This is a genomic window from Bacillus sp. CPT56D-587-MTF, assembly GCF_058792335.1.
The window spans coordinates 5,240,172-5,297,842 of the sequence record NZ_JBYTEF010000001.1; the positions used below are offsets into that span (position 1 = coordinate 5,240,172).

The 57,671-nt window shown below is 34.7% G+C and carries 42 protein-coding genes, 7 pseudogenes and 1 riboswitch (2 of these 50 cut by a window edge); of the genes and pseudogenes, 29 read left to right on the plus strand and 20 right to left on the minus strand.

What is annotated here, in order from left to right; genetic code table 11:
- Positions 1 to 953 carry the 5' portion of an MFS transporter gene (locus AC3WVZ_RS27265; RefSeq protein WP_233935687.1) on the minus strand. 346 nt of this gene lie to the left of the window's left edge, so only the first 953 of its 1,299 coding nucleotides appear in the window; its start codon is at positions 951 to 953; its stop codon lies beyond the left edge, outside the window.
- A 326-nt stretch (positions 954 to 1,279) separates the two neighbouring features.
- On the opposite strand from AC3WVZ_RS27265, the gene lytS reads away from it, so the two are divergent.
- The 6 genes and pseudogenes from lytS (at position 1,280) to msrB (ending at position 7,482) form a co-directional block, all read left to right on the plus strand.
- A complete protein-coding gene (lytS, locus tag AC3WVZ_RS27270; RefSeq protein WP_000933565.1) occupies positions 1,280 to 3,049 on the plus strand; it encodes a two-component system sensor histidine kinase LytS in 1,770 nt (589 codons plus the stop codon).
- Positions 3,027 to 3,767, plus strand: a pseudogene (locus AC3WVZ_RS27275) (LytR/AlgR family response regulator transcription factor). Before lytS ends, AC3WVZ_RS27275 begins: the two are co-directional and overlap by 23 nt.
- Before the next feature lie 132 nt (positions 3,768 to 3,899).
- Complete coding sequence (gene lrgA / locus AC3WVZ_RS27280; RefSeq protein ID WP_043937447.1) at positions 3,900 to 4,331, plus strand: antiholin-like murein hydrolase modulator LrgA; 432 nt, start codon at positions 3,900 to 3,902, stop codon at positions 4,329 to 4,331.
- Between the two features lie 35 nt (positions 4,332 to 4,366).
- Positions 4,367 to 5,059 (plus strand): antiholin-like protein LrgB, encoded by a 693-nt coding sequence (lrgB, locus tag AC3WVZ_RS27285; protein ID WP_000168869.1) that lies wholly within the window; start codon positions 4,367 to 4,369, stop codon positions 5,057 to 5,059.
- A gap of 322 nt (positions 5,060 to 5,381) precedes the next feature.
- Positions 5,382 to 6,425, plus strand: coding sequence for an AI-2E family transporter (locus tag AC3WVZ_RS27290; protein ID WP_001166010.1), 1,044 nt, complete (start codon positions 5,382 to 5,384; stop codon positions 6,423 to 6,425).
- Positions 6,426 to 6,516: 91 nt separating this feature from the next.
- Entirely contained in the window at positions 6,517 to 7,482 is a 966-nt protein-coding gene (gene msrB / locus AC3WVZ_RS27295; RefSeq protein WP_233935689.1) for a peptide-methionine (R)-S-oxide reductase MsrB, read from the plus strand.
- Positions 7,483 to 7,601: 119 nt separating this feature from the next.
- Here the strand turns inward: msrB and AC3WVZ_RS27300 are convergent.
- Positions 7,602 to 8,971, minus strand: a pseudogene (locus tag AC3WVZ_RS27300) (IS1182-like element ISBth7 family transposase); the annotation flags it as partial.
- A gap of 136 nt (positions 8,972 to 9,107) precedes the next feature.
- Positions 9,108 to 12,224 carry an efflux RND transporter permease subunit gene (locus AC3WVZ_RS27305; RefSeq protein WP_233935690.1) on the minus strand — a complete coding sequence of 1,039 codons (3,117 nt, stop codon included), beginning with the start codon at positions 12,222 to 12,224 and terminating at the stop codon, positions 9,108 to 9,110.
- A 140-nt stretch (positions 12,225 to 12,364) separates the two neighbouring features.
- Here AC3WVZ_RS27305 and AC3WVZ_RS27310 point away from each other — a divergent pair, with 140 nt between their 5' ends.
- Complete coding sequence (locus AC3WVZ_RS27310; protein ID WP_000659648.1) at positions 12,365 to 13,240, plus strand: TetR/AcrR family transcriptional regulator; 876 nt, start codon at positions 12,365 to 12,367, stop codon at positions 13,238 to 13,240.
- 135 nt (positions 13,241 to 13,375) lie between these two features.
- Here AC3WVZ_RS27310 and AC3WVZ_RS27315 read toward each other — a convergent pair.
- The 6 genes and pseudogenes from AC3WVZ_RS27315 to AC3WVZ_RS27340 form a co-directional block, all read right to left on the minus strand.
- Positions 13,376 to 14,745 (minus strand): annotated as a pseudogene (locus tag AC3WVZ_RS27315) (IS1182-like element ISBth7 family transposase); the annotation flags it as partial.
- Positions 14,746 to 14,883: 138 nt separating this feature from the next.
- The gene (locus AC3WVZ_RS27320) at positions 14,884 to 16,437 is read right to left on the minus strand and encodes an ABC-F family ATP-binding cassette domain-containing protein (RefSeq protein ID WP_000055410.1); all 1,554 of its coding nucleotides are present in this window, start codon (positions 16,435 to 16,437) and stop codon (positions 14,884 to 14,886) included.
- A 156-nt stretch (positions 16,438 to 16,593) separates the two neighbouring features.
- Complete coding sequence (locus AC3WVZ_RS27325) at positions 16,594 to 17,532, minus strand: glycosyltransferase family 2 protein (protein WP_233935692.1); 939 nt, start codon at positions 17,530 to 17,532, stop codon at positions 16,594 to 16,596.
- 83 nt (positions 17,533 to 17,615) lie between these two features.
- Positions 17,616 to 20,294 (minus strand): YfhO family protein, encoded by a 2,679-nt coding sequence (locus AC3WVZ_RS27330; protein WP_233935694.1) that lies wholly within the window; start codon positions 20,292 to 20,294, stop codon positions 17,616 to 17,618.
- Between the two features lie 348 nt (positions 20,295 to 20,642).
- Entirely contained in the window at positions 20,643 to 22,058 is a 1,416-nt protein-coding gene (locus AC3WVZ_RS27335; protein ID WP_233935695.1) for an oligosaccharide flippase family protein, read from the minus strand.
- Positions 22,059 to 22,155: 97 nt separating this feature from the next.
- Positions 22,156 to 23,136: a glycosyltransferase family 2 protein gene (locus AC3WVZ_RS27340; RefSeq protein WP_065212362.1), complete on the minus strand. Its 981-nt coding sequence runs from the start codon at positions 23,134 to 23,136 to the stop codon at positions 22,156 to 22,158.
- 225 nt (positions 23,137 to 23,361) lie between these two features.
- Here AC3WVZ_RS27340 and AC3WVZ_RS27345 point away from each other — a divergent pair, with 225 nt between their 5' ends.
- The gene (locus AC3WVZ_RS27345; protein WP_063246473.1) at positions 23,362 to 24,639 is read left to right on the plus strand and encodes a glycosyltransferase family 39 protein; all 1,278 of its coding nucleotides are present in this window, start codon (positions 23,362 to 23,364) and stop codon (positions 24,637 to 24,639) included.
- 77 nt (positions 24,640 to 24,716) lie between these two features.
- On the opposite strand, the gene AC3WVZ_RS27350 is transcribed toward AC3WVZ_RS27345, so the two are convergent.
- The 3 genes from AC3WVZ_RS27350 to AC3WVZ_RS27360 form a co-directional block, all read right to left on the minus strand.
- Complete coding sequence (locus AC3WVZ_RS27350) at positions 24,717 to 25,073, minus strand: DUF2304 domain-containing protein (protein ID WP_065212360.1); 357 nt, start codon at positions 25,071 to 25,073, stop codon at positions 24,717 to 24,719.
- 6 nt (positions 25,074 to 25,079) lie between these two features.
- Complete coding sequence (locus AC3WVZ_RS27355) at positions 25,080 to 25,808, minus strand: glycosyltransferase family 2 protein (protein ID WP_233935696.1); 729 nt, start codon at positions 25,806 to 25,808, stop codon at positions 25,080 to 25,082.
- Positions 25,809 to 26,017: 209 nt separating this feature from the next.
- Positions 26,018 to 26,530: an acyl-CoA thioesterase gene (locus AC3WVZ_RS27360; protein WP_000412126.1), complete on the minus strand. Its 513-nt coding sequence runs from the start codon at positions 26,528 to 26,530 to the stop codon at positions 26,018 to 26,020.
- A gap of 298 nt (positions 26,531 to 26,828) precedes the next feature.
- On the opposite strand from AC3WVZ_RS27360, the gene AC3WVZ_RS27365 reads away from it, so the two are divergent.
- Positions 26,829 to 28,142: an ArnT family glycosyltransferase gene (locus AC3WVZ_RS27365; RefSeq protein ID WP_233935697.1), complete on the plus strand. Its 1,314-nt coding sequence runs from the start codon at positions 26,829 to 26,831 to the stop codon at positions 28,140 to 28,142.
- Positions 28,143 to 28,350: 208 nt separating this feature from the next.
- Here the strand turns inward: AC3WVZ_RS27365 and AC3WVZ_RS27370 are convergent.
- The 3 genes and pseudogenes from AC3WVZ_RS27370 to AC3WVZ_RS27380 all read right to left on the minus strand — a co-directional run.
- A pseudogene (locus AC3WVZ_RS27370) lies at positions 28,351 to 28,764 on the minus strand (methyl-accepting chemotaxis protein); the annotation flags it as partial.
- 339 nt (positions 28,765 to 29,103) lie between these two features.
- Positions 29,104 to 29,655 (minus strand): annotated as a pseudogene (locus AC3WVZ_RS27375) (protoglobin family protein); the annotation flags it as partial.
- Between the two features lie 131 nt (positions 29,656 to 29,786).
- Positions 29,787 to 30,419 carry a trimeric intracellular cation channel family protein gene (locus AC3WVZ_RS27380; RefSeq protein WP_000924371.1) on the minus strand — a complete coding sequence of 211 codons (633 nt, stop codon included), beginning with the start codon at positions 30,417 to 30,419 and terminating at the stop codon, positions 29,787 to 29,789.
- 462 nt (positions 30,420 to 30,881) lie between these two features.
- Between AC3WVZ_RS27380 and AC3WVZ_RS27385 the strand changes: the two genes are divergently transcribed.
- The 8 genes from AC3WVZ_RS27385 (at position 30,882) to AC3WVZ_RS27420 (ending at position 40,267) form a co-directional block, all read left to right on the plus strand.
- Positions 30,882 to 32,354 carry an O-antigen ligase family protein gene (locus AC3WVZ_RS27385; RefSeq protein WP_063246329.1) on the plus strand — a complete coding sequence of 491 codons (1,473 nt, stop codon included), beginning with the start codon at positions 30,882 to 30,884 and terminating at the stop codon, positions 32,352 to 32,354.
- A gap of 95 nt (positions 32,355 to 32,449) precedes the next feature.
- Entirely contained in the window at positions 32,450 to 33,559 is a 1,110-nt protein-coding gene (locus AC3WVZ_RS27390) for a glycosyltransferase family 4 protein (protein ID WP_001221227.1), read from the plus strand.
- 21 nt (positions 33,560 to 33,580) lie between these two features.
- Positions 33,581 to 34,321, plus strand: coding sequence for a WecB/TagA/CpsF family glycosyltransferase (locus AC3WVZ_RS27395; protein ID WP_000290748.1), 741 nt, complete (start codon positions 33,581 to 33,583; stop codon positions 34,319 to 34,321).
- A gap of 214 nt (positions 34,322 to 34,535) precedes the next feature.
- Entirely contained in the window at positions 34,536 to 35,735 is a 1,200-nt protein-coding gene (locus tag AC3WVZ_RS27400; protein WP_000521077.1) for an MFS transporter, read from the plus strand.
- A 217-nt stretch (positions 35,736 to 35,952) separates the two neighbouring features.
- Positions 35,953 to 36,669, plus strand: a complete 717-nt coding sequence (locus AC3WVZ_RS27405; protein WP_000698256.1) for a LytR/AlgR family response regulator transcription factor — start codon at positions 35,953 to 35,955, stop codon at positions 36,667 to 36,669.
- Positions 36,670 to 36,791: 122 nt separating this feature from the next.
- Positions 36,792 to 38,867, plus strand: coding sequence for a carbon starvation protein CstA (gene cstA, locus AC3WVZ_RS27410; RefSeq protein ID WP_000854314.1), 2,076 nt, complete (start codon positions 36,792 to 36,794; stop codon positions 38,865 to 38,867).
- Entirely contained in the window at positions 38,860 to 39,063 is a 204-nt protein-coding gene (locus AC3WVZ_RS27415; RefSeq protein ID WP_000914503.1) for a YbdD/YjiX family protein, read from the plus strand. The genes cstA and AC3WVZ_RS27415 overlap by 8 nt, the downstream gene beginning before the upstream one ends.
- 145 nt (positions 39,064 to 39,208) lie before the next feature.
- The gene (locus AC3WVZ_RS27420) at positions 39,209 to 40,267 is read left to right on the plus strand and encodes a GGDEF domain-containing protein (RefSeq protein ID WP_017657620.1); all 1,059 of its coding nucleotides are present in this window, start codon (positions 39,209 to 39,211) and stop codon (positions 40,265 to 40,267) included.
- Positions 40,268 to 40,352: 85 nt separating this feature from the next.
- Here AC3WVZ_RS27420 and pdxK read toward each other — a convergent pair whose 3' ends face one another.
- On the minus strand, positions 40,353 to 41,177 hold the full coding sequence (gene pdxK, locus AC3WVZ_RS27425; RefSeq protein WP_000174252.1) for a pyridoxine/pyridoxal/pyridoxamine kinase: 825 nt from the start codon (positions 41,175 to 41,177) through the stop codon (positions 40,353 to 40,355).
- 134 nt (positions 41,178 to 41,311) lie between these two features.
- Here pdxK and AC3WVZ_RS27430 point away from each other — a divergent pair.
- The 3 genes and pseudogenes from AC3WVZ_RS27430 to AC3WVZ_RS27440 all read left to right on the plus strand — a co-directional run bounded on the left by AC3WVZ_RS27430 (position 41,312) and on the right by AC3WVZ_RS27440 (position 44,369).
- Positions 41,312 to 42,883 (plus strand): annotated as a pseudogene (locus AC3WVZ_RS27430) (GAF domain-containing sensor histidine kinase).
- A 20-nt stretch (positions 42,884 to 42,903) separates the two neighbouring features.
- Positions 42,904 to 43,551 carry a response regulator gene (locus AC3WVZ_RS27435; protein WP_000695801.1) on the plus strand — a complete coding sequence of 216 codons (648 nt, stop codon included), beginning with the start codon at positions 42,904 to 42,906 and terminating at the stop codon, positions 43,549 to 43,551.
- A 191-nt stretch (positions 43,552 to 43,742) separates the two neighbouring features.
- On the plus strand, positions 43,743 to 44,369 hold the full coding sequence (locus AC3WVZ_RS27440; protein WP_233935698.1) for an FMN-dependent NADH-azoreductase: 627 nt from the start codon (positions 43,743 to 43,745) through the stop codon (positions 44,367 to 44,369).
- 61 nt (positions 44,370 to 44,430) lie between these two features.
- Here the strand turns inward: AC3WVZ_RS27440 and AC3WVZ_RS27445 are convergent, their stop codons facing one another.
- Entirely contained in the window at positions 44,431 to 45,102 is a 672-nt protein-coding gene (locus AC3WVZ_RS27445; protein WP_000703327.1) for a transcriptional regulator YeiL, read from the minus strand.
- Between the two features lie 107 nt (positions 45,103 to 45,209).
- Here AC3WVZ_RS27445 and AC3WVZ_RS27450 point away from each other — a divergent pair, with 107 nt between their 5' ends.
- Positions 45,210 to 45,905 carry a YjjG family noncanonical pyrimidine nucleotidase gene (locus AC3WVZ_RS27450; protein ID WP_065212357.1) on the plus strand — a complete coding sequence of 232 codons (696 nt, stop codon included), beginning with the start codon at positions 45,210 to 45,212 and terminating at the stop codon, positions 45,903 to 45,905.
- Between the two features lie 45 nt (positions 45,906 to 45,950).
- Here the strand turns inward: AC3WVZ_RS27450 and AC3WVZ_RS27455 are convergent, their stop codons facing one another.
- Positions 45,951 to 47,180, minus strand: coding sequence for a chloride channel protein (locus AC3WVZ_RS27455; protein WP_017672914.1), 1,230 nt, complete (start codon positions 47,178 to 47,180; stop codon positions 45,951 to 45,953).
- Between the two features lie 321 nt (positions 47,181 to 47,501).
- A riboswitch (SAM riboswitch) is annotated at positions 47,502 to 47,606 on the plus strand.
- Between the two features lie 92 nt (positions 47,607 to 47,698).
- Here AC3WVZ_RS27455 and AC3WVZ_RS27460 point away from each other — a divergent pair.
- The 3 genes from AC3WVZ_RS27460 to AC3WVZ_RS27470 all read left to right on the plus strand — a co-directional run bounded on the left by AC3WVZ_RS27460 (position 47,699) and on the right by AC3WVZ_RS27470 (position 51,323).
- Entirely contained in the window at positions 47,699 to 48,997 is a 1,299-nt protein-coding gene (locus tag AC3WVZ_RS27460; protein WP_000504780.1) for a bifunctional O-acetylhomoserine aminocarboxypropyltransferase/cysteine synthase, read from the plus strand.
- Positions 48,981 to 49,886 carry a homoserine O-acetyltransferase MetA gene (metA, locus tag AC3WVZ_RS27465; RefSeq protein ID WP_065381849.1) on the plus strand — a complete coding sequence of 302 codons (906 nt, stop codon included), beginning with the start codon at positions 48,981 to 48,983 and terminating at the stop codon, positions 49,884 to 49,886. Before AC3WVZ_RS27460 ends, metA begins: the two co-directional genes overlap by 17 nt.
- A gap of 141 nt (positions 49,887 to 50,027) precedes the next feature.
- Positions 50,028 to 51,323, plus strand: a complete 1,296-nt coding sequence (locus tag AC3WVZ_RS27470) for a homoserine dehydrogenase (protein WP_000659109.1) — start codon at positions 50,028 to 50,030, stop codon at positions 51,321 to 51,323.
- Between the two features lie 30 nt (positions 51,324 to 51,353).
- Here the strand turns inward: AC3WVZ_RS27470 and AC3WVZ_RS27475 are convergent, their stop codons facing one another.
- Positions 51,354 to 51,980 carry a YczE/YyaS/YitT family protein gene (locus AC3WVZ_RS27475; protein ID WP_065381848.1) on the minus strand — a complete coding sequence of 209 codons (627 nt, stop codon included), beginning with the start codon at positions 51,978 to 51,980 and terminating at the stop codon, positions 51,354 to 51,356.
- A 97-nt stretch (positions 51,981 to 52,077) separates the two neighbouring features.
- On the opposite strand from AC3WVZ_RS27475, the gene AC3WVZ_RS27480 reads away from it, so the two are divergent.
- From AC3WVZ_RS27480 to AC3WVZ_RS27500, 5 genes are read left to right on the plus strand one after another with little or no spacing between them, the layout of a single operon-like run.
- On the plus strand, positions 52,078 to 53,055 hold the full coding sequence (locus tag AC3WVZ_RS27480) for a LacI family DNA-binding transcriptional regulator (RefSeq protein ID WP_000181976.1): 978 nt from the start codon (positions 52,078 to 52,080) through the stop codon (positions 53,053 to 53,055).
- A gap of 10 nt (positions 53,056 to 53,065) precedes the next feature.
- The gene (locus AC3WVZ_RS27485) at positions 53,066 to 53,947 is read left to right on the plus strand and encodes an SGNH/GDSL hydrolase family protein (protein WP_002180592.1); all 882 of its coding nucleotides are present in this window, start codon (positions 53,066 to 53,068) and stop codon (positions 53,945 to 53,947) included.
- Positions 53,944 to 54,861 (plus strand): ABC transporter ATP-binding protein, encoded by a 918-nt coding sequence (locus tag AC3WVZ_RS27490; protein WP_063219916.1) that lies wholly within the window; start codon positions 53,944 to 53,946, stop codon positions 54,859 to 54,861. Before AC3WVZ_RS27485 ends, AC3WVZ_RS27490 begins: the two co-directional genes overlap by 4 nt.
- Entirely contained in the window at positions 54,854 to 55,846 is a 993-nt protein-coding gene (locus tag AC3WVZ_RS27495; RefSeq protein WP_001206500.1) for a DUF2705 family protein, read from the plus strand. The genes AC3WVZ_RS27490 and AC3WVZ_RS27495 overlap by 8 nt, the downstream gene beginning before the upstream one ends.
- Positions 55,847 to 55,865: 19 nt before the next feature.
- The gene (locus tag AC3WVZ_RS27500) at positions 55,866 to 56,543 is read left to right on the plus strand and encodes a uracil-DNA glycosylase (protein WP_233935699.1); all 678 of its coding nucleotides are present in this window, start codon (positions 55,866 to 55,868) and stop codon (positions 56,541 to 56,543) included.
- 128 nt (positions 56,544 to 56,671) lie between these two features.
- On the opposite strand, the pseudogene AC3WVZ_RS27505 reads toward AC3WVZ_RS27500, so the two are convergent.
- Positions 56,672 to 57,671: pseudogene (locus tag AC3WVZ_RS27505) on the minus strand (IS1182-like element ISBth7 family transposase); its annotated part runs 370 nt beyond the window's last position; the annotation flags it as partial.

The following is a 57,671-nucleotide window of genomic DNA, read 5'->3' on the forward strand; positions in this document are numbered from 1 at the left end:
TAGATTGCAAAAGTTTTACGTCGACCAATTTTATCAGCTAGAATACCAAAGATTGCAATTCCAATTAGCATACCGATGGTAGAAATGAACATCCAGCCACTTGCTTTTGCTAATGTATAGTTATATTTATTTGCTAAAATAGTGGGCATCCATGTGAAGATTCCGTAATATCCGAAGTTTTGGATGAACGACATAATACTAAGACCAATTGTTGTAATTGTTACTTTTTTATTGGCAAATAACTTTCGAAGTGGAAATTTTTTTATATGTTTTAGTTGTTCTGCTTCAGTAGTTGTTAATTTACCTGCAGCTTCTTTTTGCAATAGCTCCTTTTTGTAGCGTTGTTTTTGCTCCCATATTTTCGGTTCACTTAAACTTTTACGGACATAGACAGCTAGTAAAGCTGGAATTAATCCAAATAAGAAAACGGCTCTCCATCCAAAGTGTGGGACAATAAATGCTGGAAGGAGTGAAGCAATCAGTACACCAAATTGCCATCCAAGTGCAACAACAGATGTCGCTTTAGCGCGCATTTCTTTAGACCATGTTTCTGTTACGATGGCCATTCCGATTCCGAATTCACCACCAACTCCCATTCCAACTAAAAAGCGCAGAATTAATAATTGCCAGTAGTCTGTTGCGAAATAAATGAGTGCGGTTGCTAGTGAAAACAGTAAGATTGTGAAGGCCATTGTACGAATACGGCCAAATAAATCAGCAATAAATCCAAATAAATAAGAACCAATTAACATTCCTATTGTGGTAGCTAAAGTTAAGTTTCCGCCTTCAACAGGACTTAAGTGAAACTCTTTTAAAATATAGACAAGTACGAACGATAATAGCAACATATCTAAACCTTCTGCTGCATATCCTAGCGCAGAACCAAATAATGTTTTATATCTTTTCGCTTTTGTCTCCTCTGTTGTTTGTTGTACATCAGTAGTGACGTTCATTATTACTCCTCCTTATTTTCTACAGTCGCTATGGAAGAATAACAAAAGGCCTTCTCACCTGATATGATGAGAAGGCCAAAAAAGCATACGTATCCCCAAGAAAAGAACATACGTATATTGTATTCCGACTTCCTTCTCAACCTCACGGGGTTGGGTTAAAGGACTGTATTATATTACTTTATTTTTAGCACTCTTCTATATGTATTGTCAAATAAAGAGGAAGTTATTATGTGTAAAATATTTCAAAAAACATTTCGTTCTTCTTGACGCCGACTTCATTATTTTCCCATAATAAAACTAACTAAATAAAAAGGAATGAATCAAAGATGCTAAATTTAGTACTCATGATGATTGAACGAGTCGGACTTATAGTTATTTTAGGATTTTTACTCTCTCATATTAAAACTTTCAGACGCCTCCTTCATAAACAGGATGGCTATGTAGATAAGCTTAAGCTTATTTGTATTTTTTCGGTATTTACAATTGTAAGCAATTACACTGGGATTGAAATAGCAGGAAATACGATTATGAATGAAAATTGGTTACAAGGTGTTTCATCATCGAGTACCATTGCGAATACACGTATTATGGGTGTTGGAATTAGTGGATTGCTTGGTGGTCCTATCGTCGGAATTGGGGTAGGATCAATTGCTGGTATTCACCGTTATATGCTTGGAGGGACGACAGCTCTAAGTTGTGCAATCTCGTCAATTTTAGCAGGTGTTATAACGGGGTATATTGGATACATTTTCAAAAAGTATAATCGTACAATTACTCCTAAGTTTTCAGCGATTTTAAGTGTTTTTATCGTTTCTTTAGAAATGATTATGATCCTATTAATTGTAGAGGATGGAATGAGCATTGTGAAAACAATTGCGATACCAATGATCCTTGTAAATAGTTTTGGAAGTTTTATTTTACTTTCTATGATACAAGCTATTTTGCGTCAGGAAGAGAACGCAAAGGCACTTCAGACTCATAAGGTATTACGTATTGCAGATAAAACGTTACCATATTTTCGCCAAGGCTTAACAGAAGAATCATGTAAGCATGTGGCACAAATTATTCACCGTTTTACAGGAACAGATGCGGTATCCTTAACAGATACAGAGAAAATATTAGCTCATGTTGGATTAGCATCAGATCACCATATTCCTTCACATAGTTTAATAACTGGTTTGTCGAAAGAAGTTTTACATACAGGGCAAATAATGAAAGCAAAATCACGTGAGGTCATTAATTGTCAACATGAAGGATGCCCTTTGCAAGCGGCGATTGTTATTCCACTAACTTCGCATGGAAATACGATAGGGACATTAAAACTGTATTTTAAAAATCCTAACCAGTTAAGTCGCGTTGAAGAAGAATTAGCAGAAGGGTTAGCAAAAATATTCTCCACGCAGTTAGAGTTAGGAGAAGCTGAGTTGCAAAGTAAATTATTGCAAGATGCAGAGATAAAAGCATTACAAGCGCAAATTAACCCGCACTTTTTATTTAATGCGATTAATACAGTATCAGCTTTATGCCGAACAGATGTAGAAAAAGCAAGGAAGTTATTATTACAGCTTAGCGTATATTTCCGATGTAATTTGCAAGGGGCACGTCAGTTATTGATTCCACTAGAACAAGAATTAAACCATGTACAGGCATATCTATCCTTAGAACAAGCAAGGTTCCCAAATAAGTATGAGGTAAAGATGTATATTGAGGACGAGCTAAAGACAACTTTAGTACCACCATTTGTTCTTCAACTATTGGTTGAAAATGCATTGCGACACGCTTTTCCGAAGAAGCAACCAGTATGTGAAGTAGAAGTGCATGTTTTTGAAAAAGAGGGTATGGTTCATTTTGAAGTAAAAGATAATGGACAGGGAATTGAGGAAGAACGTTTAGAACAATTAGGAAAGATGGTAGTTTCGTCAAAGAAAGGGACTGGAACAGCTTTATATAATATTAATGAACGTCTTATTGGATTATTTGGAAAAGAAACGATGCTTCATATCGAAAGTGAATTAAATGAGGGGACAGAGATTACTTTTGTTATTCCAAAAAAAGTAGGGGAGGAAGAACAGATTGTTAAAAGTATTAGTAGTTGACGATGAAATGTTAGCACGTGATGAACTAAAGTATTTATTAGAGAGAACGAAAGAAGTTGAGATAATTGGTGAGGCTGATTGTGTGGAAGACGCATTAGAAGAACTAATGCAAAGTAGACCAGATATTGTGTTTTTAGATATTCAATTATCCGATGATAACGGATTTGAAATCGCCAATATATTAAAGAAGATGAAAAATCCACCTGCAATTGTATTTGCTACTGCCTATGATTAATATGCACTGCAAGCATTTGAAGTAGATGCGTTAGACTACATTTTAAAACCATTTGATGAAGAGCGTATTGTGCAGACATTAAAGAAGTATAAAAAACAAAAACAATCGCAAATAGAAACGAAGCACGAAATAAAGGGGACAGATGTAACAGTAGAGATGCATAAATTAGCATTACCAATTGAAGAATCAATCGTACTTGTTAATATTGAAGATATTGTATATGTAGGACTTGTGGACGGAAAAGTGACAGTAAAAACAATGAGGGAAACATATGTAACACACGATACACTTGTGATTTTGGAAAAGAAGTTGCCGCAAGTAAGTTTCATGCGTGTTCATCGTAGCTTTATTGCAAATATTAATCATATTACTGAAATTCAGCCATGGTTTAACTCTACTTATAATTTAATTATGAAAGAAGGATCAAAAGTACCTGTTAGTCGTACATATGCAAAAGAACTCAAGAAGCTGCTTCGTATTTAAGGAGCAGCTTTTGTATTTCATCCTTTTATATTTGTAACTGATTCTGTATATTTGACGTTCTGTTATGTAAACGCTTACTTAGGCGGTTATATTCTATACAATAAAGGTACCAAATCGAAAGAGGTGGCCAAAATGAGTACGAAAAAAGTATATAGTTTCTTATCACAAGCATTCATATTTTCAGCTATTATGTTAATTTCTAATATTATTGTAACACATTTACCAATTCCAATGCCTTCATCGGTAATCGGGTTAGTTATTTTATTTAGTCTATTATGTTTAAAAGTTATTAAATTGGAGCAAGTTGAATCACTCGGAACAGCTTTAACAGGTATTATTGGATTCTTATTCGTCCCATCAGGTATTTCAGTTATTAATTCTCTTGGTGTAATGGGGCAATACTTTGTACAAATTTTAACTGTAATTGTTGTAGCGACAGTTATTTTACTCGCTGTAACAGGATTATTTGCACAATTTATTTTAGGAAAAGATGAAAAAGAAACAGAAGATACAAAAGAATTGAAAGTAGTAAATAAAGGACGCAAGCACGGAAAGGTTGCGTAACCATTGTATTTATATATTGTTGGGAGGTAATGAAAATGGCAAGCACAATGACTCCATATTTCGGAATCGTCGTTTCATTAATCGCATACGGAATCGGAACATTATTATTCAAGCATTCAAAAGGGTTCTTCCTATTTACACCATTATTCGTAGCGATGGTATTAGGGATTGTATTTCTAAAGGTAGGTAACTTTACTTTTGAAGAATATAATACTGGCGGAAAAATGATTAGTTTCTTCTTAGAGCCAGCAACAATTGCATTCGCTATCCCACTATATAAACAAGTTGATAAGTTGAAAAAATATTGGTGGCAAATTTTATCAGCTATCGTGGTTGGATCTATTTGCTCAGTAATTGTCGTGTTCATTGTTGCAAAAGCAATCGGTTTAGATACAGCAGTAATGAATTCAATGCTACCACAAGCAGCAACAACAGCAATTGCGTTACCAATTTCAGAAAGTATTGGTGGTATTCCAGCAATTACATCGTTTGCAGTTATTTTCAACGCAGTTATCGTATACGCATTAGGAGCATTATTCTTAAAAACATTTAGAGTGAAACATCCGATTGCAAAAGGTTTAGCACTTGGAACAGCGGGTCATGCATTAGGAGTTGCAGTAGGAATTGAAATGGGTGAGGTAGAGGCAGCGATGGCAAGTATTGCTGTAACGGTAGTTGGGGTTGTAACAGTAGTTGTCATCCCAATGTTCATGCCATTCATTGGATAGTAAAACTTACTTAAAAAATAAGAAAAGCAAGCTATTTGTAGAACAGATTTCTACTGATAGCTTGCTTTTTATGTTACAGTAGTGGTAAGACCTATTAAAAAATGTAAGTTTCCTTAAATCTTCATTAATACTATGTAGAATACGTTTTGAATTAGGTCATTGTATTGTAAAATAAGAAGTAGGCTACTATATACCTGGTAAGGTAGGCATATAATGAGTTTATAAAAATCTTAATATGAATGAATAATTAAAAGTAGAAAAGAGAGAGAAATCTACTTATTAACGTTTTAGTTTATAGGACAGGAGAGAGTATTCGTCGATTATGCAAATAAAAAACCTGTTTCAAAGCAAAGGATTTCAGAGGTTACTCGTATTAGTAATACTTGCTCTCGTGTTATACGGGCTGCAAAGTATGTTGAATTTAATATTAATTACGTTTATTCTCACGTATTTAATGGATCGATTCCAAAAGTTTATTTCACGCAAATTAGATCATTTCATGCCTATTAATCGAAAAATTATTATAGCATTTCTATATGTAATGTTAATTGGTGGAATTGCTATTACGCTATTTAAATATTTACCAGTATTGACGATACAAATTTCACAACTGATTTACCAATTCAATGTATTTTTAAGAAACCCACCAGATAGTGAACTAATTAAGTATGCAGTTAATGCTGTCAATCATATGGAGCTTTCTAAATATGTAGGACAAGGCGTAGACATTTTGTATAAATCGATTACGAATGTTGGTAAATTTGGCCTTCAAGTTTTACTTTCTTTAATTTTGAGTTTGTTTTTCTTATTAGAAAAATCTCGTATTGTCGGTTTTACTGCAAAGTTTAAAGAAAGCAGGCTTGCAATTTTCTATACTGAAATTGAGTACTTCGGAAAGAAATTTGCACGTTCATTTGGAAAGGTAATCGAAGCGCAATTTTTAATTGCTGTTGTTAACTGTGTTCTTTCAGTTATCGCATTATGGATATTAGGATTCCCGCAATTATTAGGTTTAGCGTTAATGATTTTCTTGCTTGGCTTAATTCCAGTAGCGGGGGTTATCATTTCGTTATTCCCACTTTGTATGATTGCTTACAATATTGGCGGTATCATGTACGTTGTTTATATTTTGGTTATCGTAACAGTGATTCATGCGCTTGAAAGTTACGTATTAAACCCGAAGTTTATGTCGCAAAAAACAAATTTACCGATTTTCTATACATTTATGGTATTAATCTTCTCAGAACACTTCTTAGGTGTATGGGGATTAATTATCGGTATTCCAATCTTCATCTTCTTATTAGATGTTTTAGACGTGACAAGTGATGAAATGGAGAAGGATGTTGGAAAAAATAAAGTGAAGTAAAGAAAAAGCATCGATGTTCGGTGCTTTTTCTTTTATAATATGATGTTTCTTATGCCATACTGTAAGCAGAACATAGAATAGGGGTGAAGTAATGGCTGTAAATGAAAAGATAGAATTGGCTACATTTGCTGGAGGGTGCTTCTGGTGTATGGTTTCGCCATTTGAAGAGATGGAAGGGATTATAAAGGTTGTTTCTGGCTATACAGGTGGTCATAAAGAGAATCCAACGTATAAAGAAGTATGTTCAGAAACGACGGGACATTATGAGGCAGTACAAATTACATTTGATGCAAATAAAATACCGTATGAGGAATTGTTAAATATATATTGGAGACAAATTGATCCGACCGATATTGGTGGACAATTCCACGACCGCGGACAGTCTTATGAAACGGTGATTTTTTATCATAATGAAGAACAACATAAAAAAGCAGAGGCCTCAAAAGAAGAGCTTGAGCAGAGTGGACGCTTTTCAAAACCAATTGCGACAAAAATACTACCAGCAGCTACATTTTATCCAGCTGAAGAATATCACCAAGGATACCATAAGAAAAACACATTCCGCTATGAGTTATATCGTAAAGGCTCAGGACGAGATGCTTTTATTAAGCAACATTGGCCAAAGGATAATGCTCATTTAAAAGAAAAACTCAATGAGATGCAGTATTATGTAACACAGGAAAATGGTACAGAACCACCATTTCGAAATGAGTATTGGAACCATAAAAAGGAAGGTCTTTATGTAGACATCGTTTCAGGTGAGCCGTTGTTTACTTCTCTAGATAAATTTGATAGTGGATGTGGATGGCCTAGTTTTACAAAACCAGTGATGTCAGCAAGTGTGAAAGAAAAGATGGATGTGAGTCATAATATGACACGTACAGAAGTGAGAAGTAAAGAAGGAGATTCACATCTTGGGCACGTATTTCCAGATGGTCCAGGACCAAATGGCCTTCGTTACTGTATTAATTCGGCAGCTCTTCGATTTATTCCAAAAGAGGAATTAGAGAAAGAAGGCTATGGCGATTTCCTAATCTTGTTTGGAAATAAAAAATAACCTCGCAGTTAGCGAGGTTATTTTTTTCAGAGTGTTGGGAAACCCTTTAGGGTTCCCAACACTCTGGAATCTTTTTTGATTTTAGCGAATAAAAACAACATAAAATAATAGAATTTTAAAAAATAGCCCTCCACCTGACCCTTTTTGGTCAGGTGGAGGGCTATTTTTTTCATGTTTTGACAAGCTGCGGTGAGATAAGCTTGCATTTGGACAGACTTCAGCCCTCGAAACCGGGCATAGCGGTAGCCATGTAGTTCTTTGGCGTCTGCAAAGCTTCGCTCTATAGTGGAACAGCGTACTTTATACAACCTTTTCCCTGTAGCTGTTAGCTTGTTTTTTCTAGCAATATCCTTATATTTCTCCCACACATGATGAGTGATAACTTTTTGTTTTTGTTTCTTTGAAAAGCACACCTCACGTAACGGACAAACAGCGCAGTCTTCTGGATTCGATTTGTATTGACGGTATCCTTCACGATCAGTTGTTACATATTCTAGAATACATCCCATCGGACAAGCGAAAACATTCATTTCTTCTACATATTTAAATTGGCTTTTCGGTACTTCTTTATTCCGTTTTCCAAATCGGCGATACCCCATCACCATAAATATATTCCGTTCTGATAGTTTCTTACAGATATATCCTGTAAAATAGCCAGCATCAAGGGCAACAGCTTCTACTTTGAAGTCGAATTTATCAATCTGAGCTTGGAGGCGTGCTAAATACGGCTCGGAATCTGCCATATTTCCAGCCGTTACATAGGTATCTGTAATAATATTGTACTTCGCATCAGTCGTACGATGATCCAAGAAATGAAAACCATTTGGTTTTCCATCTCTCATTAAAAATCCACTATCTGGATCCGTTGTACTTATACGAGTTTTTTTGGTAGGGGTATCACTTTCCTTTCTAGGTTTTAATTCTTTTTTCCATGTACCTCACGATCTTCGATTACCGCAGCTTCTAGCTCGTCTATATAAAACTTTGCTTTTTCTTTTTTATATTTATGTACAAATTTATTTTTATTGGCATTGGCCTTAATATGTGTAGAATCTGTCATCAGTGCACGTCCTCCTACCATCCGGTGCTCCGTCGCTTGTCTCACAATCTCATCAAAAATTTCTTCGAAAATATTTGTATGAATAAAACGAGTACGACGATTCCAACTGATTGTAGAGTGATCCGGAATAGTATCCGATAGAGAAAACCCTAAAAACCAACGGTAGGCAATATTCGTTTTAATTTCCTTTTCCAATTGACGCTCAGAACGAATACCGTAAAAATATCCAATAAACATCATCTTAAATAAAACAATAGGATGAATGGACGGGCGTCCATTGTTTTCACAGTAATAAGGGCGTAACTTCTCTTCAATAAAATCAAAACTAATTGTCGCTTCAATTGCACGAAGGAAATGATCTTGTGGAACCAACTCTTCTACAGAAACAGATACACGCTCATCACGATGATTTTTTAAAGCACCCATCATAAAAAATCTCTCCTTTTCCTCTTTTTTATCAGTGTTGACACATAAAAAGAGGTTCAGACACAAAAACAGGCTGTGGAGAAGACTTTCTCCACAGCCTGTAAAAAATAACCTCGCAGTTAGCGAGGTTATTTTTTTGTTATTTTGTTTTTTTCTTTTTAAATTTGCTTAATACTTCATAAACGATTGGAACAATAAGAAGTGTTAATAACGTTGAACTTGTTAATCCACCAATTACCGTTACGCCAAGTCCTTTAGAAATTAAGCCACTACCTTCAAATCCTAATGCAAGCGGGATAAGAGCACCGATTGTTGCAATTGCAGTCATTAAAATTGGACGAAGGCGTGTTGCACCAGCTTCTAATAAAGCTTCACGTGTTGATAGTCCTTCATTTTCCTTATGAATAACGCGGTCGATAAGCACGATTGCGTTTGTTACAACGATACCGATTAACATAAGCGCACCAATCATTGCAGATACACTTAATGTTTCACCAGAGATTAATAAGGCAACAAGAGCCCCAATAATTGTAAATGGTAGCGAGAATAAAATTGCGAATGGTGCTAGGGCACCACCAAATGTAACGACAAGAACGAAGTATACAATGGCAATCGCAGCTAACATCGCTAAGCCAAGTTGTTTGAATGATTCTTCAATATCTTTAGTAACACCGCCCATAGAAACATCTACACCAGAAGGAAGATCCATTTTATCTACTTCTTTTTGTACTGCAGCAGATGCTTTTGAAACGTCATCAGATGTTAATTTGGCACTAACCTCTGCATAAACACGTCCATCTCGGTGTGTTACTGTATTCGATGTTTCACCTTCTTTTACAGTCATAACATCTTTCACAGCTACTTCATTACCAAGTGGTGTTGTAATTTTGCGATTTGTTAAGTCATCGATTGTTTCATAATTTTGTTTTTCAGCTTCTACATATACATTGATATCTTTACCGTCTTTTTTAATTGTTGTCAGAACAGGGCGATCATGTTGATTAGAAAGTCCCATTCCAATTTGAGCAGCCGTTAAGCCCATTTTACTTAGCTTTTCTTGATCTGCGACTAAAGTGTACTCTGCATATGTTTTTGCAATACTAGAATCTATATCTTTTAAGTCTTTATTTTTCTTCATGATATTTTGAATATCTTTTACGACAGGCTTAATGTCTTCTGAGCTATCTCCGTAAACGTATAGTTTAATTTCATTACTACCGCCACTTGCTCCGAAGTCTTGGTTTTTCCATTCGCCTTTGCCAGACATCTTCTGTAAATCTTTAACGACTTGTTCTTTCTCTTTTTCGAAGTTTTTCGTGTCGTTATCATATTGCACGAAGAACATTGCTTGGTTTGATTGACCAGGACTCATTGGATTCTCTCCACCTAATGAGAACTGAATTGTTTTGACGTCTTTATTATCTTGGAAGTGCTTCTCAGCTTTTGTTGCAATTTTTTCAACGTCTTCTAACGTTTGACCTGGTTCAGGATTATATGTTGCAATAATCATTTTTTCTTCTTCAGAAGGTAAGAAACTTACACCGATAACTGGTACAAGTGCAAGACTACCAACTAATAGAAGGACAGCGATACTTGATGTAATAATTTTGTGATTTAAAGCCCATGCAAGTATGCGTTTATACCCATTTGCTAATTTACTTGGTTTTTCTTCATGATGTACTTCTTTTTCCCTCATGCTCTCTTTCTTAAATAAGGAATGAGCTAGCATCGGTACGATTGTAACTGCTACTAGTAATGATGCTAATAAAGCGAAGACGATAGTTAAGGCGAATGGTAAGAACATTTCACCAATCATACCTTTTACTAGTCCAAGCGGTAAAAATACAGCAATTGTTACAATGGTGGAAGACATAATTGGGATAAACATTTCTTTCGTAGCTTCACGAATTAAATCTTTTCCACGTAATTTCTCTTCTGATAACGACATACGTCGGTAAATATTTTCAATAACAACAATTGAGTCATCGACAACGCGGCCTATAGCAACGGTCATTGCTCCAAGTGTCATAATGTTAAGCGTAATATCCATTTGCTTTATGACTAAAACAGCAATTAATAAAGAAAGTGGTATTGAAACGACAGAAATTAACGTTGTTCGAATATTTCGTAGGAACAGCATAATAATAACAATCGCAAAGATAGCACCGAAAATTGCTTTGCTCAGCATTGTTTCAACTGATTTTTCAATAGGTGCACCTTGGTCGAATGTTGAAATGATCTCTAAATCTTTATATTTTTTCTCAAGATCTTTTACTTTATCTTTTACTGCATTTACAACATCAACTGTATTTGCATCAGAGGCCTTCACAATTTGAATTCCAATTGCTTCTTTTCCATTTGTTCGAGAAATAGATTCTGCTTTCCCAACTTCTTTAATGTCAGCAATTTCGTCTAATGTAACTGTTGGAATCCCGTTCATAGCAGCTGGATTCATTTGCGGCGTTTGTGCACCAGCGCCAGCATTTTGACTACCTTGACCGTTAGGTGAGGAAGGTATAGCTGGGATTTTAAGTTCTTTTAACGCTTTAATCGTTGTAATCTTGCCATCTACAACAACTGATTTTTCCGTGTCTTTAAATGTGTATAAGCCAAGTGGTAAAGATACATCCGATCCCTTAATCACATTTTTTACGGTATCTTCACTTAGTCCTAGTTCTTTCATTTTATCTTTCTTGAAGACAAGCTGTACTTCATCTACTTGTTGGCCAGCAATTTGAACAGATGCAACACCATCAAGTCCTTTTAATCCTGGTACAACATTTTTTTCTACATTTTCAGTTAAGGTAGCTAAAGATTCATTCTTACTTGCCACGCTTAACGAAATAACTGGAAAGGCATTGAAGTTTACTCGTGAAACTTTAGGATCTTTAACACCTTCTGGGAGTTTTACATTTGTGAGAGCTTCTTTAATTTCTGTTTCTGCTTTTTCCATATTTTTATCAAAATCGTATTCTACTTGAATAGAAGATGCGTTTTGAAAAGATGATGAACTCACAACGTTAACACCGCTTAAATTTTGTAGTTGTTCTTCCATTGGCTTTGAAACTTTATCAGCTACTTCTTCTGGTGTAGCACCAGGATAGACCGTAGTTACTGTCACAATCGGTGTTGTAATATCAGGGATTGTTTCCAGCTTCATATTGAGTCCAGAGTAGATCCCCGCAATAGTAACAATAATGGTTAGTAGCCAAACTGCGAACTTATTTTTTAACGAGAAATTGATGATTTTGTTCATGTTTGTGCTCCCTTTTTATTATATTGACCAACTGGTCAGTCTAATACATAATATAACTGACCGTTCGGTCAATCGTCAATAAAAAGAGATGGTATAATACATTTATAATAAGATGCGAGATTAAATTTAGGAGAGAAGATATGAAAGAAAAAGAGCGTTTAATTATAGAATCGGCTATGAAGTTATTTGCTACTAAGGGTGTAAATGCGACATCAGTGCAGGAAATTGTGACAGCTAGTGGTATATCTAAGGGAGCTTTTTACTTATATTTTAAATCGAAAGATGAGCTTTTATTAGCGACACTTCGATATTATTATGACAAAATCCAAAAGAAAATGCTGGATATTGAACAAGAGTCTTTATTGCCACGTGAAAAATTTGCAAAACAATTACATTGTCAGTTTAATGATATACAAAAGCATAAAGAATTTATTATTATGCATGCGAGAGAAAATGCGATTCCGTTTAATAAAGAAGTAGAAGAATTTATGATGCGGATGAAGTTAGAGTCTCATGCATTTTATCGGAATAGTTTATTGTCCATTTATGGTGAAAAGGTTATGCCATATTTATTGGATTTAGTAATTATGGTAGAAGGCATATGCCGTGGGTATTTAGAATTAATTATTTTACAAGCACCAGAAATTGATTTATCGTATGTAGCTGCTTTTATTTTAAAAAGAGTAGATAATTTAGTAGATGGCTTAGTAGAATCTTCGGAAGAACCTATTTTACATGAAGAAAAGCTTGGAGAATTCCTTTGTAAATCAGAGCTTATTAAGGAACAAGTTAAAGAACATTTTTTAAAAGAGATTATTGTATTTAAGCGCACTTTAGCTGATCAATTAGAGGATGATGAGCTGTTGGTTACATTAGATGTTTTAGAGGCGGAAATACGATTGCTTAATCCAAGAATTCCGGTAATTAGAGGTATGTTAGCAAATTTAGAGGCGTATCCGGAATTAAAAGAATTTCGATTACGCCTTATAGGATACTACAATATAAAAAATTCTTAATAAAAATAAGTAAAAAACTCCTTGTCTACACAAGGAGTTTTTTCAGAGTGTTGGGAAACCCTTTAGGGTTCCCAACACTCTGGAATCTTTTTTGATTTTAGCGAATAAAAACAACATAAAATAATAGAATTTTAAAAAATAGCCCTCCACCTGACCCTTTTTGGTCAGGTGGAGGGCTATTTTTTTCATGTTTTGACAAGCTGCGGTGAGATAAGCTTGCATTTGGACAGACTTCAGCCCTCGAAACCGGGCATAGCGGTAGCCATGTAGTTCTTTGGCGTCTGCAAAGCTTCGCTCTATAGTGGAACAGCGTACTTTATACAACCTTTTCCCTGTAGCTGTTAGCTTGTTTTTTCTAGCAATATCCTTATATTTCTCCCACACATGATGAGTGATAACTTTTTGTTTTTGTTTCTTTGAAAAGCACACCTCACGTAACGGACAAACAGCGCAGTCTTCTGGATTCGATTTGTATTGACGGTATCCTTCACGATCAGTTGTTACATATTCTAGAATACATCCCATCGGACAAGCGAAAACATTCATTTCTTCTACATATTTAAATTGGCTTTTCGGTACTTCTTTATTCCGTTTTCCAAATCGGCGATACCCCATCACCATAAATATATTCCGTTCTGATAGTTTCTTACAGATATATCCTGTAAAATAGCCAGCATCAAGGGCAACAGCTTCTACTTTGAAGTCGAATTTATCAATCTGAGCTTGGAGGCGTGCTAAATACGGCTCGGAATCTGCCATATTTCCAGCCGTTACATAGGTATCTGTAATAATATTGTACTTCGCATCAGTCGTACGATGATCCAAGAAATGAAAACCATTTGGTTTTCCATCTCTCATTAAAAATCCACTATCTGGATCCGTTGTACTTATACGAGTTTTTTTGGTAGGGGTATCACTTTCCTTTCTAGGTTTTAATTCTTTTTTCCATGTACCTCACGATCTTCGATTACCGCAGCTTCTAGCTCGTCTATATAAAACTTTGCTTTTTCTTTTTTATATTTATGTACAAATTTATTTTTATTGGCATTGGCCTTAATATGTGTAGAATCTGTCATCAGTGCACGTCCTCCTACCATCCGGTGCTCCGTCGCTTGTCTCACAATCTCATCAAAAATTTCTTCGAAAATATTTGTATGAATAAAACGAGTACGACGATTCCAACTGATTGTAGAGTGATCCGGAATAGTATCCGATAGAGAAAACCCTAAAAACCAACGGTAGGCAATATTCGTTTTAATTTCCTTTTCCAATTGACGCTCAGAACGAATACCGTAAAAATATCCAATAAACATCATCTTAAATAAAACAATAGGATGAATGGACGGGCGTCCATTGTTTTCACAGTAATAAGGGCGTAACTTCTCTTCAATAAAATCAAAACTAATTGTCGCTTCAATTGCACGAAGGAAATGATCTTGTGGAACCAACTCTTCTACAGAAACAGATACACGCTCATCACGATGATTTTTTAAAGCACCCATCATAAAAAATCTCTCCTTTTCCTCTTTTTTATCAGTGTTGACACATAAAAAGAGGTTCAGACACAAAAACAGGCTGTGGAGAAGACTTTCTCCACAGCCTGAAAAAACTCCTTGTCTACACAAGGAGTTTTTTCTTAAAGACTACTTACTATTTTGAGACCATTCTTCAACATCCCAAACTTTTGTGATCCAATCTTCATAGAAGTCCGGTTCGTGACATACAAGGAGAATTGTTCCTTTATATGCTTTCATAGCCTTCTTAAGTTCCGCTTTTGCTGTAACATCAAGATGGTTTGTCGGCTCATCAAATAATAGCCAGTTACTTTCCTCACCCATTAGCTTACATAAACGAACTTTTGCTTGTTCTCCACCACTTAATTGACTTAATGGGCGAGAAATATGTTCATTTTTTAATCCGCATTTTGCTAACATCGCACGAATTTGATGCTGGTCTAGGCCAGGGAATGTATTCCATACATCATCAATTGGTGTTATATTATCAGCTTTAACTTCTTGTTCAAAGTATGCAGGCTCTAAGAAGTCACCAAGACTTGTTTTACCGCTTAAAGGTTTAATTTTACCTAAGATTGTTTTTAGCAACGTTGATTTACCAACACCGTTACATCCAACAATAGCAATTTTTTCACCACGTTCAATCGTCATTGATAGCTTTGGTAGTAGAGGATGCGTATATCCGATTTCTACATTTTCACCTTCAAAGACGAAGCGACTACTTGCGCGACTTTCTTTAAATGAGAATTCAGGTTTAATCGCTGTTTCTGGGCGATCAATAAGTTCCATGCGATCAAGTTGTTTTTGACGACTCTTTGCACGACCTGTCGTTGAATAACGAGCCTTGTTCTTTGCAATGAAGTCTTCTTGCTTTTTGATAAACTCGCGCTGCTTTTCATAAGCGTTTATATGTTGATTTTTATTGATTTCTGCTAGTTCTAGGAATTTTTCATATGTCGCTGTATAGCGTGTCATTTTTGTGAATTCTAGATGGAAAATAACATCAACACATTTATTCATAAATTCCGTATCATGAGAAATCAATAAGAATGCATGTGGGTATTCTTTCAAATAATTTGTTAACCAATGAATATGTTCAACGTCTAAATAGTTAGTAGGTTCATCAAGCAATAACACTTCTGGCTGTTCAAGTAATAGCTTTGCAAGCAATACTTTTGTACGTTGTCCACCACTTAGTGCTGAAACATCACGATCTAAACCAATTGCATCAATTCCAAGACCACGTGCAGCCTCTTCAATTTTCATATCTAGTAAATAGAAACCACCTGCTTCAAGTGCATCTTGTATTTCTGCCATTTGCTCAAGAAGTTCTTCTAGTTCTTCTGGTGTAGCAGTTCCCATTTTTTCTGTAACTTCATTTAAAGCTTTTTCCTTTTCGAATAACGGTAAAAATGCATCCGCTAGTACGTCACGGATTGTACGCCCAGGCGTTAAAACAGTATGCTGATCTAAGTAGCCATAATGTGTGCCCGGTGTCCATTCTACGCGACCTTGGTCATGAATAAGCTGACCAGTAATGATATTCATGAATGTTGATTTACCAACACCGTTTGCACCAACTAATCCAACGTGTTCACCTGCTAATAATCGCATAGATACATCTTTAAATAATGTACGATCGCCAAATGTATGTCCTAATTTTTCAACTGTTAATAAGCTCATAGTATCCTCCGTCCAACTTGAAATAGTACCTTGAATCATGATACTAAATTCTTTCATATAATGCCATCATTTCAAAATGTATATTTTTTCAAAAGAAGTGTTTGTAAATGTTAGTATATAAAAAAGTTACTTCTACCTACAGAAGTAACTTTTTGGTTATGCCTTTTGTTTAACTTCACTAACTTTCTTTTCAGCTACAATAAAATGCGGTCTACGTTTTGTTTCATAATAAATACGACCGATATATTCACCAATCACACCTAGGAATATGAGTTGAATACCGCCAATAAATAGTATAGCGGAAATGAGAGTAAAGTAACCAGGAACTTCCACACCACCAAGGATGATTTGAACGAACGTAGTGATTACGTATAAAAGTCCTAAAATGGTTGTTAGTAATCCGAGATATATAGATAGACGTAACGGTTTATTATTGAATGAAATTACACCATCAATTCCGTAATTTAATAATTTCGAGAAGGTCCATTTACTTTCTCCATCAGAACGTAATACATTTTCATATTCAATGATTAATTCGTTATAACCAATCCAAGAGAATAAACCCTTTGAAAATCGGTTGTATTCACTTAAAGACACTAAAGAATCCACTGCTCTTCGACTTAAAAGTCTAAAGTCACCAATACCATCTACTAATTCAATATCTACAAACTTATTCATCACCTTATAGTAAAGACGAGAGACGAAAGAGCGAACAGGTGAATCACCAGTTCTTGTTCTTTTTGCAATGACTTGGTCGTAGCCTTCGTTATATCCTTCTAACAATTCTTTTATTAACGTAGGAGGGTGTTGTAAGTCAGCATCCATAATAACAATTGCATCGCCTGTAGCATATTTTAAACCAGCTAACATTGCAGCTTCTTTTCCGAAGTTTCGACTAAATGATATATAGTGTACCGATGAATCTGCACTAGCTAAATCACGTAAAATATTTAATGTATCATCTTTACTACCATCATTAACAAAAACAAATTCATAATCGGTAGTTAATTTATGAATTTCAAGAGAAGTCTCTGAAGAAAAGGCACGAAGCACCTTTTCTTCATTGTAGCATGGTACTACTATTGAAAGGGTCATGTTAGGACCTCCTTAGGTGTAATTTTAAAGTGGGCATGAAGTAAAAGTGAAGAAATCATCTTCAACTTTTACTTCACTTCATTTTAATACCTTTTTTTAAAACGATTTTTTAATTTTGAATATCTTTTCGTATCTCCAAGAACTAGAAGCGAGATGCAAATGATAAATGAAATGATAGAAATAACGAGACCCATTTTGAAATAAGGTGTGACGTATTTCATTTCAACTACATGTTGCCCTTTGGAAATAGGAACGCCAATAAAGGCGGAATTAGCCTTCGTAAATTCCGTTTCTTTACCGTCAACTTTTATTGACCATCCTTTACTATATGGTACCGATAAATATAGTAATCCATCTTTAGTGGAATTAATATCACCTTTTAAGGAGTTACCTTCATAGTAAATGTTTTGTAGGCTATTTTCTTTTAAAGTATTTACTTTTTTCGGGACAGTCTGATAGTTAGTACTGTTGATTTGTAAATCTTTCAACTCATATTGACCAGGAGTAGGAAGAGAAATGATTAGCTCGGTTGGCTTTGCATCTTTTCCTAAGTTGTAAACAAATCTTTCTAGCGGATAAGCATAAGCTCCATCTTCATTACCTTTTATCATAGATTTGTCATTCACGGTAACCCCAAATGATTCCTTGTTTATATTTCTAATTTTAATTTCAACAAGAAGATCACCTAACATATCGTTATTATCAATAGGTACTATTATACGCCCATTTTCATGAACAGTGAGTATATCTTTCTCTTTCTCTATATTTTCCCACTTCATTTTATTTGGATTAATCTTAATTTGTTTTGAATCTAGCTGTTTTGTATTAAATTGTTTTAGTGGGAGACTTCCAACATCATTTACAACTACAGCATCTAATAAAAGTTGATCTTTCTCGGCAAAATTAAGTTTTGAAAATTCTTCATCACTTATTCCAGCTTCGTATACATAGCCTAATGGTAGTGCAAATTCATTTTTATAAATGTTGTAAGGACCTACTTGTTGTAAATGCTTATAACCATAAGGAATTTCGGTTTTATTAGCACCTTCACTTAGTACATAATATTTTACCCCTAGCATGTTCTCAAGGAATAATCGTTTATCTAACTGGAAGAACATAGATGGACTATCGTATCCTTGGAAAACATTGTACTTATTTTTCATAAAGTCATGAACATGATAATTGACTAAGCTTTGATAAGTACTTGTACCATGATAACCTTGCAACATCGGCGTATTTTTATAATTATTGTTTGGATTGATAATTCGATAAAAATCTTTATCTTGATTTTGTATATAACGAATTGCGTCAATTTCATCCTTATTATCAAGACCTGACCCGTGTAATGATTCTTTTGTCACGCCAGCTTGATTAAAGTGTTTACTAAGAGCAAAATCTGAATAGAAGTAATTAATAAATATTACATTGACGAGTACATTTAATACAATGAAACATTGTAAGGCTACTTTTGATAAATAGCGCCATAGTAATATTGTAATAATAGATAATACAGTAGTGCAAATTAAAATTTTATCAATTGTTTGTAGCGGCTGTGCATTTATATTTACTTTTCTATAGAATGCGTAAATAAATAATGTTGTTGCTAGCAAAGGACCTATTAAAGAATTGACCTTTTGTTTGTTGAGTAGCATCCAATCTAAAATGTAGGCGACAGTTTGTGCAACCACAAATGCAAATAAGTAAAACCATCTGTATTGCATGGCAGAAAAGCCATTAAATACGGAATACGTATATGGAAGCATATATAGCACTAACATAAACCCAGTAAAGATTAATTTATTTGTGATAAGTTTATTGCGTATTAGAAGCGCGCTAGTAATAAGGAAGAGGATGAAAACAGGGAATGCAAGCTGATAATCCTCTGTATTATTAATGAAAAAGATACTTTCCATTAAGTTTTTATAAAACGTACCTTCAAACAATAACGGTATAGTAAATTTTGTAGCGAGTCGATCGGAACTAAATACACCATTTACAGATGGTATAAAGCAAACAGCAGATAAACCTAGTGATAAAGCATATAGAAAAGCAATTCTAATATAATAAATTATAAATGTTTTAATTGTTTTGTTCTGCTGTGTAGCGAAATATTGGAAAAAGGCATAAATATAGATAAAAATACTAGTAATGAAAGCGAAATAGAAATTTGATGCAAGCATAAGTGCTGTTGCAAACAGGAATAACCCTTTTTTTCGCTCTAAAATATATTTATCTAATCCCCATATTACTAAAGGTAAAAACACTATAGCATCTGCCATGAAATCCCATAATAAAGAATGGCGAATGAAAGTTACACATCCTCCATATATAATGGCAGAAATGAAAGAAGAAAAAATAGTTTTATTGTGATAACGTAAAGAACCATACATGAATAACATAGCTAATGTACTCTTTAAAATACTCATATATAGTTTCATCTCAAAGATTTGGTCAAAATTTAGTTTAGGAAGTAGAAGCGTAAGCCAGAAAAATGGTGCTGTACTATAGTAATAACTAAATTCTCCGAATAAATCTCCACCTAAGCCATAATCCCAAGACCAAAATAAATTTCCATCTTTAAATGCGTGTTGTAAAAGGAATGTAAAGAAACTAAATTGTGATAATGCATCTCCTGTACTAGAAAATACATTGTCTGATTTTAGGAAAAAGTAATGAAAAGCAAATGCACATATTATTAATAATGGAATAATAATAAGTATGCTTTTAGTGAAAAATGTTCTTTTATTTACTTCTGAAGTCATTAAATAAATAAGCCTCCTTAAATGCAATTGCCACATTCTTCATCTCTGGATATCGTTTTAGGATGAAGAAAAACTGTGTATGAATCGGCGATTTTTAATAGTATTAATAAAGTGTTTATTGGTGCAATGTGTGGTAAATTTAGGGTGTAAATAGTTAATATTTACATGAAGAATTAACTATGAATTACCTTAATAATAGGTGTTGTACATCTAGTGCTGTTCGTTTCCAAGTATAATCATTCCAGAAAGGCAAGTCAATTTAAGATATAGATTGAAAAAGGGCTCATTTTCTAAGTGAAGAAGATAAAAATAAAAACTTCAAATTTGATTTGAAGTTTTTATTTTTATTTATTTTCGAGCCAGCTTTTTATTTATAAATCCTAAAATCAATCCGCGTATTTGTGGATCGATTGCAAGACCGATAATACCGTATAATATACCAGTAATTGTTAAAGCAACTAATGGCGGTAAGGTAATTAATATTGTACGGTATAGAATATAGCTGATGATAAAGGCTAAGGTATTGAATATAATCCCTTTAAATAGTAACGAGAAGCCTTTACGAACAAATAGAGTGAATCCGATTAATAACGTAATCTCGGTAAGGATAGCGGCAATAGCTGCTCCCATCATTCCGAACTGACTACCTAAGACGATGTAACTTATAACGGCAACAGCTAGTCCGATTCCCATTGTTGTTGCGCGTTTCCATTGTTGACCAATTGTCGTTAAATTATCAGCAAGTGGATAGTTAATAGATTGTAAAATGACCATAAAGGCTAAAATGGCAAGAGCATCACCAGCTGGCGCATATTCTTTGCCTAATAAAGTAACAATCCAAAAGCTTGGATCAGCGATAAATGGAATGGAGATTCCCATTCCTAAAAAAGACATCAGTTTTAATTCAAACTGAGATAGTTTTCTATGTTCATCAATATTCTTTTCATTTCCAAACGCAAATAATTTTGGATAAAAGGCTGCTGCAATTACACCAGGTATTTGATAAAGGACTGCAGGTATTTTTGATGCAGCTCCAAAGAATCCAACTTGCTCGTACGTCGAAACTTTTTCTAATATAATAGGGCCTAACTGCGGTAAAAGCATAATGATAATGCCATTGATTGTGAAAATCAGCAGTTGATCTAAAATCCCTTTGTCCCAGCCCTTATGAACTGTCGTATGGCGGAGTACCATTATGAAGGCGATGACTCCTGTTACAAGACTAGATATCCCATACATAGCAGCGACCGTCATAAGTGACCATTTCAACGACATTCCGAGTAGAAGCGCAGCTGCGGCTGTTACACCTTGTAGTACAGAAATAATCGCTGTAAATTGCATACGTTCTGTTACTTGGAAATAAGCCATTCCAACGCCTTGTAAAGTTGCTCCAAACATTGTTGGTAGTACAACCCAATATACCATGGCGAGTAGGTAGGCATCAGTATAGAAGAACTGAGCAAAAATAGCGAAGAGTACAGAAATTACGACAGCTAATACGAAACGAATGCGTAAATAACTACTGATTAGTACGCTAATATTTGCATCCTTTCTCGTTCCTTCACGCATAAACGTATGTGTCAAACCAGCATCTGTGAAATAACAAATAACAGCGGAAACTGCTAATGCAGTTGTGAACATCCCATACTCACCGGGAGAAACGTATCTTGCGAAGAGAATCGTTGCGATAGCAAGTACAAATCGAACAGTAATATTTCCTACAAATAGGTAGGAGGCATTTTTAAGAATCTTATTTGTTTTCATGAGAAAAAACCTTTCTATTCTTTAGGACCTTTTTCGTTTGTCCTATTTGTAAATTTGATTTGTTTACGGAAAGAGAGGTGAGTACTATATTTTCAGTTTAAGAAAACAGAAATTTAATTCGTACAAACCAAAGCATTGCATATAGTTTTTTACTACGCTTTCCGTTTTTTGAATAGATTTTATGGCAATATTTCTTTATATCTTTTTTGATTAATTGAACTTGGGCATTATTTAATTGAGAGTTTTCTTTAATGTATATACAAGCATTATTGATAACAGTATAAGGGAATAAATAAGTCTCAAGAATCTCAATAAGTGACTGAGGGTCTTTCGTAATGAAGTCTTGAGATTTGTTATGTACCCAATCTTTCATACGATTGAATACTTCCAACTCTTTTGTCGTTTTTAATTCATAATCTTTATACTTAGAAGAAAGATTTCCTTCTGATAAGATTCTATAATATGTTAAGTATTCATCGACATAGCATACATTTGTCACACTCATTAGTTTAAATAAAAACTCCAAATCTTCTCCCCAGCTACATCCTGGTGTAAAACGGATATTATGATTCATTGCGATAGAGCGTTTGAAAATCCAAGTACTTGTTTGAGCAACAACTTGGTGTGTTAAGAATGCTTTTGCCATATCACCTTTAATAAAGTTTGTTGTATGCTCAACCTTTTCGCCTGTTTCTTCGTAGAAATTCATATAACCACAATAGCACGCGTCCATGTTGTTTTTATGCATACTCTCGATTTGTTTCTCAATTTTAGTTGGATGCCATAAGTCGTCACTATCAAGGAAAGCCACGTATTCTCCGCTAGCATTTTCAATCCCTGTATTACGAGCTACTGAAACACCTTGGTTTTTTTGGTGAACGTATTTTACTTGACCCGGATATTTTTCCGCAAGATTTTTTACGATAGAAGGTGATTGATCTTTACTTCCATCATCTACAATTACAATTTCAATGTTTTTATATGTTTGATCCAGTATTGACTGCATCGTTTCTTCAATATATTTTTCTGTGTTATACAGGGGTATGACAACAGAAACAAGTTGTTTTTGTTCCATCATAGAATTTTTATCTCCTCAAATTTTTTATGTCTTGCACCATATATACAAGCCTTTTGAAAGGAAGAAGATTACAAGAACATCTGTATCAGTTTAACGCATATAAACTTTGTAAATCAACTTTCTATTATTGTACTTTGTATAAAAAGTATTTATTATAGAATATATTGTCTTGTAAAAATATAGAAATATAATTTGAAAATTATGTATTTGAAGGGAGAAGATGAGATGTTAAGGCGATTTACTCGCAAATCTAATGTAATCCTTTTAGGGATTATTATGATAATTGGTTTTGCGCTGCGTTTTGCAACTTTACAAACACATGGTGCAGATTTGACCCTAGCAAGTGATGATCTAGGTTATCAAAAAACGGCAACCATTTTATTGGAAACAGGAATGTTAACATATCATGAGCCGGATAAACCAACTATTCATATTATGCCAGCTTTTCCAGCATTTTTAGCTACTGTATTTTACTTTTTTGGAAATGGCAATGAAGGTCTTTTTGTAGCTAAATTAATTATTATCCTATTAGGGGTACTTAGTATTTTACTAACTTATAAGATTGGTACTTATTTATTGAATCCCGCTGCAGGATTAATAGGTGCTTTCTTATTAGCTGTGTATCCTCCAGAGATTGTTGTAGAAAATTTAACTTTAACAGAAGGACCGTTTCTATTCTTTTCATTGGGATTATTATATTGGAGTTTAAAATTAGCTGATACTCATAAAACGAAACATTTTCTAATTGTATTAATTTTCTACTTTTTAGCATTGTACTTACGCGTACAAGTTGCTTTATATCCAATACCATTATTTATATATCTCTTAATGAAGCGCTATCCATTCCGCGTTATGATGAAGCAAGCGATTATAAGTATAGGAATAGGACTTATTGTACTTGGACCATGGTGGGCCCGCAATTACATTCAATTTGATAAGTTTATTCCACTAACTGCTGGGGCAGGGAATCCATTATTACTTGGAACGTATCAAGGTAAAGGTTACCCAGAAGGTAAGAATATGGCAGAACTTGAAGTAGAATTAAACGCAAAGTACCCTAATCTGGAAGCACATAAGTTTATGGAATTAGAAGAAAAAATAGCGAAAGATAGAATGAAAGAATGGTGGAAAACAGATAGGAATTCCATGATAGAGAGTTATTTAATCTTGAAGCCAGAAATTATGTGGAAAAAACCGTATTATTCTATAGAGCATAATATTGAAGTATTCAATGTTTCTGCAAAAGATATGAATGAAATACATAATTTTATTAAGACGATGTTTTTAATATGTACGATACTTTCATTTATCTTCCTTCTAAAAAGGTGGAGAGAGACTACATTTTTATGGTCAATTCTTTTACTGCAAACAGCTTTGACATGTTTTTATGCCGCATATGAAAGATATGCATTACCATTAATTCCATTTTTATTTATTATAATTGGAGTAGGAACCGTGGCAACGGTTATGAAAATTAGTAAATTATTAATTAGCAAAAAATAGTTTGAAATAAAAAAACATCTTAATTTTTTAAAGAAATTAAGATGTTTTTTTATATATATTCATATTTGAATGGAAAGCTATTTGTTATCAGTTTCAGTTTTTGTTACGTTTAACTTTTGCTTTAATAACGCATAATCTTGCGTTATTGTTACAAGTTGATGGTGTAGCTTAGAAATTTTTCTTGTTAGGTCAAAAATTAAGATGAAACAGAATAATAATCCAAATAAGAATAAGATGGATGGTGGATATTCTACTTTTAATAGTTTTCCAATCCAATTTATAATTTTATCAGTAGAACTTAAAATAGCCATTGCAACACAAACAAAAATCCATAAAACGGCATATTTTGTTTCTAAAGCCCCGCGACGAATAGAATTAATAATTAAGAAGAATAATAACAAAATAAAGATGAATGAAAAGGTAATTATATGCATTCACTATCAACCTTTCACGATTTTTTGCATCAATATAGCAAGACTTACTTTAATCATGTAATATGCAGATTTAAGAGGTGTGATGGAAGATTGTCCACCTTGTCGTTCTTGCATATTTACAGATATCTCATTAATACGAAGTTTTTTCTTTTTTAAATGAATAAGAACTTCTGGCTCTGGATAATCTTTTGGATAATTGTGCGCAAAAATCGTAATTACTTCTCGATTGATAGCACGATATCCAGAAGTTGGATCCATAAATGTTTGTTTCGTTAATACTTTCAGTAGGGCAGTAAAATAAAAAATACCGATTCTTCTTGAAATACTACCTTTGTAAGCTGTTTTTTCTGTAAAGCGTGAACCTAGCACCATATCACATTGACCTTCAGCAATAGGCTGAATAATTTTGTATAAATCATCCGGATTATGTTGTCCATCAGCATCGAACTGAATTGCAATATCATATCCATTCTCATATGCGTATTTATAGCCAGTTTGTACCGCAGAACCGATGCCCAGATTATATGGTAGATTAATAAGATGATCAGGGAAATTTTTTACGATTTGAGCTGTTTTATCTTGTGAACCATCATTAATAACGCAAATGCTTAACGCTGTAAAATGTTGTTTTAGTTCTAGTAATCTTGTTAATGTATCTGCAATTGCTTCTTCCTCATTATAGGCTGGAATAATAATCAAAGTTTTTGGTATTGAAATTGGTACCTCGATAGACATTACCGCACCACCCCTTACATATTTAACTATATTATGGTTATTTATAAACAACTTTACTTAATATACCATTAAAAGTATAAGAAAATAAAGGAAAAACTGATGGGTGATTTTAGGGGGAGGCCACTGAATACAAAGGCAAGCGATAGTATTTTTTATAATAAAAAATACATGCAAGGAAGAGCCTGTGCATGTACGATGAGAAGATTATGTTAAATATTCCAAGGCTTACTTAAAGTTAAAACTTCAGCCATCTCTTTACTTTTTAAACGTCCTTTTTTTCGGTTTTCCGCGCGTTCTAAACCGGTTGTGTGTAACCAATGTTCTTCCTGAGTTTCAGGGAGTACTTGTGGTACGGACGAAGGTTTTCCATCTTTTATTGCTACAAATGTAATGAAGCAAGTAGCAGCAATTCTACGCTCGCCTGCTAATAAATTTTCTGCAATTACTTTTACGAAAACTTCCATTGAAGATTTCCCTGTATAACATACGAATGCTTCATAACAAACAGAATCAGCTTGGTGAATTGGAGTTAAAAAATCAACTGAATCAATAGATGCTGTTACGCAATGTTTACGACTATGTCTTGCAGCCGCAATTGAAGCAATACTATCAATTTCTGCTAATAATTTCCCCCCAAAAAGTGTTTGGTGATTATTTAAATCGTTAGGAAAAACACGTGTTGTCTTAATTGCTTTAGATTCTCGCATGAATTTCTTTTCCATATATTCAGCCCCTATAGTCTGTTTTCAATCAGAATAATATGTGTAAGCTTAGTACTCATATTAGATATTTAATGAAGTAAAGTGTAGTCCAAAAGAGTATTATTTAAACTTCTGTATTTGTATTCATGTAACTGAAAGAAAATTTATTTTATCTAAAATGTAGTGTAAAAGAGGATTCGCTTACATTGCAAGTAAAAAGTAATGACTATGTATTTGTCATAGAAATTCTCTATCAGCCGTGTACCCATTCATGATAGAATCGTTTTGTTATGAATGGAAATAGAGGTGCAATGGACATATGAATCATATACAAACAAATTTTTCATCTTTCTTCAATAAAATTACGATCGGTGCGATGTTCGCATTTTTTGTTTATAGTTGTTGGGCAGCATTTGAGACAAGTAAGCAATTCTTTGGAGGAAGTACAGCAAGTGTAACAATCATATTGGCAATTTTCGTCATACTCATTTTGTTAGTGGCATCAATTCTACAATATCGTTTCACAGATAAACAATTTCTTGTTTTTCTTATAAGTATATCTATAGTTGTGAGGCTTAGTATGCTGTTATTTGTAGATGCTCCAATAATTGGTGATATGAAAGTGATGTATGAGTCTGCAAAGCAGATTGCAATTGGTAATAATATAGGGACTGTCACTCATTTGCCTTTTATTATATATGAGTCAGTAATTATTCGTATATTTGGTGATACATTATTCGCTTTACAACTATTTAATGTGTTATTTTGCGCAGGAACTGCATTTTTTATTTATCGTATTGCAGCAATGGTTTTTGGAGAAGAATGCGGGCGTATTGCTTCTATATTTTATGCTCTGTATATTCCAAATATATTGCTGAGTTCCGTATTAACTCCTGAGTCACTTGCAATATTTTTATTTTATTTTGCTTGTTACATACTTTTATATAAAGGGTTAGATCATCCTTATATGTGGGTGTTTTCAGCGGTTTTATTTGCATTTAGTAATATGATTTTTCCAATGGGATTATTTCTTCCTATTTTTATCACGGTATATGTATTATTAATTGAAGTGTCTCAATCAGCAACGAAACAAAAGGTGTTACTAAAGATGGTAGGGATACTTATTCTATTTTATAGTACTCATTTTGGTGTGAATTATGGAATTAAGGCAATGGGACTGTCACAATATACGATTGCGAATGAGACGTATGTTCAATCTGTTTTAATTGGAAACACGCAATATGAAGAAAAAATATCGAAAAATCAAAGTGTAACAGAGCATATTGATCAAAAGTTAAAAGAGATTGAGGGAGAAAGATTTAAACTTTTAGAACCGATGATAAATCAGTTTTCAGATGAGGGAATAAATTCTATTCTTTTCAAATGTGAAAAACTGATATATATAGCCGTAACATTGTTTATGACTATAGCTCTATTACACTTCCTTATTAAGAAACAACAAAATGAGGGATATATGTTGTTCTTATTTTTAATTAGTGGATACGTATTGTTAAAGCTCTTCCAAGTAGATATGGCATATTACAATGTAATTATGCCAGGATTGTTTATTTTGCAGAGCTTTGGTGTTTATATGAGTTATGTGTATTGTCAAAAAATATTTTTCAGAAAATAAAAAGAATCCATTCTGGATTCTTTTTTTGATGGAAGGTGAAATTTAGTAGTCAGTGCAGATGAAAAGTATGCCTGACCTAAATTTTATCCCGTTATTTTCCAGGTAGTAAGCCCCCCACCTCAAAATCAGCGAAAGCAAAGAAGTTAGGTGGGGGCGGACCGCCTGTAAAAGCCCGATTGTTGAGGGCTGATTAAAGTTTCACTTTATCTTATCGATTTAGTTCTAGTTGTAAATTATCGGCTGTTAGAGCCATTTGTGAGGAATCATCTTGAATTTCTTTCATTACTTGTGAAATAGCTTGTAGCTCATGTTCAATTTTCTTATTCTGTTCTTTTGAGTTAGACATATCTTTTACAATTTCTTCGAAGTATCGATCTGTTGCCGACATACTATCCGTTCCTTCTGATACGAGAGAGCTAATTTGTTTCACGGAAGACGAGACACGGATAATTTGTTCATTTGTTTTTTCGACGAGCTTTGTAACGTTAAAGATAGATTCTTTCGTTTGCTCTGATAATTTTCGTATTTCACCAGCAACAACAGAAAACCCCTTCCCAAATTCTCCAGCACGTGCAGACTCGATAGCAGCATTTAGTGCGAGTCAATTTGTTTGCTCCGCGATTGATTTAACGATATCTATGATTTCGTTAATTTTGTTAGAAATATCAAGAAGTTCATGAGTATCTGTAATAATTGTTTCCATATTCATTTGAATAGATCCCATTCGTTTGTTTTGCTGGTTTAATTGTTCTTTCCCTTTATTCGCTTTTTCTTCAGATGTTGTAGCTAATGATGTACCTGTTTTAGCAATCTCTACAATAGTTTCAGACTTAGCGGTTAGTTTTTGAATAGAAGAGCTTGTCTTTTCAGATACAGCAGCTAGTTCTGTTGCGATATGCGTAATTGTCATAGCAGTTAATTCTTTTTCTTTCTCATGCTCTTTTTGCATTCTTTCATATTCAGATTCATAAGCTGCAAGAACAAGTTCTTGTTCAAGAGTGAATAATTTATTTATGACATTTATAGAATAGGAAAAATCATCGATTGTTGTTAATTTTGTTTGTAAAATCTTCATGATAGAGCGGAATAATTCTTGATAAGCAGCAGTATACCATTTTCGATGTAAACCAATTTGTACATGCCTTTTGGCAATCCTAACACGCTGTTCAATAAAATCTTCATGCATATTGCCGCTGAATAATTCTTTAATATGTGTTTTTAAAGTTTGTTTTAGTTTTGGAATAGAGCTGTAACGCTCAATAATAGTAATTAAATTAGGTTGTTTTGTAATGTTGGCATAGAATTTTTCAGTAATCCAATCAATTTCTGCATAAATAAAAGGCTGTAGTACTTTTACAACTTGTAAATCTTCTTTTGAAATATGTAGCATATCCATTTGAATTTTTAATTCAGAATTAGTAGGTACATTAAAAGTTATTTGTTGGTCCTTACTTAATTCGATTATACTGGCATTTGTTTTATTAATATTTTTTTTGAAAACCCCAAGCATCATTCTTCCCCCTGTATATAAAACGTTTTCAATTTTAAAACTAATATAGAGTAATTATATATGCTTATATATAATTACTCTATATTAGTTCGTTGAATAGTATATAAATTAAGAGAATTCTATCTAGAATTCTCTTAATGGCCTTTATTAATTTTAGCATGTGTTTTAAAGAAAACAGGGAAATGCACATTATATATTACAGTGACGACACGAATAACGAATGTTACTAATAAACAAACATAGAAAGCTAATACGTGCGCCCCCATAGCGTGTGTGATTAGGAAGCTAATTGCTCCTAAGATAGAAGCGATTGCGTAAATTTCTTTTCGGAATACGTAAGGGATATCTTGAGCACAAATGTCACGCAAAATACCGCCTCCAATACCTGTAATGACTCCCATTGAAACAACTAGAAATGAGGCGTCAACATGATGTGACATTGCCGCATTTGCACCAATAGCTGTAAAAACGCCTAAGCCAACAGCATCAGAAAGCATAATAACGACTTGAAGTTTATTGATGCGCTCAAAAAACATACAAGTAAATAATGCTGATAATACACTTACGAAAAAGTAAATGGGTTTTACAAATGCGACAGGGGGCAGGTTACCAATCATGATATCACGAATAATACCGCCGCCGAGCGCAGTAGCTACAGCTAAACAAAGGACACCAAATAAATCTAAATCTTTTTTTAAACCAACTAATGTACCAGAAATGGCAGCGGCGATAATGCCAAGAAACGTAAATATATCGATTAATAACATGGCCTTAATCCCTTCCTCTTAAAGATGTTCCAGAGAAAAAATATACACTAAAGTATTGGAAATAACAATTACTTTTCGTTACATGTAGAAAAACGGATAAAATACATAAAGAAAGCGTTTGAAAATGTTTAGGGGAAAATGAAGCAAAGTTAATCTTTAGTTGTAGGATAGCCGAGTAGATGTCATTTTGTAATTATTAAATTTTATATATTAATACAAGGATTAATAAATGTTACTATAATGCTGATAATAAGTGAAAGGGTGTTAGATAGTTTTTATAGAGATAGGGAAGGATAGCTAAAGGATAATATTTTCTATTGTTACTTAAGGTGGAGTGGCTAGTTTCGGTATAAAAATAGTTCTCAATTTAAATATGAGTTATGTTATAATTGCTAGGTGTGTTTTAACGATAATAAATTATGATTAAAAGATAATGTTAAGATTTTGTATGGAGGTCTTGGAATGTTAGCAAATCAAGCTAGGGTTAGATTTGAGCATTTTTTGCTCTTTTTTATTATTTTACAGCCTGTTTTAGATTTATTAACGTCTCTTAGCATCACTTTATTAAAGTCAAATGCTACCGTTGGGATTTTAGTAAGATTCCTTATTATGGCTGTTGGTGGTATTTACATTTTAATTCAGGCAAAAGAGAAGGAAAATAGAAAGTTTTTAATTTACCTTATATTATTAGCCGGAGTTTTAGGGGTAGGATTTATTAATAACAAAATAGTTAAGGATCCTATTGTACTTAGTGAAGAAGTTAAATTCGTTGCGAAAGCATTATATATATATATTATGCTGGGGTCATACATTTTAGCTTTAAAATCATTGAAAAAGACAGTTAATATTAGTGATAAGGTTCGAAATAGTATTGTATATTCTACATTAATCATTAATGCAATTATGGTTATTTCTATTTCAACATCTACTGACTTTGGTAGTTATGAATGGATGAAGGTTGGTTCTCGAGGTTGGTTCTATGCAGGGAATGAACTAGGTTCAATCTTAGCTATTATTTTCCCTATTGTGGTACTATATTCTATTCAAAAAACAAAGAGCTGGAAACATATTTTATATTGGATTCCATCACTTTTAATGATTTACTCTTTAATTCAAGTTGGTACGAAAGTAGGAATGGGCTCAATTGGTGTTACGTTAGCGGCAGCAATCGGAATCATTGTACTACAATTATTATTTGATAGAAAAAACCCAAACAAAAAATCTCTTGCACTTAACGCAGTAATTGCTATTATCCTATTAGCCGGTGTAGTTGGGTCGTTTAAACAAACACCATTAGCGCAAAATATGGGTATTCACAATAACTATTTAACAGAGCAAAATGTAGCACAACAAGATCAAAAAGAACAAGAAATTAAAGAGAAGCTGAAAAAAGAACAAGAACTTAAAGAAAAAGAAGAAAATCACCATAAAGTTGAAAAGCCAGAAGAAAAAGCGAAGATAGAAGTAGAAGTTAAGAAAGAACTTGAGAAAGAACAAAAGAAAGAAAATCAAGAAAACCTTATTTTCAGTGGACGTCAAGTATATGAAGAAAGACATAAGCAGTTCTTTAAAGAAGCGCCAATGTCACAAAAGTTATTAGGAATGGGTTATGCAGGTAACTTTAAATACAATGAACAAAAGCAGCCAGATCCAAAACTAATTGAAATGGACTTCCATGATTGGTTTTATGATTTCGGAATTATTGGCTTTGTATTACTAATGATTCCATTTATTTATTACGGGCTAAGAATTCTACTAGCATTTGCTACGAGATTTAAGGACATATTTAATATAAAATATGGAATGATTTCAGCAAGCTTATTGTTAGCGTTAGGTATTGCTTATATTGCAGGACATATTTTAACAGCACCAGGAGTTGGAATTTACTTTGTAGTGGTGTTAGCTTATCTAATAGTAGACCTAGAAATTGAATGATAAAAATAAAAGCTAACTTTTGTTAGCTTTTATTTTTTAGGACAGTAAAATAAAAATAGATGGAAACGTAGCGAGGATTTAAAGGAGGAAAAAATATGAGAATATTGCATATGAATGCAGGAGCAGAAGATGGGGGAGGGAAAACACATATTATTTCACTTCTCGATCAGTTTCCAACTGGTGAAGTAGAATTAGCAGTATTTGAAGATGGAATTGTTGCGAAGGAAGCAAGGGAGTTAGGGATAAAAGTCCATGTGTTTTCACAAAAATCGCGCTATGATTTATCCATTTTAAAGAATATAAGTGAATTTATTAATAAAGAAAAATTTGATGTAGTTCATACACATGGCCCCAGGGCTAATTTCTATGTTTCTTTAATGAAAAAGAGAATAAAGGCAAAATGGGTAACGACTATTCATAGTGATCCGTTTCAAGACTTTACTAAACAGGGCTTAAAAGGTTGGATTTTTACGAAATTAAATTTGAAAGCCTTAAAAAATATAGACTTATTTTTCGTTGTAACGAATAGATTGAAAAAAAGCCTGGCAGCATTAGGTATTTCAAATGAAAAGATGCATGTTATTTATAATGGAATTGAATACGATAAGGAAAAAGCAGAAGGTTATAATAAAAAAGAAATGTTCAATATTGATGAAGATGTATTTACGGCAATCCAAGTAGCACGATTACATCCTGTCAAAGGACATGAAGTTTTATTCGATGCGTTACAACAAACAAAATTAGAGAAAATTAAAGTATTATTAGTTGGCGATGGCCCATTAGAAGAAAATCTAAAGTCATTAGCTACTGAAAAAGGGATTAACGATAAAGTAGAGTTTTTAGGACATCGTCAAGATGTAAAACAATTATTTGCGTCGTCACATGTAAATTTATTAACTTCCCATAGTGAAGGGTTCCCACTAGTTTTATTAGAAGCGGCAAATCAACGCGTACCATCAATTGTGACTAGGGCTGGAGAAATTGAACCATTAATCGTAGATGAAACTTACGGATGGATTGTGCCAACAGGTGATGGAAAGGCATTGGCATTAGCTTTAGAAGAAGCGTATGATAAGTGGAAAACTGGAGAGTTAGCAGCAATGGGTAAACATATTTATGAGCATGCTACTATGAACTTCTCACTTCAAAAACTATATGAAGATACAAAGGAAACATATAAGCAATTAATAGCGAAAAACTTGTAATGATAGAGAGGATAGTTAACTATGGCAGTACAAACAGTTGATATTCTAGGCGTTCCTTTTTCTACAATGACAATGGATGAAACGGTCCAATATTTAAAAGAACAACTAGAAGCGGAGCGAACTCATACGTTTCAGGTAGTAACAGCAAACCCTGAAATTGTTATGTGCGCAAAAAAGGATGAAAAGTTCTATCAAACATTATTGAATACAGATTTAATTACACCTGATGGTATTGGGGTTGTAAAGGCAAGCGGGATGCTTGGTACACCTTTAAAAGAACGTGTAGCAGGTTTTGATTTAATGTGTAATTTACTTGCGAAGTTATCAGAAGATAGTAAGCCGGTATCTGTTTTCTTATTAGGTGCAAAGCCGCATGTTGTACAAGCTGCAGCAGATCATTTAACAAAGACATATTCAGCTGTATCCATCGCCGGTATACAAGATGGTTATTTTAAACAAGAAGACGAAGAGAATATTATTTCTCGCATTCAAGAAGCAAAACCAGATTTATTACTTGTTGCACTTGGTTTCCCGAGACAAGAGAACTTTATCCAAAACAATAAGCATCGTTTAGAAACGAAAATGGCTGTTGGAGTGGGTGGAAGTTTAGACGTATGGGCTGGAGAGGTAAAACGTGCACCAAAATGGATTCAAGCGATTCATTTAGAGTGGTTTTATAGATTATGCAGTAATCCAACACGCTGGCGTCGTCAGTTAGTATTAGCGGAATTTTTAAAAGAAGTAATGCGTTCGAAAAAGTAGCGAAATATCGCTGCTTTTTTTATTTGTTCATTTTTAATAAATTGAAACTTTAATTAGTGAGGCATCCCCACTGATTATTAGCTCTCACCAATCGGGATAGACGTTTTACTTTTTGGGAATGATGAAGGAGAATTTTTTACACAAAAGTATTTTACTTATACAATTCACACATGTAAAATGATGTGTAAAGACACCTGTGTGAGGAGGACTTCTAGTGGGCAAGGTAAAAGAAATTTCGAAGCGCAAACTACTTGGTATAGCTGGGCTTGGATGGCTATTTGATGCAATGGATGTTGGAATGCTTTCATTTGTAATGGTAGCCTTGCAAAAGGATTGGGGATTAAGTACGCAAGAAATGGGCTGGATAGGCAGTATTAACTCAATCGGTATGGCAGTAGGAGCGCTTATTTTTGGGATACTATCAGATAAAATAGGGCGGAAATCAGTCTTTATTATTACATTATTGTTATTTTCTATCGGTAGTGGTTTAACCGCATTAACAACAACACTTGCAATGTTTCTCGTTTTACGCTTTTTAATTGGTATGGGGCTTGGCGGAGAGCTTCCAGTTGCCTCTACACTAGTATCAGAGAGTGTTGAAGCGCATGAGCGTGGGAAAATTGTTGTGTTATTAGAAAGTTTTTGGGCAGGTGGATGGCTAATTGCAGCTCTTATCTCGTATTTTGTTATTCCTAAATATGGTTGGGAAGTTGCGATGGTATTGAGTGCAGTTCCAGCACTATATGCTTTATATTTAAGATGGAATTTACCGGATTCCCCAAGGTTCCAAAAAGTTGAAAAAAGGCCATCTGTTATTGAAAATATAAAATCAGTTTGGTCTGGGGAATATCGTAAAGCAACAATTATGCTATGGATTCTATGGTTTTGTGTTGTCTTTTCCTATTATGGAATGTTCCTTTGGTTACCGAGTGTAATGGTGCTAAAAGGATTTAGTTTAATAAAAAGTTTCCAATACGTACTTATTATGACATTAGCTCAACTTCCAGGATATTTCACCGCTGCTTGGTTTATTGAACGTCTCGGTCGTAAATTTGTTTTGGTTACGTATTTAATTGGGACAGCTTGCAGTGCTTATTTGTTTGGGGTTGCGGATTCATTAACAGTATTAATTGTGGCAGGTATGCTACTATCCTTCTTTAACTTAGGTGCTTGGGGAGCATTATACGCCTATACACCTGAGCAGTATCCAACGGTTATTCGTGGTACAGGTGCAGGGATGGCAGCAGCATTTGGTCGTATCGGTGGTATCCTTGGGCCACTATTAGTGGGATATTTAGTTGCCTCAGAAGCTTCACTATCATTAATATTTACGATTTTCTGTGGATCAATTTTAATTGGTGTATTCGCTGTAATAATACTTGGACAGGAAACGAAGCAACGAGAATTAGTATAAAGTGAAAATTTAAACGTATCCTGGATCGTTTATCATCCTACACTACTTGTCTCTTTATAGGCAGTTAGTACGGGATAAAGGGGAGAGGAAACCGAAGTGGTTTCCTTTTTTCTGTTTTTTTAGATAAATAATGGTATAGTAAGAAAAAGGGATTATTTCTTATAAAAGCGAATGTATACAACAGGACATATGGACAAAGAATTAGGTGGTTGAAGAAATGAAAATTTTACTGATTATGGAAGAGGCAGAAGAGAGAAGAGAGTTAGCTGAAAATTTCACTGAAAATATGAGAAATGTAGAATGTTTTGAAGCAAAGACAGGAACAGAATCTTTATTTATGATGAAAAAACATATACCAGACTTTGTTTTTTTAAGTTCCAAATTACTAGATGGTACTGGTTTTGAATATGCAAGTTTATTACGAGAAATAAATTGCTATACAAAATTTATTTTTGTAGGTGAAAACATAGAAGAATCTATTACAGCTTTTCGTTTTCAAGCATTTTATTATTTATTGCGACCATTTCGTGAAGAAGATTTACAATTTCTTTTATATAAAATAGGTAAAGAACAAGGTGAGAAAGCAAAGAGTTATTTGCGAAAACTACCGATAGAAAGTCAAGAGGGCATACGATATATTCTTCCAGAAGATATCGTATATGTAAGTAAAAATAAAGAAAATAAAACTGTTTCAATTTACACAACGAATAATCAGTATATTTCAACATATACACTTCAGGAATTAGAAAATAAGCTAAATGCATATGATTTTTTACGTGTACATAAAAGCTATTTAATTAATATGTCATATGTAAAAGAACTGAAACCTTATTATAATGGCACGTATAATTTGTATTTAGATAGGTATGATGAGCAACCGATTCCAGTCAGTCGTAATTATGTAAAACGCCTTCGAAATAACATTGAATTATAGTAGATAATGAGAGTATTTTAACATGATAAACTGAAAATCCTTCATGATAGGGAGGATTCAAGTTAAATATTCAGAAAATTTAGTACAATCTCCACTAAGAAATAGTATTGGGGGAATTGTATGTGAAGACATTGAAATCGATCTTACTTTGGGGCGTTATTACAGCAGTAGGAGCAGGTGCTTTTGGGGTAATAGCTTTATCACAAGGTGAAACCATTAATGCTGTATGGCTCTTAGTAGCTGCCGTATGTGTATATGCAGTTGCTTATCGCTTTTATAGTAGATTTATAGCGAGAAAGGTTTTTAATTTAGATGATAATCGGCAAACACCAGCCCATACATTAAATGATGGGAAAGACTATGTTCCAACAAATAAGTGGGTATTGTTTGGACATCACTTTGCAGCGATTGCTGGAGCGGGACCTTTAGTAGGACCGATTTTAGCGGCACAAATGGGGTATTTACCAGGGACCATTTGGATTATTGTTGGGGTAGTTGTTGCGGGGGCTGTCCAAGATTTTGTTATTTTATTTGCTTCAATGAGACGTAATGGTAAATCGTTAGGAGAAATGATTAAAGATGAGATTGGACCTGTTACAGGACTAATTGCAATGATAGGTATTTTAGGAATTATGATTATTTTATTAGCAGTATTAGCGTTGGTCGTAGTAAAGGCACTAATCGGAAGTCCTTGGGGAATGTTTACGATAGCAGCAACGATTCCTATCGCTATTTTAATGGGAGTTTATATGCGCTATATTAGGCCTGGTCGTGTTGGAGAAGGATCAGTAATTGGTATTATCCTACTTATTTTATCTCTTGTTGGAGGACAGTATGTAGCAGAAAATCCAACACTTGCAAGTATGTTCACATTTAGTGGTGAAACAATTGCTATTATGCTTATTGTATATGGATTTATTGCATCTGCATTACCAGTTTGGATGCTTTTAGCACCACGTGATTATTTAAGTACATTTTTAAAAGTCGGAACAATTGTAGGGTTAGCAATCGGTATCTTAATTGTAGCACCAGATTTACAAATGCCAGCAGTTTCGAAATTTATTGATGGAACTGGTCCTGTGTTCTCTGGAAACCTATTCCCTTTCTTATTTATTACTATTGCTTGTGGTGCAGTGTCTGGATTCCATGCTCTTGTTTCATCAGGTACGACGCCGAAGATGATTGAGCAAGAGGGACACGCACAGCCAATCGGTTATGGAGCAATGTTAATGGAGTCGTTTGTAGCAGCGATGGCGATGATTGCAGCTTGTGTATTAACACCGGGAACGTATTTTGCAATTAATAGTCCCGCAGCACTTATCGGTACAGATGTCTCGCAGGCAGCTCAAGTTATTTCCTCATGGGGATTTGCTATTACACCAAATGAACTAAAAGATCTCGCTGTAAATGTTGGAGAGCAAACGATTTTATCACGTACAGGTGGTGCGCCAACATTAGCGATAGGTATGGCATATATTTTCTCACAAGTAATAGGTGGAACGGCCATGATGGCATTTTGGTATCATTTTGCGATTCTCTTTGAAGCCCTATTTATTTTAACAACGATTGATGCCGGAACGCGTGTCGGCCGATTTATGATTCAAGATATTTTAGGGCATGTATATAAGCCATTTGGGAAAACGGATTCTACATTAGCAAATGTAATCGCTACAACATTATGTGTATTAGGGTGGGGATATTTCTTATACCAAGGGGTAATAGATCCGCTCGGTGGAATTAATACATTATGGCCACTTTTCGGTATTGCAAATCAAATGCTAGCAGGTATTGCATTATTACTTGGAACGACAATTTTGTTCAAAATGGGAAAAAAGGCGTACGTTTGGGTAACACTTATTCCAACTGTCGGGTTGCTGATTGTAACAATGACGGCGGGGTATCAAAAGCTATTTCATGAAAATCCTAAAATTGGATTTCTATCGCATGCAAAGGTATTTCAGAGAGCATTAGATGAGGGAAAAGTGTTAGCGCCAGCTAAAAATGTCGCTCAAATGAAGCAAATTATTTTCAATGATTATATTGATGCAGCGCTTTGTGGGATTTTTATGATAGTTGTAATCGCTGTGTTAATTTCAGCACTTCGAATTTGGATACAAGTATTAAGAAATAAGCCAATGCCGTTAAAAGAGGCACCATATATTCCTAGAGATGAAAGTGAGTCGAGGAACTATGCTTAAAAAGCTGTGGCAAGTATGGGGGGAAAGGAAGCGCTTTATTAGTTTGCTCGTTGGGGTACCAAGTTATGAAGTATATGTGGAGCATATGAAAAAGCATCATCCTGAAGAAGAGGTTTTATGTCAAAAGCAATTTTTTGCTGAGGCACAAGAAGCAAGATTTAACGCAAAGGGCGGAAAAATATCACGCTGTTGTTAATGAAAAAGGGCGAGTTTTCGCCCTTTTTATTTTTTGCTGTTTCACGTGGAACAGCAAAAAATAAATAAAAACTTTGGGAATTATAGGGATTTCGTATACAATAAAGTAAGGAAAGGGATAGATAGAAAAGTAAGGAGATCATTTTATGTTAAGGGACTTATTTGTAAATACAACAATTATTCTTTCCTTTATTTTTGTTGGAGGTCAGCTTTTAAGAGATAAGCCGTTAAAAGAAGGATTCTCTTTTGGGCAGAAATGTGTAGTAGGCATTTTTACTGGGATACTAGGTATATTACTAATGTATTTCGGTGTTCGTGTTGGTACCATCCTATTGGATTTACGCTACTTAGCTGTTATTCTAGCTGTTATTATTGGAGGGCCGATAGCGAGTACCATAACAATTATTATGATTTTAGTAACTAGACTGTTGTTTATGGATTATTCATTAGCTTCTCAAGTGGCCTTTTATACAATCATTGCGATAGGAATAGGGAGTATCTTTATTTCGCGTATGAAGCTTTCTTTAGGGGAAAAGTGGGTATGGTTACACGCATATATTTTATCTATTCTAATCCCAGCGTTATATATATGGTTAATTAAAGAGATCCACATAGTGGGATTATATTTAATTTCTAGTATTATTACAGGTTACATAACATTCATAAGTGCAAATTATGTTTTACAATCCAATGAGCTATTTCAAACGATGAAGCAATACGCAACGATAGATGCATTGACAGGTCTAGGAAACGTAAGGCAGTTTGATTTAGAGATGAATCGTCATATTAGTAATAAACACTTGAAAAACGATTCACTTTGTTTACTACTTATAGATATTGACCATTTTAAGCATGTAAATGATACGTATGGGCACCCAGCGGGAGACGAAGTGTTAAAACAAGTAGGGCATATTTTGCGAGAAATGTCAGCATTTCCGGATTTGGTTTTTCGAAAGGGTGGAGAGGAGTTTGCGCTTTTGATACCAAGGAAAGGAATGGTTTATGGAATTCATGTTGGGGAACAAACTCGTATAGCTGTTGAAAAACATTCATTTGAATTGTTAGATGGAACAAAAATAAAAATTACAGTTTCGGTAGGGGTTTCAGAGTATGAAGGGGCATCAGAGCAATTTATTCAAGCGGCGGATGATGCGTTATACTACTCGAAACGAAATGGTAGAAATAAGGTCAGCTCTGCATCTTAAAGATAAGATGACCGGAAGACATAAAGCTTATAAAAAACACTCACAGAGGCAATGTATGAACCTTGTGAGTGTTTTTATTTATATATTAGACAAGTTCTTTTGATACAACGAATTTACGATATGCACCATGGTGAGTTGGACCTACGTATTCGTTAATTTTGAATGAGTAACGAATAGCAGCTGTGATGAATTCTTTAGCAGTTTTTACTGCTTCTTTCACAGGTTTTCCTTTTGCAAGTTCTGCTGTAATTGCAGCAGAATATGTGCAACCTGCGCCGTGTGTATTTGTAGTATCAATTTTTTCTGATTCTAAAAGATCGAATGTTTCTCCATCATATAGGACGTCGATTGCAGTTTCCGTACCAAGTTTGCTTCCGCCTTTAATTAGTACGTATTTGGCACCTAAAGCGTGGATTTTCTTCGCTGCTTCTTTCATGTCCTCAAGAGAATTAATTTTCACACCGCTTAATTGGTAAGCTTCAAATAAGTTTGGCGTTACAACTAATGCCTTTGGCACAAGAACGTCACGTAAGCAATCGTTCGTTTCAGGGTGTAATGCTTCATCTGCACCTTTACATACCATAACAGGGTCAACTACTACATTTTTGAAATTGTGCTTTTCGATTGTTTCTGCAACCATTTCAATAATTTCTACTGATCCAAGCATACCTGTTTTTAAAGCGTCTACGCCAACACCTTCAATTGTTGTTTCTAATTGTGGTTTTAATGTAGAAGCTGGGATTGGAAATACGTTATGTGCCCAACCGTTATGTGGATCCATCGTTACGATTGTTGTAAGAGATGTCATTCCGTATACGCCCAGTTCTTGGAATGTTTTTAAATCTGCTTGTATACCAGCACCGCCACTTGTGTCAGAACCAGCGATAGTAAGTGCTTTATTTAATGTCATTATGAAAGCCCCCTCGAGTGATATAATGAAAACTATGTTTTCACCATTATATCAATGTTACGAATAAGTACAAAGTGAAAAGTAGATGATTTATTTTAAGAGCTATTTAAAATCTTGTATGCAGGAGAATGAGTATGTTTCGAGATAATCGTACGAATGAATTAGTTATATTAAAGGAAATTGCAGAAACATTAAATACATCAAATGATACATATCATGTATTGCAAGCTGTCCTCGAGAAATTGCTAAGTGTAACAGGTTTAACGACAGGATGGATTTTTCTTGCGGATGAAAATGGGAAGTATACGAAGTTAATTGATTATCAATTACCAGAGGCACTTACATATGAAAATAAACGCCCGATGTGCGAAGGTGAATGTTGGTGTTTACGAGGTTTTGTAGATGGAAAATTAGAGAGAGCCGTTAATATTATTGAATGTAAAAGAATTAATAATGCAATTGAATATAATTGGGGGAATACGGAGGGCATTCTTCATCATGCTACGGTTCCTTTAAAAGCTGGGGGAGAAAAATTTGGGGTGTTAAATGTTGCAAGTCCGGGTAAAACACATTTTTCAGAAGAAGAATTAGTATTACTCCAATCGGTTGCCTTCCAAATTGGTACGGCTTTAAAGCGAACAAAATTATATGAAAATGAAAAGAGAAGAGCACATTATTATGTGAAATTAGAGCGTTTCATTCAAGATTTAAAAATGATTCATAAGTTTAATGTACTACCTGAAAAGGTGGTAAATCACGTAGGTGAAGTATTTCAATGGAATCAAGTAGCGCTTTTTATTAGGGAGGAAAAAGAATTATCTCTGCGAGCGTCTTACGTTCAGGAAGAGTTACAAGAGGATGTAAAAGAGGCGGCCAAGAAGGCGTTAGAACAAGATGAACCAGTTCTAATAAAACATCAAATAGGACATAATGTACATCTAAATCGAGCTGTTATTGCTACACCAATACATATTCAAAACCATATATTTGGTGTTTTATGTGTTAGTTTGAATAATGGAGAGTTTGATGCTAATACAATAGATGTAATTCAAGCATTATCGAACCATGTTTCGTTAATAATAGAGAATTTGAGGTTAAACGAGCAGCGCCGTGAACTTGTACGAATGGAAGAAAGAAATCGGTTAGCAAGAGATTTACATGATTCTGTTTCGCAAAAATTATTTTCATTAACCTTCATGACAAAAGGCGCCGAGGCAGTTTTAAAAGGTAAAAATGAAAAGGTAGATTAATCTTTGCATGAGATGCGTGAACTTGCGCAAGGAGCTTTGAAAGAAATGAGGACATTAATTTGGCAGCTTCGTCCGGCAGGATTAGAAAAAGGATTATTGCCAGCTCTAAAGCAGTACGGTGAAAATTTGGGACTGAAAATTAGGGAGCAAGTTACGGGTGTTCGTGATTTACCTCGTGTAGTAGAAGAAGCTTTGTGGCGCATAGGCCAAGAAGCACTGAACAATGTAAGTAAGCATGCAGGTGTAAAAGAAGCGACGATTTATTTTACAGTGAATGAGAAAAATGTATCATTAGAAATAGTTGATCAAGGAAAGGGCTTTGTGGAAAAGAATATAAAAGAAAAGAAATCACTAGGTATGACTACGATGCGTGAAAGAGTAGAATTAGTTGGTGGAACAATTAAAATTGTAAGTAGTAATAAACGAACGAGCGTAAAAGTAAATGTACCATTATGATGTGAAAATGAGGGAAGTTTGTGAAAATAAAAGTATTGTTAGTTGATGATCATACAGTCGTTTTAAAAGGATTAGCATTTTTCTTAAGTACACAGGAAGATTTAGAGTTAGTTGGAGAAGCGAATAATGGGAAAGAAGCGTTAGTGAAAGTAGGAGAAACAAATCCCGATGTTATATTAATGGATTTATATATGCCTGAAATGGATGGTGTTGAGGCGACGGCATATATAAAAAAAGAGTATCCAAATGTGAAAGTAATTGTATTAACTAGCTTTTCTGATCAGGCGCATGTGTTACCTGCATTAAGGGCTGGAGCAAGTGGGTATATTTTAAAAGATGTAGAACCAGATCAGCTTGTTGAGGCTATTCGAAGCGCATATAAAGGTAATATTCAATTACATCCGGATATAGCAAATGCTCTTCTCTCTCAAACATTACCTGTAGAAGAAAAGGAAGAAGAATCTTCTATTCAAGTGGATGTGCTAACAGCGAGAGAAAATGAAGTATTGCAGCTATTAGCGAAAGGGATGAGCAATAAGGAAATTGCATCTGTTTTAGTTATTACAGAAAAGACGGTTAAGGCGCATGTAAGTAGTATTTTGAGTAAGTTGAATTTATCTGATCGTACGCAAGCGGCATTATATGCAGTTAAAAATGGAATTGTATAAGACGAAAGTCGTAAGACCAAGTTCGCCTTTAGAAGGTGGACTTTTTTTATGGAAAAATACGTCTATGTGAGGACGAAATTGTCTTTATATAAAGATAAAATATGTTTGTAAGCAACAAAACAACAATTACAAGGGATACCTTTTTTGAAAGCATATAACAACATAAGAGTGAGTACTAGGAGGAATAAATAATGGCAACAGTTTTATTCGTTAAAGCAAATAACCGTCCAGCGGAACAAGCAGTTAGTGTAAAATTATATGAGGCATTTTTAGCAAACTATAAAGAAGCAAACCCAAATGATACAATAGTAGAACTTGATTTATATAAAGAAGAATTACCATACGTAGGCGTAGACATGATCAATGGTACATTCAAGGTAGGTAAAGGATTTGATTTAACAGAAGAAGAAGCAAAAGCAGTAGCAGTTGCTGATAAGTATTTAAATCAATTCCTAGAAGCTGATAAAGTTGTTTTCGGCTTCCCATTATGGAACTTAACGATTCCAGCAGTATTGCACACATATATTGATTATTTAAACCGTGCTGGTAAAACGTTCAAATATACGCCAGAGGGTCCAGTTGGCCTAATCGGAGATAAGAAGATTGCATTATTAAATGCACGAGGCGGCGTATATTCAGAAGGGCCAGCAGCTGAGGTAGAAATGGCTGTTAAATATGTAGCAAGTATGATGGGCTTCTTCGGCGCAACAAACATGGAAACAGTAGTTATTGAAGGGCATAACCAATTCCCAGATAAAGCAGAAGAAATCATCGCTGCAGGTCTTGAAGAAGCAGCTAAAGTAGCAAGTAAATTTTAATTAAAATTATACTCGTCACTCGAAAAAACAGCATTAACGTTTATATGTTAATGCTGTTTTTTTATATTTTTAGTTCATCAGCAAGCTTTTCTAATGTATTTCGATCTTGTATATAATATGTTCGGCCTTCTTTTCTTAAATAATTTTGTTGGCAAAACTGATTTAATACATATAAAAGATGACGGTAGCTGACATTTAAATATTCCGAGGCCTCGGTATGCTTTTCTATATAACAATTATTTTGCTCTGTTAATAAAATAAAAGCAGCTAATCGATTTTCAAAAGGATAACTATAGTTTTTTGCGTAATTTTCAGTGCGAGTAATTGTCTTTTCTCCAATAAATTTACATAAGTGCTGTAAAAACGTTGCATCTTGTAATAAAAGTTGCTGACAATCTTTAAGAGGAAGTGCCAAACACACACAATCTTCTAGTACTTCAACGGACTTAGTAATATTTTCTACCCCTATTAATCCTAATTCCCCGATAAAAGATGGTGCTTGAATAAAATTAATTAATGAAACCTTCCCGTTTTTATGACTCATATATATTTTGGCTCTCCCAGAAATTAAGTAATAGAGATAAGGGAGAGCATTTCCTTCACTACATATCATCTCTTTCGTTTGAAAAGAATGCAGCTCTACATATGGCAAGACATGAAATGAAAATAGGGTATGGAATTGATGGATTCGCATGTATTGATAAATTTCTTCCTCATTTTTGCTGATTTTCATATTTTCACCCCTATGTATAGTATGAGATATCTCCTATTATCTTTACAAGAAGGAATGATACGATTTATGTAAATTTGTTTTTGTAGAAAAGAGAGTGTGATGAATTTATGAAAAAATATAAAACATTGTTATTTGATGTAGATGATACATTACTAGACTTCCAAAAGGCTGAAAAAGTGGCTTTACGGGTACTTTTTGAAGAGAAGGGAATCCCTTTAACAGACGAGATAGAGGCTCGTTATAAAAAAATAAATAAAGGTCTTTGGGATGCTTTTGAAAAAGGTGAACTATCACGCAATGAAGTTGTAAATACACGATTCTCTCTGTTGTTTAAAGAGTATGGAGAAGAAGTAAATGGAATATTATTCAAAAATAATTATCGTAACTACTTAGAAGAAGGAAATCAACTCATGCAAGGTGCATTTGAATTTATAAATCAAATTCAAGGGGAGTATGAATTGTATATAGTGACAAATGGTGTTTCTAAGACGCAAGATAAACGTTTGCGCAATGCAGGGTTACATTCATTATTTAAAGATGTCTTTGTTTCGGAAGATACAGGTTTTCAAAAACCGATGAAAGAGTATTTTGATTATGTTTTTGAACGGATTCCTAACTTTGCACCTGAAGAAGGGCTGATTATTGGTGATTCATTAAGCGCTGATATTAAAGGTGGATATGTAGCGGGAATTGATACTTGTTGGTTTAATCCAGAAAGGAAATTAAATGATAGTGGGATTATACCGACATATGAAGTGCATAATTTTGAGGAGTTGGAAGCGTTATTGAAGCAGCATGTGTAATAAAAAAATAGGCAGTGGAGCTTTCGTCCCCACTGCCTATTTTTATTAATTTTTATTTTCGTTATGTTTTGGGAGTGGAAAGGCATTCCCGATAGCAGCTGCACCAAGCATGGGCAATAGTAAATTAAGCGGGAAAAACATAAGTAATAGTAATGTTATAGCTATTGGCTTTCGTAACGCATAGCTTGAAATTGCTGTTGTTACGATGGCAACAGATGCTACTGGATCTATAGGAAGAATAGATGCTACAGCGTATCCGATACTTGACCCAGAAAATATAATTGGGAAGATATGTCCACCTCGCCACCCTGTGTTCAAACAAACGGCAGTAATGCACAACTTTAAAATCCCTGAAAGAAGTAGTATCCAAAAAGATAAATGGCTCCATTCAACAACTAATTCTTTTAATTGATGTTCCCCTGAAAATAATGTGTACGGAAGAAAGGTTCCCGCAATTCCTAATAAAATACCACCGATAATTCCGAGTGTCAGCTTGTATTCTCTAAAAGGGTGAATTAACTTTTCTAATGTGAATTCTAACTTGAAATAAAAGAAACCAACTATAGCACCGATACTAGCAAGTGGAAGAAATGCAATCCATTCATTGAAAGAAAGTGTACCTTCCCCGAAATCAACAATAAAGGATCCACGATTATCAAGTTTACTCAGTAGTAAATAAACAGAAAAACCTGCGAAAGTAGTAGCTAAGTATACAATCGCTTTTTTTCCTTTAGAAAAAGCAGCAATTTGTTCCCCCTCATTTTCATTTGGTGCTAAATAACCGAATAATGGTGCGTTAAAAATGACACTTAAAGTAGCGCCAATTCCGATCTCGGTTAGCTCATTCATACCCTTTAAGGCAAATTTAAAGCGATCCCCTACCCATGTGCACAGTCCGCCTATAATTCCAACTAGTGCGGCTTCTGGACCAAGACTAGCACCGAAAATTAAAACAATAATCGCTGTTAAAGTAGCCCGATGGACAAAGCGATATTCGATTCGACCAGTTTTTTTATATTCAGCCATTACTTCAGGCATAAGGCGTGGGTATGTACCGAAATGTTTTTGTGATAGACCAACAAGGACCCCGCCAATTATTGTTACGCAAAGGGTGTAATAAGAGGGAAAAGAGAGAACTTCAGGCAAGTATCCCCAAATAAAGTGGATTCCAATATTTATTGTGACTAAAAATAACCAGACTGTAGCTCCTACTATAGATCCTAGAAGAATGCCATATAGAGCAAGTATGTAATGCATATCTTTTTTATTTGTCATGTTATACCTCCGTTATGTAAATCTTAGTAGGGAAAAAAGTGAAATATACTAGTGAAAAATGGATTGAATATATATAGTATCTTTTTGAGAAGATGGCCTATTCAACATATAGGCTAACTTTTGGGGAATTTGAATTTATAGGTTAAATTACTTATTTAATTTTATAGACTGATTTGAGGTTTTTAAAGGTCTTTTTTGAAATAGACTAGAATATATTTCTTTTGTTGCTTTATATGAAACTGTTAACATTTATTTTAGAACATTCAGAAAAACTGTTTGACATTAGGAAATTATTGCTATAAAATCAACGGTAATTGCATAGTCTTATCAAGAAAAGGTGGAGGGACAGGCCCGATGAAACCTTGGCAACAGCCGTATAACGGAATTGTGCCAAATCCTGCAGGTAGTAATCCTGAGAGATAAGAAAGAGCCTTTAGAGCGTGTTTTCAAACTGCTCCTTTCTTGTTTTCAGGAAAGGGGCAGTTTTTTATTTTGTATAAAAGAAAGGAGAATGAGAGATGGGAGAATCATGGGGAAAAGGAACAATTTGTGTGCAAGGTGGCTATACGCCAAAGAATGGTGAACCACGTGTTTTACCACTTTATCAAAGCACAACGTATAAATACGATACTTCGGATGATTTAGCAGCTCTATTTAACTTAGAGGCAGAAGGATATATTTATACACGTATTGGAAACCCTACTCTAGCAGCATTTGAGCAGAAATTATCAGATTTAGAAGGCGGTGTAGGAGCTGTTGCAACGGCTTCTGGGCAAGCAGCTATTATGCTCGCAGTTTTAAATATTTGTAGTAGTGGAGACCATTTACTTTGCTCTTCAACTGTTTACGGGGGAACGTTTAATTTATTTGGGGTGAGTTTACGTAAGCTTGGCATTGATGTTACGTTCTTTAATCCAAATTTAACGGCAGATGAAATCACGGCGCTTGCTAATGACAAGACGAAACTTATCTATGCAGAATCGTTAGGAAATCCAGCGATGAATGTTTTAAATTTTAAAGAATTTTCAGCTGCCGCTAAAGAATTAGAGGTACCTTTTATCGTTGATAATACATTAGCAACTCCTTATTTATGCCAGGCATTTGAACATGGGGCAAATATTATTGTTCATTCTACGACGAAGTATATCGATGGGCATGCGAGCTCTTTAGGCGGTATTGTAATTGACGGTGGAAACTTTGATTGGACAAATGGAAAGTATCCTGAGCTTGTTGAACCAGATCCAAGTTATCACGGTGTAAGTTACGTTCAAAACTTTGGTGCAGCAGCGTATATTGTGAAAGCACGTGTTCAGCTATTAAGAGATTATGGAAATTGTATGAGCCCATTCAATGCATATATTAGCAATATTGGCTTAGAAACATTGCATTTACGAATGGAACGTCATAGTGAAAATGCTCTTGCAGTTGCTAAGTGGCTTGCTAATCATGAACGTATTGAATGGGTGAATTATCCAGGCTTAGATAGTAATGAAAATTACTCATTAGCACAACAGTACTTGAAAAAAGGTGCTAGTGGTGTTTTAACTTTCGGTATTAAAGGCGGATTAGAAGCAGCAAAAGAATTTATCGCAAATGTAAAACTAGCAACTCTTGTAACGCACGTAGCTGATGCACGAACTTGCGTTATACATCCTGCTAGTACGACGCATAGACAATTAAATGCTGAAGATCAGCGTTTAGCGGGTGTTACATCTGATTTAATTCGTTTATCGGTTGGTATAGAAGATGTTTCTGATATTATTGCAGATTTGGAAGCAGCTCTAGTTGGAGGCAAAACACATGCCGATCATAATTGATAAAGATTTACCGGCTCGCAAAGTGTTGCAAAAAGAAAATATTTTTGTAATGACGAAGGAGCGGGCAGAAACACAAGATATACGTGCTTTAAAAATTGCTATATTAAATTTAATGCCGACGAAGCAAGACACAGAGGCGCAATTACTTCGCTTAATTGGAAACACACCGTTACAATTAGATGTTCATTTGCTTCATATGGAATCACATCTATCGCGTAATGTAACGCAAGAACATTTAACAAGCTTTTATAAAACGTTTCGTGATATTGAAAATGAAAAGTTTGATGGGCTCATTATTACAGGAGCGCCAGTGGAGACCCTTGCTTTTGAAGAGGTAGATTATTGGGAAGAGCTTAAACATATTATGGAGTATTCAAAAACGAATGTAACATCTACGCTCCATATTTGCTGGGGGGCACAGGCTGGCTTGTACTATCATTATGGTGTTCCAAAGTATCCCCTTAAGGAAAAAATGTTTGGTGTATTTGAACATGAAGTTTGCGAGCAACATGTGAAATTATTACAAGGATTTGATGAATTGTTTTTTGCTCCGCATTCTCGTCATACAGAAGTACGAGAGAATGATATTAGAGGAGTGAAAGAATTAACATTGTTAGCAAACTCTGAAGAAGCAGGTGTTCACCTTGTTATTGGGCCAGAAGGAAGGCAAGTGTTTGCTCTTGGACATAGCGAATATAGTTGTGAGACGTTAAAACAAGAATACGAACGAGATCGTGACAAGGGATTAAATATTGATGTGCCAAAAAACTATTTTAAACATAATAATCCAGATGAAAAGCCGCTTGTTAGGTGGAGGAGTCATGGTAATTTATTGTTTTCTAATTGGTTGAATTATTACGTGTATCAAGAAACCCCTTATATATTGTAAAGAAAGATTGTGTAACACGTGGCAACGTTTTCCTTGTAAAGATTAACCTTTATTTTTCCGAATGTTCAAAATACATTGTTTTTCAGATTTTTTACTCATATAATTTCATCTAAACACAATTTTTGAGGGGTGGACAGTACTATGAAAGAAATTCAAGTTGGGTTATTAGGTCTTGGGACAGTTGGCAGTGGTGTGGTTCGTATTATTACGGATCATCAAGAACGACTCATACACCAAGTAGGTTGTCCAGTGAAGGTAACGAAAGTATTAGTGCAAAACATTGAGAAAGAGAGAGAGGTAGAGGTACCTTCTACTCTATTAACACAAGATGCAAATGAAATTTTAGATAATCCAAATATTGATGTTGTCATTGAAGTGATGGGTGGCATTGATGATGCAAAATCATATATTTTACAAGCTTTAAAAAGCGGAAAGCATGTTGTAACTGCAAATAAAGACTTAATGGCATTACATGGAGCTGAATTATTAGCGACAGCAAAAGATAATAAGGCTGATTTATTCTATGAGGCGAGTGTGGCAGGGGGAATTCCAATTTTACGCAGTATCGTAGAAGGACTTTCTTCAGATCTTATTACGAAAGTAATGGGAATTGTAAATGGAACAACAAATTTTATTTTGACGAAAATGTCAGACGAAGGGAGAGCATATAACGACGTGTTAAAAGAAGCCCAACAACTTGGATTTGCAGAAGCAGATCCAACATCAGATGTAGAAGGTTTAGATGCAGCAAGAAAAATGACGATTTTAGCTACCCTCGGTTTCTCTACAAATGTAGAGCTTGGAGATGTGAAAGTAAAAGGGATTACCTCTATCACAGAGGAAGATATTGAATACAGTAAGAGCTTAGGTTATACAATTAAATTAATCGGTCTTGCAAAACGAGATGGTGAAAAATTGGAGGTTACAGTTGAACCAACTTTACTTCCAAATACACATCCTCTTGCGGCAGTACAAAATGAATATAACGCTGTGTATGTGTACGGTGAAGCAGTTGGAGAAACGATGTTTTATGGACCAGGCGCAGGAAGTTTACCGACAGCGACAGCTGTTGTTTCGGATTTAGTTGCTGTAATGCAAAATATTAGATTAGGGGTAACAGGAAATAGTGCTGTAGTCCCACAATATCAAAAAGTATTAAAAGAGCCAGACGAAATTGTCGTGAAAAAGTTTTTAAGACTGCATGTAAAAGACGAAATTGGTGTATTTGCAAAAATTACTTCATTGTTCTCTGAGCGCGGAGTTAGCTTTGAGAAAATTATTCAAATGCCGCTTGAAGAGAAAGGAAAGGCTGAAATTGTAATTGTAACGCATCGTGCGTCTCTTGCTGATTATGATTATATTCTACATACGTTGCAAGGGTATGAAGAAATAGATTGTTTGAAAGCGAACTATCGAATTGAAGGGGATGCTAAGTAGTATCTCTTACCATAAAACAGAAAGAGCCTATTAAGCAGCTTGCTTAATAGGCTCTTTTCTATTTAAAATCTGCGTACCAACTTGAATAAATGCTTGGATAATCCAGCCTGTTGTAAAGGATAAGATGATTGTTCCAAAATAGATAGGTCCATCTAATAAAAAGCTTAACGTTAAAAATAAAAAGGCTAATGAAATCTCTGTTCTTCTAAACGTCCATTTTTTCTTCTCGGCAACCGTTAAAACGAAAGCTTCTTGAGGCGCTGCACAAAGGTTTGTAGAGACGTAAAGACCAATTCCAGCTCCAACGAATAGATTTCCGCAAATAAGTGTTATATATTTTGGAAGAGAGCGGATAGCGTCCATAATAGTTGTAATGGAACCAATCCAATCAACAAAAAGAGAAATAAGAACCATCGTTACAATTGTACCGATTGTAATTTGTTTTCCATTCCAAAAGAGTACGATAAGTGTAAAGGCAAAGTTAATCATGAAAATCCAAAAACCAATACTTATCCCAAAATTTTGATATAGTGCAATAAAGAAGGAATCATAAGGGCTAAGTCCAAAGGAAGTAATTGTCGTCATCATATTAATACCGATGGCAAGAATGAGTAAACCGCCAATGAAAAATATATATTCTAATTTGAATCGAAGCATAGTTGTATATCCTTTCTAAATGTATTTGCTAGGAAAGGATATATTGTGGAAAGCTTACCAGGTCAAGGAAGAATTTTTGTGAGAAGGGGAAAATGAGATGACAAATATAAGAAAGATTGCTGAACTTGCTGGAGTATCTGTTTCAACTGTTTCACGTGTACTAAATAATCATCCGTACGTAAATGAACAGAAACGAAAAGAAATTTTAGCGATTATAGAAGAATTAAATTACACGCAAAACGTGAATGCAATTCATTTAGTGAAAGGAAAAACGAATGTAATTGGCGTTTTATTGCCACACGTAAATGATCAATATTATAGCGCTATTATCGAGGGGATATCAAAAGAGACAGCAAAGAATAATTATAATATGATGCTTTGCCAGACGAATTATAGCGAAGAAAGAGAACTAGAAATTTTGAATATGTTAAAAATGAAAAAGCTTGATGGGGTTATTATTTGTTCTCGGACAAATAGTAAGGAGAAGCTTGAAGAATATACGAAATTCGGTCCGATTGTTATGTGTGAAGAAATAGATTCGAAGTATATTTCAAGTGTCCATATCGATTACTACAAAGTATTTTCACGTGGGATGAAAAGCTTAATAGATGCCGGTCATACACGTATTGGATATTGTATTGGAAGAAGTAATAGCGTTAATAGCCAAAGACGAAAGAAGGCGTACGAAGATTCGCTTCAACAGAGTATCGTAACACCGTTAGAGACCTGGAAATTTGAGGGATGTTTTACAGTGGAAGATGGACGCAATGTAATTAGAGAATGGGCTCATATGTCAGTAAAACCGACGGCGTTCCTTGTATCTTGTAACCATATTGCAGCGGGGATGGTTACAGAAGCAAAAAAACAAGGAGTTCGTATTCCAGAGGATATTACGATTATCGGGTGTGATGATCAAGAGGTGGCAGATATATTGGGTATAACGACGATTTCGCATTCTAGTAAAAACGTTGGAGTGAAAGCGTTTGAATTATTATATGAAAAGATTAATGAAGAGAAATTAGATGTGAAGCATATAGAGTTATTACCAGAGTTAGTAGATAGAGAAACGACATAATTGAGAAGGTGTGAAAATCGCTTTTCAAAATTTCGTTTGGTATAATTATGGACAATCTATGAGGGCTAAAAGGGGTTTTGATATGAGATCAAAAGTAGTAAAAGTAATTCTACTCATTACAATTGCATCTTTCTGTTTATTTGCATATGGCTTTGTTTCAGGTGTAAATGATGTATTAAATCCGAAAGCTTCAAATTTAATTAAAAAGACCGATGTAGTGGCAAAAGAGAAAAAGAAAATGGGAACGTTACAAATCGTTAGTTTAGGTGATTCATTAACGCGTGGCGTTGGTGATAAAGAAGGAATTGGCTATGTTGGGCGAATGAAAGAGGATTTACAAAAAGATTATAAGCAAAAAATTGCATTAACAAATTTAGCAGTTAGTGGTGCAAAAATGCCCGATTTATTAAAACAAATTGAAAGTAATGGCGCTCAATATTCAATTAAGCAAGCAGATGTAATTGTGTTAACGATTGGTGGAAATGATTTGTTCCCAGGCTGGGAATCACTTGGGAAAATAGATTTAGAGACGTATCGTCCTGACACAGAGACGTTTCAAAATGAAGCAAAGAAAATTATAGAAGAAATTCGTAAATTAAATACAGATAGTCCGATTTTTTGGCTTGGTTTATACAATCCTTTTGAAGATGTAGAAGATTTAAAAGGGTCTTCAAACATTGTTGTGGACTGGAATGCATCTTTAGAGAAATTAGCGCTAAACGATAAAAATGTGTATATTACACCGACATTTGATTTATTCCAAAACCGCGGGAAAGATTTATTATACTCTGATCATTTTCATCCGAACGAAGTAGGTTATACGTATATGGCAGAACGTTTAGTTCAAAATGTTGTAAGTAAATTAAAACTAGAACAAGGAGGGGTAAAATGACGACGATACTTTCCGTACGAGACTTGAAGAAGGTAATTGGAAAGAAGACTCTTGTAGAGAATATTTCCTTTGATGTAAAGCAAGGAGAAGTGTTCGGGTTCTTAGGACCAAATGGTGCTGGAAAGACGACTACCATTCGAATGTTAGTCGGATTGATTAAGGCGACAGAAGGTACGATTTCTATCGGTGGTTATTCGATTAAGGGAAATTTCAGAGAAGCGATGCGTCAAATTGGGAGTATCGTTGAAAACCCAGAGTTGTATACATATTTAACGGGATGGGAAAATTTAAAGCAATTTGCTCGTATGTTAGGTGATATATCAGATGAACGTATTATCGAAATTGCTGAAATGGTTCATTTAGATGAAAGAATTCATGACAAGGTAAAAACGTACTCACTTGGTATGAAACAACGCCTTGGAATTGCACAGGCGCTCCTTGGGAATCCGAAATTGCTCATATTAGATGAGCCAACGAATGGTTTAGATCCAGCAGGGATTAGAGAACTTAGGGAATTTATACATAAGCTTGTGAAAGAAGAAAATATGAGCGTGTTTATTTCAAGTCACTTGCTAAGTGAAGTGCAAATGATATGCGATCGCGTTGCTATTATTCATAAAGGAAAGATGATAACAGTTGCCAAGGTTGAAGAATTAATTAAAACAGCAAGTGATCGTGTAGAATGGATTGTTACACCGATTTCTAAGGCGAAAGATATGCTAGAAGCGGCCGAAGAAGTAAGGGAAGTGAGTGTAGAAGGCGATCGATTACTATGCCGCATGGATATTGCATCTATAAGTAGTTGGAATAAACACTTTGTCGCAAATGAAATAGATGTACATAGCGTTAAGGAGCTTGTATTTACGCTAGAAGATTTATTTATTGAACTCACAAGGGGTGAGCAGCATGCGTGAATTTGCGAATCTAGTTTTAAATGAATCAGAAAAGATTTACCGCAAGAAACGTATTTTTGTTGTCATGCTTATTTTAGCAATCTTGATCCCGCTTTTTGTGTACGCGCAGTATCGTGAAATAGAAACGACACAAAAAAGACTCGGTACAACTGATTGGAAGGTTTCATTGCAACAGCAAATTGTTGATTCTCAGAACCGGTTGAACAATTCTAGGTTGCCAGAAGAATGGCGTGATTGGTTAAAGGTAAGAGTTGAGCAACAACAATATTATTTAGATCATAATATTAATCCGATGGCACCGGGTGCACCGACTTTTGTCAGAGCATTTATTGAACAAGGAATTACATTATTTATTCCGCTTCTCGTAATGATTGTCGCCATTGATATCGTTTCAGGAGAACGAAGCGATGGGACGATGAAGATGTTACTTACGCGGCCGATTCGGCGCTGGAAAATACTCCTTAGTAAATACGTGACGATGTTATTTTTCATTTCGCTCATACTGTTTCTTGTAGGTTTGTTTGCTTACATATTATCAGGGCTTGTATTTGGGTACTCGGGATGGAATTTACCTGTTTTAACAGGATTCGTCATTGATAAGGAAACGTTAAATACGAACTTTGTACATCTTATTCCGCAGTGGCAATACATCTTAATGGCGTATGGACTAGCCTGGTTTGTTGCTATCGTTGTCGGAACTATATCATTTATGGTCTCTGTTTTAATTCGTAATACACCAGCTGGTATGGGCGTTATGCTAGCTGCATTAATTGCAGGCGGTATTTTAAGCTCGTTCGCAACATCTTGGGAAGGCGCCAAATATATTTTTAGTGTGAATTTATCATTAACGGATTATTTATCAGGAAAATTACCTGCATTACAAGGTTTATCGATGGGATTTTCTTTGATGAATTTAACTGTTTGGGCAGTTGTTTCTCTTGTTATTTCGTTCGTAGTATTTACAAGACAGGATATGGTGAATTAATTAGACAGGAAGTGACAGTATGGAAAATGTTTTAAAGAATGATTGGGAGCCACTATTGGCACCAGAATTCGAGAAAGAGTATTATCTTACTCTATCCAGTTTTTTGACAGAAGAATACAGCACGCATGTTGTTTATCCGAAGGTAGAAGATATTTTTAACGCTCTTCAGTATACAAGTTATGAAAATACAAAGGTTGTCATTTTAGGGCAAGATCCATATCATGGATCGAATCAAGCGCATGGTTTAAGCTTTTCTGTGCAACCTGGTGTTAAAACACCACCGTCATTGTTAAATATGTATAAAGAACTTCGAGATGAATATGGTTATGAAATCCCGAATAACGGTTATTTAGTAAAATGGGCGGAACAAGGAGTATTATTACTAAATACCGTATTAACAGTTCGTCAAGGCGAAGCAAATTCTCATAAGGGAAAAGGATGGGAGCACTTCACAGATCGTGTAATTGAACTGTTGAACGAACGTGAAAAGCCAGTTATTTTCATATTGTGGGGGCGCCATGCGCAGGCGAAGAAGAAATTAATTACGAATCCGAATCATCATATTATCGAATCTGTACATCCAAGCCCATTATCGGCAAGACGTGGTTTCTTTGGTAGTAAGCCATATTCTAAAATAAATACAATTTTAGCTAATATGGGCGAAAGAGAAATTGATTGGGAAATTCCAAATTTATAAATAGAAAAGGTAGTTAACAGTTGTTAACTACCTTTTCAGAGTGTTGGGAAACCCTTTAGGGTTCCCAACACTCTGGAATCTTTTTTGATTTTAGCGAATAAAAACAACATAAAATAATAGAATTTTAAAAAATAGCCCTCCACCTGACCCTTTTTGGTCAGGTGGAGGGCTATTTTTTTCATGTTTTGACAAGCTGCGGTGAGATAAGCTTGCATTTGGACAGACTTCAGCCCTCGAAACCGGGCATAGCGGTAGCCATGTAGTTCTTTGGCGTCTGCAAAGCTTCGCTCTATAGTGGAACAGCGTACTTTATACAACCTTTTCCCTGTAGCTGTTAGCTTGTTTTTTCTAGCAATATCCTTATATTTCTCCCACACATGATGAGTGATAACTTTTTGTTTTTGTTTCTTTGAAAAGCACACCTCACGTAACGGACAAACAGCGCAGTCTTCTGGATTCGATTTGTATTGACGGTATCCTTCACGATCAGTTGTTACATATTCTAGAATACATCCCATCGGACAAGCGAAAACATTCATTTCTTCTACATATTTAAATTGGCTTTTCGGTACTTCTTTATTCCGTTTTCCAAATCGGCGATACCCCATCACCATAAATATATTCCGTTCTGATAGTTTCTTACAGATATATCCTGTAAAATAGCCAGCATCAAGGGCAACAGCTTCTACTTTGAAGTCGAATTTATCAATCTGAGCTTGGAGGCGTGCTAAATACGGCTCGGAATCTGCCATATTTCCAGCCGTTACATAGGTATCTGTAATAATATTGTACTTCGCATCAGTCGTACGATGATCCAAGAAATGAAAACCATTTGGTTTTCCATCTCTCATTAAAAATCCACTATCTGGATCCGTTGTACTTATACGAGTTTTTTTGGTAGGGGTATCACTTTCCTTTCTAGGTTTTAATTCTTTTTTCCATGTACCTCACGATCTTCGATTACCGCAGCTTCTAGCTCGTCTATATAAAACTTTGCTTTTTCTTTTTTATATTTATGTACAAATTTATTTTTATTGGCATTGGCCTTAATATGTGTAGAATCTGTCATCAGTGCACGTCCTCCTACCATCCGGTGCTCCGTCGCTTGTCTCACAATCTCATCAAAAA

What these genes read in the sequence shown, in the direction of transcription:
- lytS (WP_000933565.1), top strand. Translation starts at nt 1,280, where the DNA reads ATGCTAAATTTAGTACTCATGATGATTGAACGAGTCGGACTTATAGTT.
- lrgA (WP_043937447.1), top strand. Translation starts at nt 3,900, where the DNA reads ATGAGTACGAAAAAAGTATATAGTTTCTTATCACAAGCATTCATATTT.
- lrgB (WP_000168869.1), top strand. Translation starts at nt 4,367, where the DNA reads ATGGCAAGCACAATGACTCCATATTTCGGAATCGTCGTTTCATTAATC.
- AC3WVZ_RS27290 (WP_001166010.1), top strand. Translation starts at nt 5,382, where the DNA reads ATGCAAATAAAAAACCTGTTTCAAAGCAAAGGATTTCAGAGGTTACTC.
- msrB (WP_233935689.1), top strand. Translation starts at nt 6,517, where the DNA reads ATGGCTGTAAATGAAAAGATAGAATTGGCTACATTTGCTGGAGGGTGC.
- AC3WVZ_RS27305 (WP_233935690.1), bottom strand. Translation starts at nt 12,224, where the DNA reads ATGAACAAAATCATCAATTTCTCGTTAAAAAATAAGTTCGCAGTTTGG.
- AC3WVZ_RS27310 (WP_000659648.1), top strand. Translation starts at nt 12,365, where the DNA reads ATGAAAGAAAAAGAGCGTTTAATTATAGAATCGGCTATGAAGTTATTT.
- AC3WVZ_RS27320 (WP_000055410.1), bottom strand. Translation starts at nt 16,437, where the DNA reads ATGAGCTTATTAACAGTTGAAAAATTAGGACATACATTTGGCGATCGT.
- AC3WVZ_RS27325 (WP_233935692.1), bottom strand. Translation starts at nt 17,532, where the DNA reads ATGACCCTTTCAATAGTAGTACCATGCTACAATGAAGAAAAGGTGCTT.
- AC3WVZ_RS27330 (WP_233935694.1), bottom strand. Translation starts at nt 20,294, where the DNA reads ATGACTTCAGAAGTAAATAAAAGAACATTTTTCACTAAAAGCATACTT.
- AC3WVZ_RS27335 (WP_233935695.1), bottom strand. Translation starts at nt 22,058, where the DNA reads ATGAAAACAAATAAGATTCTTAAAAATGCCTCCTACCTATTTGTAGGA.
- AC3WVZ_RS27340 (WP_065212362.1), bottom strand. Translation starts at nt 23,136, where the DNA reads ATGATGGAACAAAAACAACTTGTTTCTGTTGTCATACCCCTGTATAAC.
- AC3WVZ_RS27345 (WP_063246473.1), top strand. Translation starts at nt 23,362, where the DNA reads ATGTTAAGGCGATTTACTCGCAAATCTAATGTAATCCTTTTAGGGATT.
- AC3WVZ_RS27350 (WP_065212360.1), bottom strand. Translation starts at nt 25,073, where the DNA reads ATGCATATAATTACCTTTTCATTCATCTTTATTTTGTTATTATTCTTC.
- AC3WVZ_RS27355 (WP_233935696.1), bottom strand. Translation starts at nt 25,808, where the DNA reads ATGTCTATCGAGGTACCAATTTCAATACCAAAAACTTTGATTATTATT.
- AC3WVZ_RS27360 (WP_000412126.1), bottom strand. Translation starts at nt 26,530, where the DNA reads ATGGAAAAGAAATTCATGCGAGAATCTAAAGCAATTAAGACAACACGT.
- AC3WVZ_RS27365 (WP_233935697.1), top strand. Translation starts at nt 26,829, where the DNA reads ATGAATCATATACAAACAAATTTTTCATCTTTCTTCAATAAAATTACG.
- AC3WVZ_RS27380 (WP_000924371.1), bottom strand. Translation starts at nt 30,419, where the DNA reads ATGTTATTAATCGATATATTTACGTTTCTTGGCATTATCGCCGCTGCC.
- AC3WVZ_RS27385 (WP_063246329.1), top strand. Translation starts at nt 30,882, where the DNA reads ATGTTAGCAAATCAAGCTAGGGTTAGATTTGAGCATTTTTTGCTCTTT.
- AC3WVZ_RS27390 (WP_001221227.1), top strand. Translation starts at nt 32,450, where the DNA reads ATGAGAATATTGCATATGAATGCAGGAGCAGAAGATGGGGGAGGGAAA.
- AC3WVZ_RS27395 (WP_000290748.1), top strand. Translation starts at nt 33,581, where the DNA reads ATGGCAGTACAAACAGTTGATATTCTAGGCGTTCCTTTTTCTACAATG.
- AC3WVZ_RS27405 (WP_000698256.1), top strand. Translation starts at nt 35,953, where the DNA reads ATGAAAATTTTACTGATTATGGAAGAGGCAGAAGAGAGAAGAGAGTTA.
- AC3WVZ_RS27415 (WP_000914503.1), top strand. Translation starts at nt 38,860, where the DNA reads ATGCTTAAAAAGCTGTGGCAAGTATGGGGGGAAAGGAAGCGCTTTATT.
- AC3WVZ_RS27420 (WP_017657620.1), top strand. Translation starts at nt 39,209, where the DNA reads ATGTTAAGGGACTTATTTGTAAATACAACAATTATTCTTTCCTTTATT.
- pdxK (WP_000174252.1), bottom strand. Translation starts at nt 41,177, where the DNA reads ATGACATTAAATAAAGCACTTACTATCGCTGGTTCTGACACAAGTGGC.
- AC3WVZ_RS27440 (WP_233935698.1), top strand. Translation starts at nt 43,743, where the DNA reads ATGGCAACAGTTTTATTCGTTAAAGCAAATAACCGTCCAGCGGAACAA.
- AC3WVZ_RS27445 (WP_000703327.1), bottom strand. Translation starts at nt 45,102, where the DNA reads ATGAAAATCAGCAAAAATGAGGAAGAAATTTATCAATACATGCGAATC.
- AC3WVZ_RS27450 (WP_065212357.1), top strand. Translation starts at nt 45,210, where the DNA reads ATGAAAAAATATAAAACATTGTTATTTGATGTAGATGATACATTACTA.
- AC3WVZ_RS27455 (WP_017672914.1), bottom strand. Translation starts at nt 47,180, where the DNA reads ATGACAAATAAAAAAGATATGCATTACATACTTGCTCTATATGGCATT.
- AC3WVZ_RS27460 (WP_000504780.1), top strand. Translation starts at nt 47,699, where the DNA reads ATGGGAGAATCATGGGGAAAAGGAACAATTTGTGTGCAAGGTGGCTAT.
- metA (WP_065381849.1), top strand. Translation starts at nt 48,981, where the DNA reads ATGCCGATCATAATTGATAAAGATTTACCGGCTCGCAAAGTGTTGCAA.
- AC3WVZ_RS27470 (WP_000659109.1), top strand. Translation starts at nt 50,028, where the DNA reads ATGAAAGAAATTCAAGTTGGGTTATTAGGTCTTGGGACAGTTGGCAGT.
- AC3WVZ_RS27475 (WP_065381848.1), bottom strand. Translation starts at nt 51,980, where the DNA reads ATGCTTCGATTCAAATTAGAATATATATTTTTCATTGGCGGTTTACTC.
- AC3WVZ_RS27480 (WP_000181976.1), top strand. Translation starts at nt 52,078, where the DNA reads ATGACAAATATAAGAAAGATTGCTGAACTTGCTGGAGTATCTGTTTCA.
- AC3WVZ_RS27490 (WP_063219916.1), top strand. Translation starts at nt 53,944, where the DNA reads ATGACGACGATACTTTCCGTACGAGACTTGAAGAAGGTAATTGGAAAG.
- AC3WVZ_RS27495 (WP_001206500.1), top strand. Translation starts at nt 54,854, where the DNA reads ATGCGTGAATTTGCGAATCTAGTTTTAAATGAATCAGAAAAGATTTAC.
- AC3WVZ_RS27500 (WP_233935699.1), top strand. Translation starts at nt 55,866, where the DNA reads ATGGAAAATGTTTTAAAGAATGATTGGGAGCCACTATTGGCACCAGAA.